Here is a 57,671-nt window from a genome sequence, read left to right on the forward strand (position 1 = left end):
CGCGCTGAACAAGATGAAGTCAGGGCAGAAGAACCGAACGTACTAACTAACCCCGAAGGGGCCATTCTCCAGTAACGATTGGTCCGAAGAAACCCGGCAGGTCAGGAGCTCGTCAAGAAGTTGCGCGAGCAGCAGGTCTGCGCCGAGAACAAGGCGTCGTGAACGCGATTTTCACGCTGCATCCACGCCGCAAAACACCGCGGGTTCGCGCATGCTCACCGGCACCTCACGCAGTACTGAGATAGACGCATACCTCTGCCCTTAAGCCTCCGGGGGCGTCGTGAACGCTTCGGGGCCCTCGATGGCATCGAACCCACCTACCATGAAGAAGGTTTTGTCCGGCTGGGACAGCGCGAGCTTCCAGTGATACTTGCCTTCGTGCTCGACGATTGCGAGCGCCTCAACCGCGAAACCATGCGGGCGCGAGAGTGCCACCATCTCTTCGCGCATGACCTTCGCTCGGCCTCTCGGCTCCGCCGGCCAGCCAACCGGCTGCCCCGCTATGTGCCAGAGCAGGAAGGCTCCGAACCCCTTCCAGTTCTGGTAGTACTCGAATACCGTCACGGGCAGCGCGTTCTCTCGGAAGAGCGCCATCAGTTGCGTGCGGAGTTGAGGGAATCCGATGACGCGGGAAATCAGGCTCGGCGTTTCCGGGCTCGTCGGCGCCATGTTCTCCGCGATGACCCTGGTGATGTCCCGTAAGACCTCGAAGCACACCAGAGAGCGGTCGAGCGCCGTATGGACAGTCCAGTCGGCGTAGAACGACACGACGCGGAAGCGCTCCGGCGCCTCCGACGCCTCGATCAGGTGCCGCGCCTGCACCATGACAAAGCACACATCCTCGCGTTTCATCGTCTCGCCGGCCGCTCCCAGCCTCTTGAGCCACTTCTCAAGCCGGTATCGCGCGTTCATGCGACCGATGATCGCAGGTTAGGGGGCTACCGACAACGGAGGCGCCGACGATGAACCTCTCGGCCAGCCATCGGCACGCCCCGCAGAGCGGGTCGCTCGTGCGTCTACAATGACGCGAAGCCGTTCAACCCGGCTTCGCTCATATGAACGACTCTGCTCACGCGGCAACGGCCTGGCGCTGGCGCCGGATCGCGGCGATCGTGACGGCGGCCTTCGTCGTCAAGCTGGTGGTGCTCCTGCAGCTGTGGAACCACCCGCTGCTGCAGCCCCACGGTGAACTCGACACCGCCTACTACGTCACCCTCAGCCGCCAGATCGCCTCCGCAGGTGTGTTGGCGCCCACCGGGGTGTTCGTCGTGTCGCCGCTGTATGTGTATTTCCTCGCGACCGTGTTTGCCGCCGGGGGATCGTTGCTGGCGGCGCTACTGGTCCAGATCGGCCTGGGGGCTGCGGCGGTCGGCTTGCTGTTCGCCACCGCGCGGCACTGGTTTGGCGAACGGGCCGCCCTCGCGGCCGCCGGACTGGCGATCCTGACGGGCTTCTTCACGTTCAGCGAAGTGCTGATCCTGCAGTCGGCATTGGATCCCTTTCTCGTATCGTGTGCGCTCTATGCCCTGACGCGTACGGCGGCCGGCGGAGGCACAGGGGCATTCGCCGCCGCTGGCGCCTCCCTCGGGTTGCTCGCTCTGAACCGACCCAATGCGCTGGTGTTCGCCGTGGCGGCGGCCGCCGCCGTGTTTGTGATCCAATGGCGTCAGAAGGCCGCGGTTCACGAAGGGCGCGGGACGCGGGTCAAACGCGCCACGGTGCTGCTGGTTGCCTTGCTCGTCGTACTCGCCGCCAACGCCGCGCGCAACTACGCCGTGTCAGGGCAGCCCCTGGTGATTGCGTCACACGGCGGGCTCAATCTCTACATCGGCAACCACGATCGCGCCGACGGCACCTACACGCCGGTGCCGGGCATCACGCCATCGATCGCAGGACAGGTCAGTGATTCGACCCGCGTTGCGGAGTCGAACACGGGTCGAACGCTTTCTCCCAGCGAGGTCTCCAACTACTTCGCCTGGCGGGCCATCGACTGGGTCACCGAACATCCCGCCGACGCGCTCCGCCTGTCGTTACGCAAGGTCGGGATTCTGCTCAACCGCGTCGACGTTCCACTCAACTACAGTTACGCCTTCTACGCGCGCGAGCCATCCTCGTTCCTTCGCGTGCTGGCGGCCGGGCCGTGGCTGATCCTGCCGTTCGGCCTGGTCGGGTTGTTCTGGCCGGCGCTGCGCGCCAGCCGCCGCGGGTACTGGGTCTGGGCGATGTTCGTCCCGGTGTACGGAGCCGCGGTGGTGCTCTTCTTCGTGTCGGACCGCTATCGGATGCCCCTGCTCGTGCCCCTGTGCGCGACGGCTGGCGCCGCGCTCGTCCGGTTCTTCGACCTGGCGCGCGCCCGCCAGATCGTTCCGCTCCTATTACCGACCGCGGCCATGGCGGTGACCGCGCTGGTGGTGTTCGCGAACCTCGGTCTCGACAATGGGATTGGCGGCGAGCAGACGCGCAAGGCCGTCTGGTTCGTCGAGCAAGGATCGTTCGACGAAGCCCGCCGATACGTCGAACAGATCTCGAACGAACACAGTCACCCTGGGGTGTTACGGTTCAGTGTCGGGCAGGCGCTGCTCGATGCCGGGCGCCACGGCGATGCGGCTGGCCTCCTGGCTGAGGCCATCACGATCGATGGCCCGCGGCCCGCCATCCAGCTCGCGTTGGGAGAAGCGCTGGCCGGTAGCGGCAGGGCGGCCGAGGCCGTGGGACACCTGGAAGCGGCCTACGACAGCGGCCACGACGTCACTGTCGCCGGGCCGCTGCTCGTGCGTGCGCTCATCCTGGCGGGCCGGCCAGACGACGCCGTCAGGCGGATCTCGATCATGCCGGCGTCGGTCGCTGGAGATTCCGCGGAGGTCGCGCTCGACTTCGGGACGCTGGCGCTCGAGCGCGGTGCCCTGGTTGAGGCGTTCCGATGGCTGCAGGTCGCGGTTGAGCGGGCACCCGATCGGGCCGAGGCGCACGAGAAGCTGGGCCTGGCGATCTTCCTGCAGGGTGACCCTCAATCGGCCCTGGCGCACCTCGAGCGCGCGATCCGCCTGGATCCGGCGCGGGCCAGTGCGCATCTCAATCTCGCCGCGCTGTACGCCGAACTCGGGAGGTTTGCCGAGGCCCGCGGCCGTGCGGCGGAAGCGTTTCGCCTCGACCCCGCCGAGCCGCGCGCGGCGGAACTGCTCAAGGCGCTCCCGAAGTAACTGCCCTGGCGGGTTTGGCGGTAAGATCCAGTCGCGCGGATTGCTTTTGAGACGGGAACCACCATGCGTCGGTCGGAGGAATTTTGTCCTGCATCGACAACGACCCCACAGGTCTCGTCGATGCCTACCCCACGGGAGGAATGCGCCATGACAAGGCTTACGCGATTCGGAATGCTCATAGTCGCCGCAATGATGGCGGGCGTGCTCGCAGCGGAGGCGCAGACCACGGGCGGCAGCCTGCGAGGCTACGTCAAGGACGACCAGGGCGGAGCGCTGCCGGGTGTCACGGTGACCGCCAAGAGCCCCGACATGATCCAACCGGCGTCCGGCATCACCGACGGCACCGGTTACTACCGCCTGATTAACCTGCCACCGGGCGAGTACGCGATCACCGCGGAACTGCCGGGGTTCTCGACGTTCGTGCGCGACGGGATCCTTCTGCGCGCGGCCGTGAATTTCCAGGTCGACATCACCCTGAAGCTCGGCGCGCTGTCCGAGACCATCACCGTCTCGGGCGACTCGCCCATGCTGGAGGTCAGCAAGCCGGGCAACATCCTGAACATCGACGGCGAGTTCCAGAAGGCGATGCCGCTGGCCGCCAGGCGCAACTGGACCGACTTCCTCGAGCAGACGCCCGGCGTCCACTCCCGGCCGTTTGACGATGGCAGCGGGCGGTCGGTCTACTTCGGACACGCCACCGAACACTTCGCCCATGTCGTGCAGCTCGAGGGCATGCAGGCGGGCAACTACAACGACTTCCAGCTCACCTACGTGCAGATGGGGTCGGACATGATTCAAGACACGCAGGTCAAGACGGGCGGGGCCGATGCCGGCACGCCGATGGGGACCGGGCTGGCGATCAACGTGATCACCAAGAGCGGTGGCAACACCTTCAAGGGCACCGCCGGCTACGCGTATCAGCCGCTCCGCTGGAGCGGCGACAACACCTCGCACAGGACGGAATTCGCCCTGACCGGGCCGCTCGCCACCTACTCGACCTGCCCGGACAAGAAGTGCGTGTCGACCGGCGGCACGCCGGTGCAGTCCGACATCGGCCAGTTCGATGGTTCGCTCGGCGGGCCGATCGTGAAGGACCGCGCCTGGTTCTTCGGCTCGTTCCGCAAGTCGGCCGTCGAGACCCAGATCAGCCGGAACTCGAAGAACGTGGACGACATCAAGAAGTTCTATCCCAACGCCACGTTGTTCCCCCAGCAGATCAAGGGCTACCAGCCCTACGTCAAGGTCACCACGCGCGTCGGCACCAGTCATGAGCTGTCGGGGTTCTTCCAGCGCGACCGCACCCACGGCCAGAGCAACTGGGCCTACTTCTTCGATCCCATCAACGTGTATTCGAATGGCGGCAACGTCTACAGCGGGAAGCTCACATCGACGTGGGGCCAGCGGCTGACCACCACGTTTTCGGCCGGCTACAACAACAAGAGCGGCAACGACAACGACACCTACACGGCGTTCGGGTTCGACGCCCAGGGACCGAACATCGCCGTCTATGACGGCACCCGGATCTCCAGCGGCCTGATCACGGGCAATGCGCTCATCCTCGAGGGCGGGAACAACCAGTCCCGGACCTTCGTGCCCGCATCGCTGTACCTGTTTCGCGGCGACATGACTTACTACAAAGAAGGCTGGCTCGGCTCCCATGAGTTCGGAACCGGGTTCTTCCTGGAACCGCAGAACATCTACGATCAGCGGACGGAGTACGTCAATGACGGGTTCATACGGGAGGCCCGGACGGTGGTGGACCCCGCCAATCCTTCGAGGGGAACCGTGCCGTTCCGGCGTGACTACCGGAGCCCCGTCAGCCTGCAGACCCGGCAGGCCCGCGACAGCAACTACGCGTTCTACGCGCAGGACAGCTGGAAACCAAACGAACGTCTGACGGCGAACCTCGGGATGCGGTTCGACTTCGTCAAGCGCGTGGACGAGGTGAAGGGCATCACGCGGCAGAAATCGTGGACCGTGCAACCGCGGGTAGGCGCGACCTACCTCCTGACCGAGGATGCCAAAAACGTCCTGCGGGCCGGATATGCCCGCCTGGGCGAACAGGTGATGGGCCGCGACGGCGTCACCATTTTTGGCGCGGACGACACGGCGTCCCTCCGTCAAGAGTACGATAACAACCTCGACGGTGTGTTCGAGACTATCGTGCTCTCGCCGGCATCGACGGCGGCCGTGGCCGCGCAGCAGATTGCGCCCGGTCTGCATCAGCCCTACCTCGACGAGTTCATCGTCGGATTCCGGCGCCAGTTCGGCTGGCAGATTGGTCTGGATGTCGGCTACATCAACCGCGCCTACAAAGATATGTGGGCCAATATCGACATCAACGGCATCTATCCCAGCGCACCTGGCCTGCCGTTCCTCGGTTTCGGCAAGGTCGATCCCAACCAGGGACAAATCCAGCAGCAGACGAACAACACCTGGAGCCAGCTCAAGTACCAGGCCCTTGAAGTGACCCTGACGAAGAACATGTCGCACGGGTTCCAGCTCATTGCCGGCTTCAACCGCCAGTGGCACAAGATGGACGGCACGTGGAACCCGACCGACCCGGCCGCCTTCGTGCAGCCGGACCACTTCGCCAACAACGCCAACCTCTACATGCCGCGCGGCAACAACGACGGCAACTCGCTGCCGGACACGGGCAACGCCCTGAGCTACGGCCCGACGTGGATGAAGTACCGCGCGAACTTCGGCGGCGTGTGGCAGGCGCCCTGGGGCATCAACGTAGCCGGCAACGTCACGGTGCAGGCGGGCCCGTGGTCGGGATCGCCGTTGTATCAGCTGTCAGCGACCGATCCCGACGTCGTCAAGTACGGGCCGGCGACGTTCACGCTCGCCAACGGATCCCCGGCGGCCAACCCGCTGCGGACGCGCAACCGCTATGTGTTCAGCGACCGCGGTGAAGGCCAGGTCCAGGCGCCGACCATCACGACCGCCGGCTTGAAGCTCGGCAAGGTCCTGAAGTACCAGCGCTACCAGGTCGAGATCGCGGCGAACATCTACAACCTGTTCAACGGTGGCAACTACACCCAGTACAACTACAACAGCGCTTACCAGAGCTGGAGCTCGAACTTCCTGCTGATGGCCAACCAGCAGCCGGCGCGCGCGTTCCAGTTGACGGTGGTCGGCCGGTTCTAGGTCGCACCGGACAGGTCGACACGTGAAGTCGCGGCCGGGGTCTCGTGGCCCCGGCCGCTTTTCGTTGTACGGGAAGGACATCCTGCCGGCCCGTGGTGTCGTGTTGACACTTCGCCGGATCGTGCTTTACGATGCAAAGTTCTTTTCGCAACCCGTCATCACAGGGGGATCCTGATGCTCGCCACCATGCTCCGGCGGCCGAGTGCCGTCGTTCCCGTCGCCATGTCGGTCGCCGCGCTCGCCCTCGTGGTGGGCTATCTCGCCCTGCACGGCACGGCCCGCCAGGAGGACGAGGGCGCCGCCGCCCACTTGTGGCAACTCCTCATGGCCGGCCAGGTGCCGGTTGTGGCGTACTTCGCCATGCGATGGCTCCCCGCCGAGCCCAAGGCGGCGCTGATGGTTCTGGCCCTCCAGGTGGGTACGGCGCTCGCCTCGGCGTTCCCAATCTGGTGGTTCGGGTGGTAGTCAGATCAGCGCGGGCGCGGCAGGCGCGGCACGTTGAGAGGACCGGCCTCCAGCACCTGGCCCCAGATCCGGCGCCCCACCGCGTCGGCTTCCCGGATGACGCGGTCTTCATCCATGGTCAGGACCTTGCCTTTGCGCATGACGAACTGACCGTCGACCATGACCGACTCGATGTCGGCCGGGTGACCACTGTGAATCCAGGCCGAGACGATGCGGCCCGCCGGCACGAGGTAGGGCCGCAGGGTGTTCACGACCAGGATGTCCGCCTTCTTGCCCACTTCGAGCGAGCCGAGACCTTTCTCCTGGTTCACGGCGCGCGCGCCGCCTTCGGTGGCGTCGGCGAGGATGTCTTCGGGCTGCGGCAGCAGGCCGGGCCGCTCGTCCTCGCGCCGGACTCGTTCGGTCAGCAGTGCGATGCGCATCACTTCGAAGACGTCGGTGGTGTTGTTGTCGGTGCCAAGCGCGATCGGGCAGCCCGCCGCGCGCAGCGCGGGGATGGGCGGAATGACCCCTCGGTTCGCGGCCATGCCGGCCTGGTGGGAAATGATGGTGCGGGAACGGCCGAGCAAGGCGATCTCGGCCGCATCGACATACCGGGCGTGCGCCGCGAACAGCCGGGGACCGAGGAAGCCGTGCCTGTCGAGATACGCCGCCGGCCGCAGCCCATGGAACTTCTGCATGAACTCAAACTCGGGCGTGCTCTGGTTCAAGTGGATCGTGTAGCCGAGATCGTGTTTCCCGGCGAACGCGCGGATCGCCTGCAGCAGCTCGGGCGATGAGGTCTCGACCAGCGCGGCGGCCGGGAACACGCTGATGCGCCCCTGGTTCTTGCCGTGCCAGGCGGAGTACAGGTCGTTGATGCGCTGCATGCCCTCGTCTCGGAGCCTGGCCGAGAACGTGGGGGCGACACTCTTGGCCAACCCCTCCGGGGACATCGGGCCCGCCACGTTCTCGCTATCGCGGACGGATTCCGCGAACACGCAGCGCAACCCTGACCGCGCCAGCGCCGCGGCGCTGCGGCTGATGTTCGCGACGTTTTCCACGATGGTCGTCGTGCCGGTCCTGATCGCTTCCAACGCGGCGACGGTGACCATCAGCGTGGCCTCTTCCCCTTGGAGGAGGCTGGCGGGCTGGATGGCCAGGCGCGCCGAGTTGGGGAAGCCGAAGTCTTCGTTGAAGCCACGCTGGAGCACGGCCCCCATGTGGGCGTGACAGTTGATCAGTCCCGGGAAGAGCGCCTTACCCCGTCCGTCGTAGACCTCGGCCCGCGGATAGGTCTTGAGGATCTGATCGGTCGGACCAATCGCCACGATCGTGTCGCCCTGCACGGCGAGCGCCACGTCGTGCTGGACGGCATCCGCGTTCGCCACGGTGGTGTGCGAAAAGACGACCGTGGCACTCGGCGGTGCTTGCGCCTGAAGGCCGCCTTGCTCGAGGAGGAGCGCGGCCGCACCGGCTCCCGCGCCGGCGAGCAGTTCACGACGACTGATGTTGTTGGTGGAGCCCGGCATGAGTGACCTCGCCGGGATAGTAACCGTTCTTGCTTCGGCGCGCTCGGTTGGCTTGCCAGCCGGGGATCGAACCTGGGATCCCCGGCTCAGCACGCGCGTTACCAGGCCGTCAGGGCTTCACAATCACGGTGATGTCGTCCGACCCGAACAGCGCGCCATCGTCGGCCAGGCTACGGAGCACGTAGGTTCCAGGCTCTGAGAACGTCACTTGAACGGTGACCTTGCCATCGGCCGGCATCACTGGCGCGGTCCACAGGGGCGCCCAGGGCGAGTTGGCGCCTGACCTCGTATCCTCCCACGCGACGACCTGGTCGGGCGTGAAGGTAACTTTCCCAGCGCCGCGGTAGACGAACCAGGACAGGTGCAGCCCGACGTTCTTGCCCACCGTCACTCGTGTCGGCGGCGTCATGGCCCGGTTGGGTCGGATCGGATTCGCCGAATTGGGAGCGGTTCCCTCGGTGTCTCGGCGCGACCCCTCATTGGCAACCGCCGCACCGGATAGGCCCGACATGCGCCGCTTCGGAATGCCGTCATCAACGACCTGGGCCACCAGCGTCAACGGCTGGCCGACGCCCACGCTGCGGCTCGTCTCGGTGATCGTCACCGACGGCGGCTTGTTCGCGCGAACCTCCGGGCTGCTCGACCCGGCGCCAAGCGCGCCTGTTTCAGACGCCTTGACCAGGTCGTTGAGCTCATAGTCGGTCAGCAGCGTCGCGTACGCCTTCTCGGTCTTACCATGGGTCGTCAGCGTCCAGACCAGTTCGTCCTTCGCGGTGAAATTGCTGGGGACGCGGATCTTGAAGACAAATCGGTTGCGGCGGGGCAGGAAGTGTGTCGGCTGTCCCATGTCAGCCCCGTTACTGAAGCTGTTGTCAGGACCAACCGGGACGTCGATCTCCTCTTCCCAGTTCCGGTTCATGTACCCGAACACGAAGTCGCGCGTTCCGTCCGGGTTCAGCACCCATCCCTCATACGCGGGCGAGATGTTTTGCCCGCTGGCGTAGGAGAGGGACTGCGCGCTGGCGGTCGGGAGGGCCCACAGGAGCACTGCCGCGACGAGCAGGATGGCCAGAACTCGATGCGCCGAGAGACAGACAGAATGGATTCTCATCATCATGCCCCCCGGCTACTGCTGTTGCCGCGGCGTTGCCGTGGCAGCAGTCGGCAGTGGCTGGACGTTACACAGCGGACAGCCGAGCACAACGGTGTTTCCCGACAGCTTGAGTTTCTCCCGCCGTTTCGCCATCTCGTCCTTGAACTGCTCATCGCTCAGGCTCACGCGGGCGCCCAGATCGATGAACATGTTGGACACCGAGCGGTTGCCCGACCCCTGCCAGTTCCGCGGGTCGGGGACATTCTTGTTGGCCGGCGTGTTGTCCATGTAGCCGATGATGTGCATGACCGTGCCCTTCGGGAGCAGCGGCGCCGCGTCGTCGTCGAAGACGTATCCACGCACCCAACTGTGATCGTATCCGACGCAGCTGAGGGTCTGGATGTTGTAACCCCAGATGGCCTCCAGGCACATGCGCGCGCCGGGCGCGTGCAGGTGGGGCTCAAACGAGATGACCTTGGTGTGCTCCGTCAGCACCGCGTACGCGTGCAACTCCTGATTGGCTTCCATCGGCTTGACGTCGATGTCCACACCATTGCCCAAGCCAATGCTCGATCGTTTGAACGCGGGCTTGAAGCCCTTCGGCGCGAACTTGAAGCCAATCTCCAAGTGCGCTGTGGTGTCCTGGCCGTTCGAGTGGGTATGCACCGAGTCAGACACGATGCTGGAACCGGCCTCGAGGAGCCTCGCCGAATTCAGATCGAAGTAGTCCGCGTTGCGGCCAACTTCGTGCACCGGCCATGACGTGCCGGAGCCATCGAGGGCCGCGGAAAACGCGTCAACCTCTGGGCCCTTGCCCATGACCCGTGTGCTCCAGATCATGTGGTGCCACACGTAGCGCCCGCCAACCGTGGCACGACCGGTGCCGACCCGAGGGACGTCGTTGACCTCTTTGACCTCCATGGCGACGACGTAGCGGTCTTCGGTCAAGCCGGTCGGGGCCCGGGGAATCTCGCCCCACCAGTCGGGCGTGTTGGCCTTCACGACGATGTCAGCCGTCTTCACAATCAAATCGGGGGTGCCGATGTTCCAGGCGCGCGAATCGGCGTAGACCCTGGCGGGCGGCATATCGGCGGGATTGCCTTTCGCGGCCCCGGTATCCGCCCATTTGGCGATGGTCGCAACCTCCAGTTCGGTCAGCGACGGGTCGTCCTTGTAGTGCTGGATCCCGATGTTCTTTTCAGCGTACCAGGGCGGCATCACGCCGGCCTTCGGTCCAATCCCTGTCCGCTGCTTGATGGAGCGCGCCCAGGGGCGCGTTTCCTCGTAGGTCACCAGCGACATCGGCGCGACGCCGTCGGGCCGATGGCAGTTCTCGCAACTTCGCTGGAGGATCGGGGCGATGTCCTTCGTGAAGGTCACCTCACCCGGGACGACGGGCGGCGCGGCCTTCAACGCGGACGGGGCTACCATGCCGGCCGCCGCAACGATCGCCAAAGCGAACCCGCCCGTGAGTGTCCAACCGACCTGTCTTCGAGCATCCATCACATGTCACTCCTTCGCGAACCGGAGAATCAAGAATCCTAGGTTTGTAACACCTTTGTTTCCTACCCGTTGTCGCAACTTGTCGCAAGTGGACGGCCGGGCTGGCGGCCCATCCTTGATCCCAAGGCCACGTTCTGTAAAGCTCTGCGCACCGGCCCGGGTGTCGGTCCCCCATGACGCGGCGTACCAGACAGCTTCGGCACTACCTATGGGAGGCCCCAGGCGGCCTCCTGGTCGCCGCGCTGCTCGTCGGTACGGCCGGCATCGCCTGTCGCGCTCCGTCTCCCCCCGTCCGGACACGGCCGATTGTGCGAATCGCCAGGGCCTTCCCCCCCCTGAGCGACCGGTTGGCCGAGGAATATCGCCGGACGCTGCCAGGCCTCGACATCCGGCTCGAGGACGTCGGCGACGCGCTCGAGGCCATCCAGAACAACACGGCGGACCTGGGAATCACGACGGCGGACCACGCCTACGCCGACTACTGGAATATCGAGCGCGTGCCCGAATCCGAGAAGCTGGTCCGGGGGCTCTCGCTCCTGCAGCCGCTGTCGGCCTACGTGCTGGTTCGGCCGGGGTCCCGCATCCGCCGGGTGGAAGACCTCGCCGGACGTGTTGTAGTGGTTGGTCCAAAGAACACGACCAGCTGGACGCTCGGCAACCTTGTGCTCGAGGCCGTTGGCGCCCGGCCACGGCTGATCCGCAGCGTGAACACGCGGGCGGAGGGCGCTAAGGCCCTCAAAGATGGGAGCGCAGACGCCATTATTCTTCCCGGCTACACCTATCCCGATGAAGCCACGCAGGCTACGATTCGCGAGGGCGCGTATCTGATTCCGATTGAAGGCCCTGGCGTCGACGGCCTCCGGCGCCGTTTCCCGTTCATTCGGGCCACCGCGATACCGCGCAACATCTATCCGGGACAAGACCGGGTGATCCCCACGGTCGGACTCGACATGGTGGTGGTATGCCGCCGCGATCTCGACGAGTCGGTCGTGCACGACCTCACGCAACAGCTCTTCGATTCGTTCCCCAGGCTGTCTGGTGTGGAGGCCTCGCTGCGGTTCCTCGATCTCGATCGGGCACCGGCCACGCCCCTGCCGATCCATCCAGGCGCCGCTCGGTACTTCCGAGAGCGCGAGCTGTCACGTTGATGTCCCTGCTGGCGAGGCTCCGAGTGACTCCCTGGCTGGCCCTGGGTGCTTATCTCTCAGCGGCCGCGCTGGTCTGGCTCGGCTATCGCGCGATTGTCGAGTGGGAACATGCCGCGGCGATGCTGGCCTGGAAGCGGGCCGAGGCAGCGGCCAATCTGCTCGTCGCGGCGCTGGCGCGCGACATGCGTGGCGCGCAGCTGCTCGTGCTGTCTGCGGCCGACAGCCGGGACGCCCCCGAGGGCGCGGGCGCCGACCTCTTCGACCCCGTCGAACACGCGCTCGCGAGGTACCCCTATCCGGAAGTGTTCTTCTCGTGGCACGGCTCCGCGGCTCCAGACGCGGTCACCTTCTACAGCCGGGCGGAACGGCGGCCGCCGTGGCTCTCGCGCCTCGACCAGGCGGAGACGGTTCCGATCGTCGTCGGCCGCGAACCGGGCATCGGAGCGCGCCTCGTCAATCGCGTGATGCACGACGGGACACAGGGCCGGCGGTTCTCGGTGTTCAACCTGGCGGTGGCCGGCGCGACCTACCAGGTCGTGGCGGCCCTCTCTCATACGGATGCGCGACAGGAACGGCCGGCGACGGTCCTGGGGTTCATGGTCAACCTGGACTGGGTGCGCGGACGCTACCTCAGCGATCTGACGACGCAGGTGGCCCGCATCGAAAGCCGCGACGGCGACCTCGACTTTGCCCTTCTCGACGAGCGGGGCACGCCGGTCGTCGGTGGCCCGACGCCTCAGCCGCGCACTGTCGCCGAGCAGCGTAGTTTTCCGATGGCCTTCTTCGATCCGCTCACTGTGGCCATCGACCCCCCGGCGGATCTCGAGATTCCGTCGTGGTCGGTGGTGGTGGGCGCCGATCGGGACGTCACGCTCGCGGCCGCCGGCCGGGGGGCGCGGCGCACCCTCGACGTAGCGGCCGCGATGGCGCTGGCCCTGACGGCCGGGCTCTTCCTCAGCCTGCGGGCCGCCCGCGCCAGTGCGAAGCTCGCGGAAATGCGCGCCGACTTCGTCTCCGCTGTCACGCACGAGCTGAAGACCCCGATCGCGAACATGCGGGCGATCAACGAGACACTGGGCTCGGGCCGTACCACCGCCGAGATGACGCGCGAATACGCGCAGATGGGCCTGCGCGAGGCCAACCGGCTGACGCGGCTGATCGACAACCTCCTCGCCTATGCGAGAGTCACAGACGTCGCCGACCTGTATTCGTTCGAGCGGGTCGCTCTCGAAACCATCGTCGATCGCAGCCTGCAGGAGTTCACGCCGACGCTGACGGCCGAACGCTTCGAGGTGCACGTCGACCTGCCAGAAGAGTTGCCCGCGGTACGCGCTGATCCCACGGCGTTGAACCTGATGCTGAATAACCTGTTGGACAACGCAATCCGTTACTCTCGCGAACGGCGGCACGTCACCATCGCCGCGCGGCGAAGGGGTGAGACCGTCGTCCTCTCGGTCACCGACCAGGGGGTCGGCATCCCCGCGAGCGAGATCGGCAGCGTGACGCGAAAGTTCTTCCGAGGCCGACAGGCGGTGACGGGAGGCAGCGGATTGGGCCTGGCCATCGTCGACCGCATCGTGACCGACCACGCGGGGGCGCTGGACATCTCCAGCGTCGCCGGGTCCGGGACCACTGTCTCCGTCACCCTGCCCATCCTGGCGCCATGAAGAAGAAGATGCGCGTCCTCGTCGTCGAAGACGACCCCGTGCTGTCGCGGGTCCTCTGTGACAATCTGGCCTTCGAGGGCTTTGAGACGCGCCCGGTCGCCGACGGGGCGCTCGCCCTGCAGGCCGCACGGGAGTTTTCTCCAGACCTCGTCCTGCTGGACATCAATCTGCCCGGCACGAGCGGCCTGGACTTGTGCAAGACCTGGCGCCGCGGGTCACGCACGCCGATCATCCTGCTGACTGCCAAGGGTCAGAAGAGCGACAAAGTCGAAGGCCTGAAACTCGGCGCCGACGACTACGTGACCAAGCCGTTTGACCTCGAGGAGCTCCTGGCCCGCATCCACGCCGTCTTGCGCCGGGCGAGGCCCGAGGTGTCACGGCTCGTCCTGGGCACCGTCACGATCGACTTCGCCAGGCTCTCCGCCTGGAACGGGACCAACGAGATCGAGATGACACACCGGGACTTCGAACTCCTGCATTACCTGGCGGAGCGGCCTAACAGCATCGTGCGCCGTGACGAGCTGCTGCGCGCGGTCTGGGGCTATCCCGAAACGGCGCACACGCGCGCGGTCGACCACGCCATCGCCCGCCTGCGCAAGAAGATCGAGGCCGAGCCGCACAAGCCGCGATTCATCCACACCGTCCACGGCGACGGCTACTTCCTCGCCCCGGACGGCAGCGACACGCCCGCCTGAAACACGACGGGCCAGCCCCCTTAGCGAGGGCTGGCCCGGAAATCCGCCTGGCGGCGGACACCACAGTGGGTCCGCTTAGAAGTCGAGCTGCGCGCCGACCTTGAGGAAGCGGCCCACGAGAATCTGGGTCGGCCGCTGCCAGTTGGGGCCGTAGGTGCTGTTCAGCGTGACGACGGGACTGGCATTGAGGGCGTTATAGACATCCGCCATGAGCCGGATCCGCCTGGATCCCGTCCGCAGCAGCTTGGACAGGCGCAGGTCCACCTGGTTGATCCGATCGCCGAACATTGTGCCCGGCTCAACGAGTGCCACGTTGTACGTCGTCGATCCCGCCAGATTACGGCCCAGTGACGGCGCAATCGCGGCATTGGTCGCGGCCCAGTTCGCCTGGATTTCCCGTCCGGGAATGCTCTGGAAGGCCACGCTTGCCTGGATGTCCCACGGGAACGTATGCCCGGCGATCAGCTTGTACTGCGTCTGGAACGGGGTCGTCCACTCGCAATACTGAGTGGGCGTGGTCACGCTCCCGTTCACGAACTGCCCGGGATTGTCGATCGCGCTGCAGTTCTTGTACTCCGAGCGGCCGGTGCTCAATCCGCCCTGCAGGAACGACCGGCTGCCAAGCCGCGCGTTCACGTTCACGTCGACCCCCTGCCAGACTTCGCGGCGCTGCTTGGACGCGTCGTTGAAGGTGACCAGGTTCTTTACCTGGCCGGCCTTGCTCGGAACGACGTCGTAAAGACCGCAGATCCGCTGTCCGCTCATCGGCAGCCTGGAGTCGGTAGGCACCGTGACGCAAAACTGTTGGAAGTCGTCCGGCGTAACCAACAGATTGTCCGACGTCGTGAAGTGGCCCTGGCTCCGCCGGAAGTAGCTCACTTCGGTGCCCACGCGCGGCAACAGCTCGTGCTGCACGCCGGCCGAGATCTCCCAGTTGTTGCGACGGACGCCCCATCCCTCCCTGACCGCGTCGTCGTACGACGTGGTGGCGACGGCCGAGCCGACGGGGCCTGGGCTCTGCGCCCCGCTCAACTCACTCAACTGCGGAATGAAGTCGCCGTTGGCATCGGTCCAACTCTGCGTCGACGAGTTGATGCTCGTCGTGATTGGATTATTGAGAGCCGCAAAGCTGGTCGCCGACTGCGCGACATACCGGTTCACGGTCGCCTTCACCGCCGTCTTGCCCGTACCGAACAGGTCGTAGACCAATCCCAGCCGTGGCGAGATGTCCTTCCAGTTCGGCACGTTCTTCACGGCCGCCCACGAACGGGCGGGCACCCAGGTGCCGGCCGGCGTCTCCTGCGCCGGCACCGACTGGTTCATGTAATCGAAGCGCACACCGATATTCGCCGTCAGCCGTTGCATCGTCCAGGTGTCCTGCAGGAACACGCCGAGGTCGGCTTCGAGATTCTCTTTTTCGGCGTACGGCGTCGAGTACCGGCGGATGCCAATCGGCCGGCCATTGTTGAAGATCAGCTGGGTGTCGCTGGCCGTCATCCAGTTCCGGACGATGCGCTCGCCCTCCACGAGGGTCATGCCGAATTTCATCTGGTGCGAGCCGGTCACGTAGTTGAAGGCCGCCCGCCAGTTCCGCGTCGCGGAAAAGTTGTAGTTGAACGGCGCGCCGTAGGCCCGGTAGGTGATCCCGAGAGCGGCGTCCTGGACGCCGTAGCCCTCCGACGTCAGCCGGCCCGTCGCCGAGTCGACCGGCACACCGTCGTCCTGCGGCAGGCGGGTCCACGTCGTGCTCAGGTTCGAGAATCCAGCCGTGAACAGCAGGCGCGAGCTGATCGTCGAGGTGTAGGACATCGTGCCGTACCAGTTCAACGGCAGGTTCTGGACCGGCGTCGCCTCGCCGGGACGTGTCGAGCTCACCGTCCAGTGGCACGTGCAACGCGGCTGGTAGTCGTAAAAGAACGCGAGCTTGTTCTTCGGGCTCACCTGCCACGTGAGCCGCAGGTTGTGGCTGCGCAGGCGCTGGTCGTCGTAGGCCTGGCGGGACGTGTCCGGCTCGTACTTGTAGTCGGCCGGATTGAGCTCGTAGTACGCATCTGCCCGAAGGTTCTGGTAGCCCCACACCCGCTGGGCGCTGAAGAACCACAACTTGTCTTTCTTGATCGGGCCGCCGAGGGAGATGCTGAAATCGTAGATCTTGTTGACGCGGTCCGGCGACTTCACGCCGGTCGCTCTCAACTCGTCGGTGAAGTTGCTGTTGGTCATCGACTTGTTCGCGAAGTTACCGAACAGCGAGCCAGCGAATCTGTTCCCACCCTCTTTCGGGATGATGTTGACCCGCACGCCGCCGCCGGTCGACTCCGCCGAACTGGCGCCCACTTCGACGGTCACCTCCTGCGTCGAGGCGTCGTTGGACGACACGCCAGTGGACGAGGTGTCGCCGAGCAGCAGCCCCAGCCGCATGCCGTCCATCTCGATGACCTTGTCACCTTGGGCTCCGCCGTGAGCGGCCATGGCATTCTGCTGTTCCCCGGCCGACCCGCCGACGTCGGCGGTCGAGCTGGTCACGCCAACCGTGAGCATGCCGAGCTGCGACCAGCTCTTGCCGGTCGGAATTGCATCGATCACTTCCTTCGAAATGAGGTTTTGCTTGACGACGCTCTGGACGTCGACGACGGGTGTGGCGCCAGACACCGTGACCGTCTCTTCGAGGGTCCCGACCTTGAGCTGCGCGTTGACATTCGCCGAGAACCCCGCGCCAAGCTCGATACCTTCTCGCCTGACCACGGAGAACCCCGGTAACTCAAATGAGACCGTGAAGGTCCCGGGGCGCAATTCGACGATGGCGTACCGACCGTTGCTGTCGGTGATGACCGTACGCGAGCCCTCGATGAGCGCCGGACTCGTCGCCTGAACCGTCACGCCGGGAAGTACACCGCCGGAGGCGTCAGTCACCACGCCTGCAATACTGCTGCTCTGGGCCATGGCCGGCGCCGGAAGCAGGCAGAAGCAGACAACCACGATCCCAGCCAGACAAGCAAAAAACCTTCTCATTAATCTGTCCTCCCCAACCACGCCACAATGGAGCTAGTGGCAATGGCGCACTTTCAAAACAGCAACCTTGTAGGTAGTCGCGCGTTTTGTAACACCTTTGACGAATAGCAATTGTCGCAATATGTCGCGGGCACGGGGTAATGGGCGGGTGCGGCGCCGTGAAGTATCATTCGCGCAGGACCCAGGGTGAGGAGCGGCACGAGGGGCGGTGGAGGCGTGAGCGTGCGCGGGCTGGCGCGGGCCGCGATGCTACTGGCCGGTCTACTCGTTGCCGATGTTGCGGCCGCCCAGCAAGGTCCGGTCACCTTCACTCGCGACGTGGCGCCCGTACTCTTCAAGTCGTGCGCGCCGTGCCATCGCCCCGACGGCCCAGGGCCCTTTAGTTTTCTCACCTACGACGAGGCGCGCCGGCACGGCACCCAGATCGCCACCGTCACCAAGAGCCGCTACATGCCGCCGTGGAAGCCTGACCCCGGCGCCGGCGAGTTCGTTGGTGAACGCCGCCTCACCGGCGCGGAGATCGCGCTCATCGAACGGTGGGTCCGGACCGGCATGCCCGAGGGCGACGCGAAAGATCTCCCGGCCCCTCCCCGCTGGTCCCCGGGCTGGCAGCTTGGTGAGCCGGATCTGATTGTCTCGTTGCCCGAGTACACCCTGCGACCGGACGGCCTCGATGTCTTCCGCATGTTTGTCGTTCCTGTTCCAGTCCAGGCGGTGCGATATGTGCGTGGCCTGGAGTTTCGCGCGTCCTCACGGGCCGTTCACCACGCCAACATCCGCATCGACTATTCGAGTGCGTCTCGACGTTTGGACGAAGCGGATCCGGAACCGGGGTACAACGGCCTGATTCTCAATTCGGCCGAGTATCCCGATGGCCACTTCCTCGGATGGACGCCGGGCCAGGCGTCCCCGCTGGCCCCTAAGGGACTCGCGTGGCAGCTGTCACCTGGCGGCGACTTCGTCGTGCAGTTGCACTTGCGCCCCACCGGCGCCGCCGAGCGGATCCAGCCGTCCATCGGACTGTATTTCTCCGACGACCCGCCGACCAGGCTTCCGGCGATGCTTCGGCTGGGCCGGCAGAATATCGACATCCCCGCGGGAGAGGCCGGCTACCAGTCAGTGGATTCGTTCACGCTGCCGGTTGACGTCCAGGTCCAGGCGTTCCAGCCTCACGCGCACTATCGCGCGACGCAGGTTCGAGCCCGGGCCGAGCTGACCGACGAAACCACGCGGAACCTCATTCAGATCTCCCGCTGGGACTTCGGCTGGCAGGATGTGTACCGCGTCTCGGATCCCTATTGGTTGCCCGCCGGCACCAAGATCGTCACCGAGTTCAGGTTCGACAATTCCGCGCGCAACATACGCAATCCCGAGTCGCCGCCGAGACGTGCGCTCTGGGGCTTCAAGTCTTCCGACGAGATGGCCGATGTCTGGATCCAGGTCTTGACGCGGACCGACGCCGACCGAGAGCGGCTGGTCTCGACCTTTCGAGCGAAGGCAACGGCGGAAGATACGGTCGGGTACGAGCTGCAACTTCGCCAGGACTCCGCCAACCATGCCCTCCACGACGATGTCGCGATCCTGTATCGGGAGTTGGGGCGCCCGGCCGATGCGTTGCGCCATTTCCTGGCGACGGCTGCGATCCTTCCCGGGTCCGCGCGAGCGCACTACAACGTGGGAACCGCGCTCGAGGCCATGGGGCAACCGGCCGCCGCCGCGTACGAGCGCGCGATCAGCCTCGACTCGCGCTACGCCGCGCCACGGGTGAATCTCGCCAACATCCAGCTCGGGCAAGGACACGTCAACGAGGCCGTCGCCCAGTATCGCGAGGCCATTTCCCTCGACAAGGACAACGCCGAGGCGCGCAACAACCTCAGTCATGTCCTCGTGCTGCAAGGTGCGCTGGTCGAAGCCGTCGATCTCCTCAACCAGGCCCTGACGCTCCGGCCGTCGTACGCCGAGGCGCATTTCAACCTGGCGGAGGCGCTCACTCGCCAGGGCCGCCTGGACCTGGCGACCCGGCATTATCGGGAGGCGCTCGACCTCAAGCCAGACTGGCCGCCTGCGCTGATTGGGCTGTCCTGGATTCTAAGCAGCGGTCTCGATTCCGCGATGCGGCAGCCGGTCGAGGCGGTGCGGCTGGCCACCCTGGCCATCAACGTCACGCGCAGTACGGACCCGGCGGCCCTCGACGCGTTGGCGGCCGCACAGGCAAGCGCCGGCCAATTCGAAAAAGCCATAGCGACGGCGACAACGGCAGCCGACCGTGCGCGGCGCGCGGGAGCGCTGGATCTCGCGGGTGACATCGAGCAGCGGATCGCGCTGTATCGCCAGCGCCGTGGCTACATCATGGGTGCTCGCTGAAGCGGCGCGCGGCGCCCAAGGGGATCGCTGGGATTTGGCGCGCCCGGCTGGACTCGAACCAGCTACCCCCGACTTAGAAGGTCGGTGCTCTATCCAGATGAGCTACGGGCGCGTCGCCGTCAATGGTAACAGGCCGCGGCCGATTTCCTACTTGCGGCGGGCGGCGGCCGGCAGGCGGAAGACCTGGATCGACTGATCGCGCTTCCGGCAGCGCTTCGCGTAATCGCCCTTCGACAGGTCGGACACGGTCACGAACGTGCGCGGCGACAGCCAGCACACGCCTTCGAGCGTGCAGTACTTCGGCTTGTGCTCCTTGTTCCGCGGAAAGTCGTAGCTCCGTCCGGACCCGGTGATGGTCCAGTCGCGAAATCGCAGCGTCCCGATCCAGAGCCGTGAGGTCTTCTGCGAGATCACCGCCAGCTGCGTGCCCCGCAGCGACATCGACGCGTAGTCCTCGAACTTGACACTTGGCGGCAGTGCGATGGTGGCCACCACCTTCCACACCTCGCCTGCCTGTTGCAGGACCTGGATGCGTCCGCGGCCGGGTATCCTGCCCTTGCGGCCGGCGTTGCCGCCATTCCCTTCACAGAGCGCGAGCAGGTAGTTGCGGTCGTTCCGACGCACCGCAATCAATCCCTCGAAACCGGTGTTGCGCTTGGCGAACGCGTAATCGATCCAGCGCCGCCTGGTGGGCCTGCCGTCCTCATTGCATTCGTCGATCAGCCCCTTGTAGGTGCCGTCGGGATGCTTCTCGGCTTCGACCAGGAGGTAGAACCGCCGCGTGTGCGGGCTGAAGGCGATGTCTTCATAGCCGTCGCCCGGCCGCGTCGGGCCCAGCCACGAATGCAGCTTCGAGCCCGGCTCGAGACCCGGATCTACCCGCGCAAGACGGCGGATGTTGTCGAAGACGACGAAGTAGGCGCCGTCCTTGGCGAACACACCGCTGGCTTCCAGCACGCGGCTGCCGGACGGCGGCTTGAGCAGATCGGTCAAGCGCCGTTCGGCAACGAGTGTCATGACGGGCCGCGCCATCAGGCCCCGCGATTCGCCTTCGTCGTGGCGCTGATCTGCAGGTCGGACCCGTTCGGCGTGGTCGTGTGATAGCTCTTGTACGGCGCGGTGTGGATGTCGCCCCGGCCGCCCGTGTCTTCGCGGGCGTTCAGCCCGCGCTTCTCCAGTTCGGCCTTCACCGCATCCGGTTCGAAGCCGGCGATGCCGAATGAGATGTGTCCAATCGATGCCGGCCGCGGCGGCGCCCCGGGCTGCACGTTGCCGCGGCGGATGATGATGTCGCCGATCTCACCGATCTGGCACTGGCTCTGGCTGCCCTCGTCTTGGCCCGGCGTCCACCCCAGCAGCGCGGCGTAGAACGCCACGGTCTCCTTGTAGTTCGGGACCTCGTACGAGATGTGATCCAGCCACACCGTCTTCCACCCGGTCGGCGCAAACGGCGCCGGCGCCGCGGTCTTGCCGTTGGCCGGCCCCTGGCGGCGGTTCTTCTTGCTGCCGTTGCTGATCTGCAGGCCGAAGCCGGCGGGGTCCTTCACGTGGAAGCTCTGGAAGTCGCCGTGGTTGTCGGCCACGGGGTTGAGCCCGCGCTTCTTCAGCTCGGCCTCGACCTTCTTCGCGTCCCACTGATCGATGCCCCAGCACACACTGTCGAACGTGGCGTTGCGGGGCGCGCGCGGACCGCCGCGGCCGGCGCCACCGGCCGGCGGTTGAGCCGCCGCGGGCGGCGGCGGAGGCGCCTGGTAGCCGCCGCGAATGAGCAGGCCGCCCCAATCACCGATGTCGAGCATCGCCTGCTTGCCGTCGTCGCTCCGGACCGGCCAACTCATGAGGGTGGCGTAGTACGCCGCTTCCTTCGAGTAGTCGGCCACCTGGAGGGAGAAGTGATCGAGCATCACGGTCTTCCATCCGGTCGGCGCGAACGGCGCCTTCGCGGGGGTCGGGTCGCATTGCGGCGTGCCCTTCAGTGCGCCGCCGCACTGGCCCTGGGCAAAGGCCGAGGCGGGCCGGACGACGGCGGCGATGCCGAGCGCCTGCAGCAATTGCCGGCGCGACAACACACCACGGTCGAAGTCGCTAAAGAGCTGTGACAGGTTGGTACTCATTAAATATGCCCCTTCCGAAGATTGCCAGCCGGCATGACCTTGGCGTTCTTGAATTCTGGAATGAAGTGCGAGACCGGATCGGCGAGCCGCAGGATGACGCCGAATCGCCGGACGAACACTCACCTCGGCGGAGGTGAATGTCCGACCGGCCCTGATCACATCAGGCGCCGAGCACCTGCTTGAACACCACCATCGCCTGCTGCATGTTTTCCATCGTGCCGAGCGAGATGCGGGCGTAGGTCTTCTCCATCGGCGGGAAGTCGCGGCCGACCGCCACGCCCTGGGCGCGGCAGGCGTCGCGGAACTGCACCGCGGGCTTGCGGATGTTGACGAAGATGAAGTTGGTCTGCGACTCCGGCGAGTCGAAGCCCATGGCCTTGAACTGCGCCTGCGTCCAGTCGCGGACCCGCTTGTTTTCGCCCTTCTCCCATTCCATGTGGGCGGTGTCCTTCAGCGCGGCGATGCCGGCGACCGCCTGCAGCTCGTTGATGCTGCCCAGGCCCCAGGCGCGTCCGACCTTGGTCATGGTCTCGGGCTGGCCAACGGCGTAGCCCATGCGCATGCCGGCCATGCCGTACGCCTTCGAGAACGTGCGCGAGATGAACACGCCCGGCAGTTCCAGCGCCAGCTTCACCATCGAGCCCGAACCCGGCAAGGTGGCGTATTCGAGGTACGCCTCGTCGATCAGGATGCCGGTCCCGGGCGAGCGCGTCTTGATCGTCCGGACGGCCTGCTCGATGTCCGACATCGTGTGAACGCTCGAGGTCGGGTTGTTGGGGTTGCACAGGAACACGAGGCCGGAGCCGATCGCGCCGCGAATCAGCGCCTCCAGGTCGAGGCGCAAGCGCGCGTCAACCGGCATCAACTTCACGGGTGCGTTGATGTTCCGCGCCGTGCCGTTCGGCGAGGAGTAGGACGGATCGGCGGTCACCAGCGCCCGGTCGGGTGCACAGTAGGCCATCACCGCCGCGGTCAGGATTTCGCCGGAGCCGGTGGCGATGATAACGTTCTCGGGCTTCGCGCCGGAGAACGTAGCGACGGTGTCCACAAAGGTGCTGAGGGTGGGCGGCGGATAACCGAGCCCAAGATCCTTGGACGGATGCGCCTTCAACGCCTCGATGACCTTGAGGCTTGGCCCCCGCAGGTTCTCGTTGCTGCTGAGGCGAATCGCGATGGGCGGCCCGCCCTGCCCGCGCCGCGCCCCGCCCTGCCCCTGGACGAATGCCAGTAACTCTTCGTTGCCGTAGCCGATGATGTGCGCCGCGGAGGCCGCTGCCGCCCCGCCGACACCAAACCTCCGAACGAACTCGCGACGTGAAAACGCCATAATCTGTCCTCCGCGAGGCGCATGGTAGCACCAGACGCTATGCCTCGGCCCCCGTAAACTGGCTCTGATACAACGCCGCGTAGCGCCCCTTTTCGGCCAGCAAATCCTCGTGCGTGCCTTTTTCGACGATGCGGCCGTGTTCCATCATCAGGATCACGTCGGCATTGCGAATCGTCGACAGCCGGTGGGCGATGACGAACGTCGTCCGGCCGTGCATCAGCCGGCCCATCGCCTCCTGGATCAGGACCTCGGTGCGCGTATCGACGCTGCTGGTCGCCTCGTCCAGGATCAGGATGGCCGGGTCGGCCAGGAACGCCCGGGCGATGGTCAGCAGCTGCTTCTGGCCCTGCGACAGGTTGGTCGCCTCTTCGTTGATCAGCGTGCCGTAGTTCTCGGGCAGCGTGCGGATGAAGTGATCGGCCTGCGCCGCCCTGGCCGCCTGGACGATGGCGTCTTCGGTGGCGCCTTCGCGGCCGTAGGCGATGTTGTCGCGGATGGTGCCCGAGAACAGCCAGGTGTCCTGCAGCACCATGCCGAACATCCGGCGCAGGCCGCCGCGCGTCAGCTCGCGGATGTCCACGCCGTCGACGCGGATGCTGCCGGCATTGACGTCGTAGAACCGCATCAACAGGTTGACCAGCGTCGTCTTGCCGGCGCCGGTGGGGCCAACAATGGCCACCGTCTGCCCCGATGTCACCTGGAGGCTCATGTCTTCAATTAGCGGCGCGTCAGCCTGGTAGCTGAAGGCGACGTGATCGAACTGGACCTCCCCGCGCGGCGCCGCCAGCACGGCGGCGGCCGGCGCGTCAGCGGGCTCTTCCGGCTCGTCCAGCAGCTCGAACACCCGCTCGGCCGAGGCGATGGTCAACTGGATCGAGTTGGCGATGCTGCTCAACTGCGTGATCGGCATCGAGAACTGCCGGCTGTACTGGATGAAGGCCTGCACGTCGCCGAGGGCAATCGCCCGCCGCGTGACCAGGAAGCCGCCGATCACCGCCACCGCGACGTAGCCGAGGTTGCCGATGAACATCATGATCGGAAACATCACGCCGGTGACGAACTGCGCGCGCCAGGCGCCGTCGTAATACTTCTCGTTGAGTTCGTCGAACCTGGCGACCGACTTCCCCTCGTGGCCGAAGGCCGTGACGATGGTGTGGCCCGCGTAGATCTCGGCGACGTGCCCGTTGAGCTCGCCGAGCGCCTTCTGTTGCCGGATGAAGTAACCCTGCGACCGCTTGGCGATCCTGGCCACCACCGTCACGCTCAACGGCAGCGTCAGCACCACGACGATGGTCAGCAGCCAGCTGATGGTCAGCATCATGATGATGATGCCGATCACCGACAGCACCGAGGTGATCAGCTGGGTCAGGTTCTGCTGCAGCGTGCTGCTGATGTTGTCGAGGTCGTTGACGGCCCGGCTCAGGATCTCGCCGTGGGTCTTCGCGTCGAAGAACCGCAGGGGCAGGCGGTTGAACTTCGCCTCGACGTCCTGGCGCAGGGCATACACGGTCTTCTGCGCCACGCCCGACATCAGGTACTGCTGCAGGTACTGGAAGGCGCCGCTCACCACGTACAGGGCGAGCATGGTCCAGAGAATGCCGCCGACGTAGCCGAAATCGATGCCGGCGTTCGACCGCCCGAGCGTGCGGGCCAGGTAGCCTTCGAAGATCCTGGTGGTGGCCAAGCCCAACATCTTCGGGCCGATCACGCTGAACAGCGTGGCGATGACGCCGGCGGCGACCACCACGATCAGCGCGGGGCGGTGCGGCCCGAGATATCCCGTCAGCCGCCGGAGTGTGCCCTTGAAGTCCTTGGCCTTCTGCACGGGCACGCCGAAGCCGCCCATCGGGCCCCGCCCGAACATGTTGGCCGACGCCGACGGTTGCCGGATCGCCTTCTGTTCGGCACTCATGCGACCTCCTCGAGCGAGGCCTGCGATTCCGCAATCTGGCGGTAGACGTCGCACGTCTGCAGCAGCTCCGCGTGCGGGCCGATGCCGGCGACCCGGCCATCGTCCAGGACAACAATCCGGTCGGCGTTCATCACGGTACCGATGCGCTGGGAGACGATGAACACCGTGGCCTCGGCGAGGTCAGCCTTCAGCGCGGCGCGCAGCTTGGCGTCGGTCGCGAAGTCGAGCGCCGAGAAGCTGTCGTCGAACACGTAGATCCCGCCGCGGCGCACCAGCGCCCGCGCCATCGCCAGGCGCTGCTTCTGGCCTCCCGACAGGTTGATGCCGCCCTGCGACACCGGCGAGGCGTAGCCCTCCGGCATGCGGTCGATGAACTCGGCCGCCTGCGCCACCGTGGCCGCGCGACGCATCTCGTCGTCGGTGGCGCCTTCGAACCCGAAGGCGATGTTGCTGGCGATGGTGCCCGAGAACAGCACGGCCTTCTGGGGCACGAACCCGATCCTGGCGCGCAGGTCTTCCTGCCGCATGTCCCTGACATCGACACCATCGACCAGCACGCGGCCCTCGGCCACGTCGTAGAAGCGAGGGATGAGGCCGGCGAGCGTGGACTTGCCGGAGCCGGTGCCGCCGATGACCGCGGTCACCTCCCCCGGCTTCGCCGTGAACGACACGTGACAGAGCGCCGGTTCTTCAGCCCCCGGATACTGGAACGTCACGTCCTGGAACTCGACGTGGCCCATGGTCCGGCTGAAGCCGGACGCCACCTTCACGCCCTCCGCCGGATCGTTGACGTCGGGCACGACGTCGAGCACCTCGTTGATGCGCTCGGCCGACGCGGCCGCGCGCGGCAGCATCACGAACACCGCCGTGACCATGAACACGGCCATCAGGATCTGGATGGCGTACTGCAGCGACGCCATCATCGCCCCGACGTGCATCTCGCCGGCGTCGATGCGCAGGCTGCCGAACCAGATGATCAGCACGCTGGTCAGGTTCATCATGAAGAACATGGTCGGCATCAGCAGCGCGACCAGGCGGTTGACCGAGATCGCGGTGCCGGTGACGTCGCGATTGGCCGCGTCGAAGCGGCGGCTTTCGTGGGCGCCGCGATCGAAGGCGCGAATCACGCGGACGCCGCTCAGGCCCTCGTCGAGCACCAGGTTGAGCCGGTCGATCTTGACCTGCATCTGCTGGAACAGCGGCACCGCCTTGCGCATGATCAGGAAGAAGACCACCGCCAGGACCGGGATCACCGCGATCAGCACGCGCGCCAGCCGGGCGTCCTGCGACAGCGACAGCACCACGCCGCCAATCGCCATCATCGGCGCCGTAATCGCCATGCCCAGCAGCATCAGCGTCACCTGCTGCACCTGCGTGGTGTCGTTGGTGGTGCGGGTGATGAGCGACGCCGTGCTGAAGTGATCGAACTGGTGCACGGAGAAGTGCGCCACCCGATCGAAGATGCGGCCGCGGACCACGCGGCCAAAGCCGGTGGCGACCTGCGCGGTGAAGAAGCTGCCCGCCACCGCGGCGACGGTGCCGACAATGGCGACCAGCAGCATCACGCCGCCGATCTTCAGGATTTGATCGGTATCGCCCGGCACGATGCCGTGGTCGACGATGTCGGCCATCAGCCGGGGGAGATACAGGTTGGCCAGCGACTGGGCAAAGGCGAGCCCCATCACCATCGCGACCGCCGCACGGAATGGTCGCAGGAACCGAAACAGCTTCAGCATGGGGGTTCAAGAATATGCGAACCGGCCCCCTATGGACGAGCCGGCTGTCGTGCTTTGGCGTCCTTGGGACCGGCGCGGAGATACTGCGCCGGCCACGTGACTTCCTGGCCCAGCTCCCGGGCCGCGCGCAGCGGGAAGTACGGGTCGCGCAGCAGCTCCCTCGCGATCAGGACGGCGTCCGCCTGGCCACTCGCGACGATCTGCTCGGCCTGCGCCGGCTCGGTGATCAGGCCGACCGCACCGGTAAGGATGCCCGCCTCGCGCCGGATGCGCTCCGCGAACGGCGCCTGGTAGCCCGGCCCCAGCGGGATCGTCGCCTGCGCGGCGTTGCCGCCCGATGAGCAGTCAATGAAGTCCACGCCAAGCGGCTTGAGCTGGCGCGCCAGCTCAAGCGACTGCTCGATGTCCCACCCGCCTTCAATCCAGTCGGTGGCCGAGATGCGAACGAACAGCGGCAGTTGCTCCGGCCACACGCCGCGGACGGCGGTGACGACTTCTCGAACGAGTCGCGTGCGGTTCTCAAACGAGCCGCCGTACGCGTCGGCCCGCTGATTACTGAGCGGCGACAGGAACTCGTGCAGCAGGTAACCATGCGCGGCGTGGATCTCGATCACCCTGAACCCGGCCTGGTGGGCGCGGCGGGCCGCCTCCACGAACGCGGCGGTCACCCTCGTGATACCGTCCAGCGAGAGCTCGGACGGCACCGGGTAATTGCCGGCGAACGCAATGGCGCTGGGCGCCAGTACGTCCGGCCATCCACCCTCAGCCTCGGGCACCGCACCGTTCCCGCTCCACGGTCGATACGTGCTCGCCTTCCGCCCGGCGTGCGCCAGTTGCATGCCGGCGACGCTGCCCTGCTCGTGAATGAAGCGGACGATGCGGGCGAGCGGCTCGATGTGCTCGTCTTTCCAGATGCCGAGGTCCTCGGGGCTGATGCGCCCTTCCGGCGTCACCGCCGTGGCCTCGGTGAACACCAGGCCTGCCCCGCCAACGGCGCGGCTGCCGAGGTGCACCAGGTGCCAGTCGTTGGCGAAGCCGTCGGTGCTCGAGTACTCGCACATCGGCGATACGAACACGCGATTGGCAAAGGTCAAGTCGCGGATGGACAGCGGATCGAACAGGTGAGGCATAAGGGAATTATGCCGCCACATCAGAACATCAACTTGTAATCCGCGTAGTTCACCGGCACGCCCACCACCAGGCTGCGCCGCTCGGTGACGGCCCGGCGCACCGCCGTCGCCAGCTCCTCGGGGTGGGCGGTGCGCAGCGCCTGCACGCCGCACGCCTCGGCCATCTTCACCGTGTCGATGCGCCCGAACTCCATGCGGTACGACGGCAGCTTGCGGCTCTCCTGCGCCAGCTTGATCAGCGAGTAGCTGCCGTCTTCCAGCACGATGGTCACAAACGGCGCGCCCACGCGCTCCGCGGTCTCGAGCTCCTGCGCGTTCATCGAGAAGCCGCCGTCGCCCACCGCCGCGAGCACCGGCGCATCCGGGCACGCGAGCTTCGCGCCAATCGCCGCGCTCAGCCCGTAGGCCATGCCCGACAAGCCGTTGGACATCCAGAACGTGCCGGGTTGCCGGCTGGGCCAGAACTGCCCGAACAGGTACTTGTGGGACCCGACGTCGGTGGTGACGATGGTGGAGGCCGGCACCGCCTCGGACAAGGCGCGGATGATGTCGCCCGGCCACATCGTCTCGGGCGTGGCCGATTGCCCGGTCAGCAGGTCGCGGCGCCTGCGCTGGAACGTCTCGAAGGGCTGGTCCCACACCCGAGGCGCGTTGCCCGCGATCATGGCGTCGATGAACGCGGCGTGATCGACCAGCTCCGTCCCCGCCGGGATGAAGCCGCCGACGTTGGGCGCCTCGAGCACCCAGTGGATGGGCAACTCGGTGTGCCACAGCTTGTCGATCTCCACGGGATCGAGACCGAGCCCGATCAGGAGGTCGGAGGACTTGAGCGCCTCCACCATCAATCCATCCGCCGCCATGCCGCTGATCACGCCCACGAAGTTCGCGGACGACTCGTCGACGATGCCTTTGAGCTTCGGGGTGACGGCGACCGGGAGGTTCCACTCAAGCAGCCACTTGCGGATGCGCGCGGCATTGGCGGTGCCGGCGCCGAGGCCGATGAGCACGAGCGGGCGTTCCGCGCGGGCGAGGCGATCGCGGAGTTCGGCGGCTTTCGCGATGGCATTCCGGCCCCCCATAAAGGGGGGCCCTACAGGGGTGACGGGAGTGGTGGAGGTGGTGGAGGTTACCGGCTTGAGCGCTTCGCGCGCGGAGAGCGTGAGGAACGACGCGCCATACGGGCGCTCCATGCACGCCGCCAGCGCGCGCGGCACCAGCTCGCCCGCGTTGGCCTGCGTGACCTTCTCCGCCACGCGGCAGATCGGGCGATAGCTGTCGTGCAACGGCAGCAGTTGATGGGTGTGGCTGGGCGGGAATTCGTCCGGGAGCTGCGCCGTGATGGCCAGCAGCGGCTCCTGGTCGAGATACGCGCTCGCGATCGGCAGCATCAGGTTGGCGGCGCCCGGCCCCAGCGTGGCCAGCACCACGCCGGGCTGGCCGCGGAGCTTGCCGTGGACGGCCGCCGCGATGCCGGCATTGGCCTCGTGACGCATCAACACGAAGTCGATGCCCACCTGGCGGCATTCATCGATCAGGACCAGCACTTCTCCACCGGGCAGGCCGAACACCCGATCGATGCCCGCTTCCGCAAGCGCCTTCGCCACCGCTGCCGCCGTCGTCGTCATGGCGGCATTGTATGACGCCAGGAAGCCCCGGCGTTCGGCTCCGGCTAACTCAGCACCTGTTTCAGGGCCTTGAGCAGCGTGGCGGAGGTGAACGGCTTGGGCAGGAAGTGCTGGACCTGCGCGCTGGCGGCGCGCGCGGCGTGCTCGTTGGCGCTGATGCCGCTGACGGCGATGATCGGCACCGTCGAGTCGATGCGCGACATCGCCTGGATGGTCGGCACGCCGTCGAGCACCGGCATGGTCATGTCCATCAGGACCGCGGCAATCGTTCGGGAGTGCGCGCCAAAGCTGGCGATGGCCTCCGCCCCATCCGACGCCAGCAGCACGCGATAGCCGTTGGCCTCGAGGGTGCGCCGCGCGATCATGCGGATCGCCGCCTCGTCATCGACCACCAGCACCGTTTGCCCGCTGCCCTGCGGCTTCGACGCCGTCTCGCCGATCGAGCCGGCGACACCTTCGCCGTGAGAGGCGGGCAGGTAGATGCGGAAGCGGGCGCCGTGCCCGGGCTCGCTGGTCGCGCGAATGTAGCCGCCATGGCTCTTCACGATCGTGAGCGAGGTGGAGAGCCCGAGGCCGGTGCCCTTGCCGGGCTCCTTGGTGGTGAAGAACGGATCGAAAATCCGATCGACGATGTCGGCCGCGATGCCTTCGCCGGTGTCGAGCACCTCGATCATCACGTAGGCGCCATGCGGCAGGTCGGAAGGCGCCGCCGGGTCGCGGCCGTCGAGGAGGACCAGCTCGGCGGCGATCGACAGCTGGCCGCCCGTCGGCATCGCATCCCGCGCGTTCACGCAGAGGTTGAGCAACACCTGGTGAAACTGGGTCGGGTCGCCGACGATCGGCGGCAGGCCGAGATCAACGCGGGTGCGGATGCCGATCGTCTTCGGCAGGGTGTCGCGGGCGATGCGCTCGACCTCGGCCACCAATTCGATCACGTCGATCTCGACGCGGCGGCCTTCCATGCCGCGGGCGAACGACAGCACCTGCCGCACCATCTCGGAGCCGCGCCGCGCGCTGTCGTTGATGGTGGCCAGCACCTCGCGATCGCGCGGATCGGTCATGTGGTCCTTGAGCAACTCGATCGCCAGCATGATCGGCGTCAGCACGTTGTTGAGGTCGTGGGCAATGCCGCCGGCCAGGGTGCCGATGCTTTCCAGGCGCTGGGCGCGGTAGAACTGGCGCTCCAGCTCCCGGCGTTCGGTCACGTCGGTGTTGATCGACAGCACGCTGCGGGGCCGGCCCTCCCGGTCGCGCACCAGCGTCCACCGGCTCTCGACGATCACCGGCCGCCGGTGCTTGTTGATCACCTTCAGCTCGCCGGTCCACTCGCCGGTGCGGATCACGACTTCGTAGGCGTGGAGGGCGTCGGCGGCATCGCTGTCGGCGTAGAACACCTCGGCGACCGTGCGGCCGACGGCCTCCTCCGCCGTCCACCCGTAGAGGCGCTCGGCGCTCTTGTTCCAGTAGGTCAGCCGGCGGTCGAGGTCGCTGACGATGATGGCGTCCTGGGCCTTGTCGAGCAACGACGCCTGCTCGTGCAGGCGCCGGTTCGCCCGCTGCTGGCGGCCCAGCATCACGATGCCGGCGGCGCACGCCAGCGCGATGAAGGCGCTGGCCAGCGTCGCCGTCACGTAATGCGTGCGCGCGCGCCGGCGGACCGGCGCGAACGCGTCCGTTTCCGACGTGCCAACGGTCACGATGATCGGGTAGTCCTGCATCGTCCGATAGCTGAACACCCGGAGCTGCCCGTCCACCGCACCCGAACCGATGTAGTTGCCGATCGGCCGCTTCGCGTGCTCGACGAACAGCTGCGATTGGGGAATGGCCGCTCCAAACTCGATCGTCGGGCCCCTTCGCCGGGCCAGGGTGACGCCGTTCGCCAGCACGAGCGACATGATGTCGCTCGGCCCCATCGTGGTGTTCTCGAACAGTTCGGTCAGGTAGCGCGGCTCGATGGCGATATGGACGACGCCGCCAAACGAGCCGTCTGGCTTGTTGCGCCGACGCGTCAGGGTGATCGCCCAGCGGCCGCTGACCCGGCCCAGGACGGGAGGCATTATCAGCAGGGCTTTGGAGTCGCGACGCTGGTGGGTCTTGAACGATTCGCCTTCCGAGAAGTTGGTCTCCACGAATTCCTGGCTCGCCTCGACCAAGTCGCCGCGCTCGTCGGTCACGCCGATGAAGGTGATCCACCGTTCGCCGGACATCGCGGGCCCGATGAGCTGCCTGATCGGGACGCGGGGACCGGGCTGCTCGTACTGGCTTTTGATGACGAGCAGGAATCGATCGAGCCCCTTGAGCAGTTGATGGGTGTGCATATCGAGCGCCAACGCCAGGTTGGCGTTCTTGCTGAACTCGCTCGATGTGGCTTCAATCCGCTCATTGCGGGCGCGATCGATCGTGTAGACCCAGATGCCGGCGATCAACAGCAGCCCGAACCCCGCAATCGCCAGCCTGCCGAGTGGAATCCTTGCGCCGATGCTGCGGATGGTAGTCGACAATTCCTGAAGTGAGTATGCACCGAAGTGGGGCGGGCCGGTGTGGCCCGCCTCTCCCGGTTGCTGTTACTTCGCGGCGAAGCAGTAGAAGTAGCCTTCACCGCCCGTGGGGCGCAGGTGTTCGAGACCGCACCCCTTCGACGGATGCGCGGAGTGCCATGAGGTGGGGTTGGCGCCGCCACCCTGTCGATCGAAGTGCCCCACCGTGGCGCTCGAATCACCGGCGGAGCTCGTCCAGTTGTTGCAGGTCGCGCCGGACAGCGTGCCGTCGAGGTTGGTCCCGGTGAGGATGTCGTGCTGGTTCGGCGTGTCGCCGCGGCCCTTCACGACCTCGCCCTTTTCGGTCAGCGAGTTTTCCTTCGACAGCTTGTTGTTGTCGCTGTGCAGATCGGCGACGCTGGCCGCCACCTGCACGCCCTTGGCGTTGAACCACGGGCCGGCGCCAATGCGGTCCTTCGCGTTCACGGCCGGCTGACCATTGGCCGCCGTCGCACTGAGGTAGGCCCGCCACACGCGGTTGCCGGCCCCGGCCGCCTTGGCCAGTGCCGCGCAGTGCGCGTCGGCGCCGGCAAGGCCACCCAGGTCGGCGCCCTTCCCGGGACCGACGCTGGTAATGAAGAAGCTCATCGTGTTGCCCTGCGCCGTCACCGCCGGCGCGTTAGGGGCCACCAAGGCGAGTGCAAAACCAAGAACAACGATCCGTTTCATGTCCGTCCTCCCAAAACTCCGCCTGAAGGCGGAGGCTACAACTAACGTGGAGCCGGCAATGGACCCACCGGCTTGAGCGCCGCGGGCTTCGCGCCCGACGCGCCGATCGCGTCGTAGACCGCGGGCACCGCCGCGATCAAGTCGTTGGTGTCGGTGACGACCTTGGCCAGGTCTTCGCGCAGCTCGCCCGCGACGAGACTCTGCTGCGCCGTCGGCATCGACGTGGAGCCCATGATCTGGCCCTTGGTCTGCCCGAGCTGGCCGCGCACGTTGGCCTGCTGGCCGCCGAATCCGCCGCCGCCACCCGGCCCGCCCTGGCCGACGCCGAGCCGGCGCCGCAGGTCGGCGAGCTTGGTATTGACGTCGGCCAGCGCCGTCTTGCCCGCCGCCGGGACGGCCGCCGCCGTCTTCAGCAACGCCTCGGCCGCCGTGACCTGCGTGCCCAGCGTGGTCACCGCTTCGGCCGCCGCGTTGGCCACCCGCTGCAGCTCGTGCAGGCCCAACGCGGTGTCGTGCCACGCCTTGCGATCGGCCTCGGTCATCGGCATGTCCTTGTCGCCGCTCACGCGCACCGTCTTGGTGGCCACGTCCTTACTGTCAACGACCAGCGTCACGCGATATTCACCGGGCAGCACGTGAGGGCCGTTGTTGCCGCCGCCGCCAAATCCACCGCCACCACCGCCGGCCGGGGGCTGCCCCGCGAGCGGTAACAACGGCTGGTGCCGCAGATCCCAGTAGACCCGGTTGACGCCGGCGCCGCGGGCGTTGCGCAGGTCGGTGCCGCTGATCTCCCGCACCTGCGTGCCGGCCGCGTCACGAATGCGCAGCGCGACGTTGGCCTGCGGTTTCGACAGGTAAAAGCTGATCGGCGCGCCGTAGGTGGGGTTCTTGCCGAAGAACGGCTTGTCGGTCACGAACCCGCGGTCGTTGGCGGGGTTGAACTGCAGGGCGCCGCGCATGTCGAACAGGTAGGCGTCGGCTTTCATCGCCTCCGCCTGCTGCTGCAGCGGCGTCGCGTCGTCCAGGATCCAGATGCTGCGGCCGTGGGTGGCGATGATCATGTCGTTGTCGCGCGGATGGAAGACGACTTCATGGATCGGCACCGTCGGCAGGTTCGACTTGATGCGCAGCCACTTGCCGCCGCGGTCCGGGCTCACGAACAGGCCGAACTCGGTGCCTGAATACAGGACGCTGGGGTTCTTCGGGTCCTCGGTCATCGACGCCACCGTGTGGCCCTTGGGCAAGCCTTCACCGATCGACCGGAAGTTGTTGCCACCGTCGACGCTGGCGTAGACATACGTGCCCATGTCGTCGGCGCGGTGATTGTCGAAGCTGGCGTAGACGACGCTGACGTCGTGCGCCGACGGCACCAGGCGCGAGACATACGCGTTCTTCGGTACGCCCGGGAACTTGTTGGTGATGTCGGTCCACGTCCGGCCGTCCTTGGTCATGTGGACCTTGCCGTCGTCGGTGCCGGCGTAGAGCACGCCCGCCTGCTTCGGAGATTCCACCAGCGAGACGATGTTGCCGTAGGACTGCACGCCGTCGTTCTTGGCGATCTTGATGTCTTTCGCCTGGACCCCCATCAGCGACAGGCCCTCGCGATCGGTCGCCTCGGTGAGGTCCGGACTGATCGCCGTCCAGCTCTGTCCGCGGTCGGTGGACTTGAACACCCTGTTGGCGCCGACGTAGATGGTGTTCGAGTCGTGCGGTGAGAGCAGGATGGACGTGTTCCAGTTCCAGCGCAGCGGCGCCTCGCCGCGCGCCGGCAGCGGCCGAATCGACTTGCGCTCGTTGCTGACGCGGTCGACGCGGGAGATGTTGCCGTCCTGCGACTCGGCGTAGATGGTGCGCGAGTCTTTCGGATCGATCTGCGCCTCGAAGCCGTCGCCGCCGTGAATCGAGAACCAGTGGTCGTTGCCGATGCCGGCGCGGCCGCGCACCGCGCTCGGGCCGCACCAGGTGTAGTTGTCCTGCAGGCCGCCGCACACGTTGTAGGGCGTCTCCATATCGTAGGTGACGTGGTAGAACTGCCCGATGTCCAGGTTGTAGATGCCTTCCCACGTCGCACCCTTGTCGTAGCTCACGCCGATGCCGCCGTCGTTGCCATCGAGAACGTGATTCGGGTTCGCGGGGTTGATCCACATGGCGTGGTGATCCGAGTGCATGGTGCCGTTCTCGATGAACGTGCGCCCGCCGTCGTCGGAAATGTGGAGCTGCACGCCGAGCACGTAGATGCGCGCGTCGTTGGTGGGGTCGATGCGGATCTGGCTGAAGTACATCGGCCGCGGATTGACGTTCGACATCTTCTTCCACGTGCGGCCGGCATCGTCTGACCGATAGGTGCCGCTCTCGGTCTCGTGCTCGATGCGGGCGTAGACCACGTTCGGGTTCTTGCGCCACACGTCCATGCCGATGCGGCCGAGCGGGCCCGCGGGCACGCCTTCGGTCAGCCTGGTCCAGGTGCGGCCGGCGTCGCTCGACTTCCACATGGCGCTGCCCGGTCCGCCGCCGTTGAAGCCCCAGGTGGCGCGGCGCCGCTGATAGGTGGCGGCATACAGCACCTTGTTGTTCGACGGATCCATCACCAGCTCGGTGGCGCCGGTGTCGTCGTCCACGAACAGGATGCGGCTCCACGTCAGGCCGCCGTCGGTGGTCTTGTAGACGCCGCGCTCGCCGCCACGGCCGAACACGCTGCCCAGCGCCGCGACATAGACCACGTCGTGGTCGGACGGATCGACCACGATCCGCGCGATCATCTTCGACGTGCCCAGGCCCATGAACTTGAACGTGTGGCCGCCGTCCGTGGACTTGTAGACCCCGTTACCCCACGACGTGCTCTGCCGGTTGTTGTTTTCACCGCTGCCGACCCACACGGTGTTGGCGTCGCCGGGATTGATCGCGATGTCGCCGATCGACACCACGTTCTCCTGATCGTCGAACAACGTTTCCCACGTGGTGCCGTTGTTCACGGTCTTCCAAAGTCCGCCGGTGGCCGTGCCGACATAGAACACCGCCGGGTTGGACTCAAGCACGGCCAGGTCGTCCACGCGGCCACCCATGGTGGCGGGGCCGATGTTGCGGAATACCAGGCCCGGGAAGGGATCGGCCGGCGCGGCGGCCGCGGCCGCGGCCGCCGGGCGCTGCGCGCGAACGGTGTCCCCGCCGATGGCCACCAGGGTGACAAGCAGTGCAAGCAGGCAAGACTGTCGGAACATCCGGGGGTCCTCCTCAGACCGCAACAGGCCCGAAATGTACCACGACTGCGACTGGCGGCAGCAGGTCAACGGCGGCGGCCTGCGCGCCACGGCGCGCGCCGTTACCGCGACGGCGAAACCAGGTGGCGCCGAACGATGCGCTCGACTTCGTCGAGCGCTGTCACCATGGCGACGCTGACTTGCTCGCGCTCATCGGGGGTCAGCGCGGTCAGCAGGCTGTGGGCTTCCGTGGTGCGGCTGCGGATGCCCATCGTCAGGTGATACGTGCGCGTGTCGTCGAGGAAGCGCTCCCGTGCGATTTCCATCCCCGAATTATAGGGGCCGTGCAGAAACGAGCAACGCCGGCGCGACGCGCGGCTACGAGTGGAGGCCGAGACCCTGGAACGAGGCGGGCGCCTCGTCGAACTCGATCGCTCGCGGCCGCGCGCGCTTCACCGCGATCACGCGAAGGACGGCAAACACCACGGCGAGGGTGGCCAGCACCCTGATCAGGCTCCCGCCGAGCAGCGCCGCATGCTGCATGCGGGCGAACGCCGAGGCACCCACGAAGAAGGCAATGGCATAGATGGGCGCGAGGGCTTTCATGTTTTCGCTGGGCACGTAGTTGCACGTGAACGGCACCTTGTCATAGGTGAGCATCAGCACTTCGAGCAGCACCAGCGCACCGGATAGGCCGAGCACCGCATGCAGGAGCGCCGCCCGTGGACCGAGAACGAACACGAAAAGAGGCAGCACTGCCGCCAGCGCCGGCAGCACCAGGGCCACGATGGCGGCGTCCTTGACGCCGTCGGCGAACGCGCGGTCGCGGCCGCGCCACGCGAGCTGAAAGCCCCAGTTGGCGCGCAGCTCTGCCGGCACACGGATGACATGGCGGAAGCCGACCAGCAGGGCGCCGTACAGCAGCGGCTGCATCGAGAGCAGTCGCGCCGAGGCGCCCCCGTCTTGCTGCACGTCGGAGTTGGAGAGCGCGACCACGGCCATGGCGAACCCCGCGGCGGCCGCGCACGCGAGCGTCAGCCGATGCGTATTGCTGCGCCACATGGCGGCCAGCGCAAAGTAGAAGCCGGCCCGTGCCGACGGATTGCGCGCCAGCAACCCATTGGCAAGCCAGCCGCCCAGCCGCCAGCAGCGACGAACCGCGGCCGGTGGCGCCGGGCTGAGCGACGGCAGCCGCCTCGCGTTCCACAAGTAGGCAGCCGCGGCCAGCGCCAAGGTCAGCGCGAGGGCCATGCCCGCGCGGCCGGCCAGCGCCGGAAACCGTGCGCGCCGCTCGTCATACCTCTCGCTGGTGATGCGGTCGTTGTTCGCCTGTCGCGGCGTCATCCGCGAGCGCGGCAAGTCGGCAATGATGCCACCGGCCGCCATCTCGTACACGCCGAGGAACCACATGGGCGGCGTTTGCGCCCGCCATCCGTCGAAGCCGCGCCGCGCAATGCCGTCCGCCGCGGGCGGCAACAGCAGCAGCGCGCTGCCCAGCATCACGATCAGCGCACCCTGGGCCCAGGGCGACACGCGCGTGAACCAGCGGCGTCCGAGGATCGCCGCGATAGTCTCCCTGAGCGCGATCACGACGAGGTAGCCGAACGCCGCGGCGGCGATGGTGACCACCGCGTGTGTGACGATCAGGCCCGCAAGTTTCACGAGGCTCAACTGCCTGAACGCGAACACCAGCAGCCACGGGAACACCACGCTCGGAAAGACATTGATCGCGACCGCAACCGCCCCGCCGAAAATGGCGACGGCCGAGACCTTGGCGCGCCGGATGGTGCCGGGCGGCACCGGCAGCGGCTCCAGGATCGCCGCGTCCCGCGGATCGACGGCGATCGCGTCCCACTGCGAGGCCGCCACCAGCGCGGTGGCGATCATCGCCAGCGCCAGGTAGAAGAACTTGTCGTCGAGCGACCGGATGGCGGTCTGTCCAGGCGTGAGCATCGCCCCGACATAGGTGAACGACATGAACGCGCAGATGAACAGCGTGAGCGACACCACCGTGCCACCGACTACGGCGAGCAGTTGCGTGCGATCCGCGTCGGGCGAAATCAGGTCGTTCTCGAGAAACTGGCGAAGGAACAGCCGGGTCAGCTGGACATACGGCGTCCGCAGGCGGGCGGGGGTCACCGGGCACCCAGGGCCGAGACGTCGGCGAGGTCGCGCGCCAATTGTTCCGGGTCGTCGCGGATCACGAGCTGCGAGAACACGCCTTCGAGCGAGGTCCGCGACAGCAACGTGCGCAGGCTCGCAATCGAGTCGTCCGCGACCACCTCTCCCCGGTGGAGCACGATCACCTTGTCGCAGACACGTTCGACGACTTCGAGGATGTGCGAGCTGTAGAGAATCGCCTTGCCGCGGGCCGCCAGCGTCCGCACGAGATGGCGCAGCATCAGCGTCGTCGCCACGTCGAGCCCGGTTTCCGGTTCGTCGAAGAGCACGACCGATGGGTCGTGCAGCAGCGCGGCGGAGATGACAATCTTCTGCCGCATGCCCTTCGAGTAGGAGGCGATCGACTGATCGGCCGCGGTCCGCAATCCGAACAGCTCCAGGAACCCTTCGATCTTCGTCGTCAGCAGCGCTTCCGGCATTTCGCGCAGGCGACCCATCAGCAGCAGGTACTCGCGGCCCGAGAGAAACGGATAGAGATACGGCTCTTCTGGAATGTAGCCAAGCTGGCGCCGGAAGGCGACCAGGTCGTCGCGGATGTCGCGGCCGTCGTACTCGACGATCCCCGACGAAGGCTCGAGGAGGCCGGCCAGCATCCGGGCCGTCGTTGACTTGCCGGACCCGTTGGGACCGAGATACCCGAGAATCTCGCCGGGACGCAGCGTGACGTTGACGTCCCTGACGACGCGCACGCCGGAGAAGTGCTTCGACAGCCGGTGACCGCGCAGGTCCGCCATGGCGTGACTCAGCCGACCGGCGGCACGCGGCGGCGCTCGGGCCAGAAGCAGGCCATCACCGGGCCAAGCGACAGAAACAGCACGCCGATCGCGACGATGAAGAGGTGGTCCGAAAGTGAGACGAAGTCGGCGAAGATCGTCAGCAAGACGATGTTGTAGCAAGCAGTCATCAGCGTGAGGGCGACGAAAAAGCCGGAGCCGCGCGCGGCTTCATCACGAAGCCCGCCGGCCACGGCCCGGATCACCGCAAGATGGTTCGCGGCTTGCCTGAGCCGCCCCGCCCCGCGATCAAATTGCAGGTCGGCGAGCGCGGGCGCGACGATGAGTTCAACGCTGCGACTGGAGAGAAACCGATCGGCAAACGCAATGACCCGCGACTCGAAGCTCATTGCGCCTCCGCCGGCTTCAGCGCGAGCGCCTCACGCAGGGTGGCAAACGCCTCGTGTACTTTGAGGCCATAGGGCGTAGCGCGGTAAAGGCGGCGTGGCAACCCGCTGGCGCCGGGGTTCCTCTCTTCCTGCCAGGAGTCGACGAACCCCTTGCCCTCCATGCGGGCCAGGATCACGTAGACGGATCCGCGTTTCAGGGCGCCGCTGGAGGCGTCGACGAGCTCGAGACCATAGCGCTCGCCATTGCCGAGGATCGCCATCACCAGCGACTCGGTACGCGACATCGAGGGCAACCGTGGGTCAGTCACGGCGGCCACTCTTACATTTTGTCAGCCTGAAGTCAAGCCGCGGGAACTGGGTCTTTACCGTCGTGGCTGAGCTGAAGGGCGCCGGCCTTCAGTGACACCACGATTCGGTCGCCGTCCTTGACGTCGCCGAACAGCAGCAGCTCCGACAGTGGCTTCTTGATCGACTTCTCCACCAGGCGCGCCATCGGCCGGGCGCCGAAGGCGCGGTCGAACCCCTTCTCGGCCAGCCAGGCGCGCGCCGCGGGCTCCAGCTCGATCTGGATCTTGCGGCCCGCCACCAGCGCCCGCAGTTCATCGATGTGCTTGTCCACCACCAGCTCGATCTCACGCGTGCCCAGGGGCAGGAAGTGCACGGTGGCATCGAGGCGGTTGCGGAACTCGGGCGCGAACACGCGCTCCAGCACGCCGGTGGCCTTCGACGCCTCGCCGGCCTCGCGGAAGCCCATGCGCCGGCCCGACAGGTCACGGGCGCCGGCATTGGTGGTCATGATCAGGATGACGTGCCGGAAGTCGGCATGCCGGCCGTGCGTGTCGGTGAGCGTGGCGTGGTCCATGACCTGCAGGAGGATCGCGAACAGGTCCGGATGCGCCTTTTCGATTTCGTCGAGCAGCAGCACCGCGTGCGGTGACTTGCGGACCGCGTCGATCAGCAGGCCGCCCTCCTCGTAGCCCACGTACCCCGGCGGCGCGCCAATCAGCCGCGACACGGCGTGCTTCTCCATGTATTCCGACATGTCGAAGCGCAGGAACTCCACCTTGAGCACGCGCGCCAGCTGGCGCGCGAGCTCGGTCTTGCCGACGCCGGTGGGGCCGGCGAACAGGAAGTTGCCCATCGGCTTGTCGGCGGCCCGCAGCCCCGAGCGCGACAGCTTGATCGCCGACGCCACTTCGTCGATCGCCGCGTCCTGCCCGAAGATCACCGCGCGCAGTTCGCTCTCCAGGTTCTTGAGCGCCACCTTGTCGTCGCTCGACACCGCCTGCACGGGCACCCGCGCCATCTTGGCGATGACCTTCTCGATGTCGCTGACGGCGATGATGCGACCCGCGCCCTCCGCCTCCCGGCTGGTGTCGAGCTTGACCGAGGCACCGGCTTCGTCGATCACGTCGATCGCCTTGTCGGGCAGGTGCAGATCCTTGAGGTGGCGCGTTGACAGCGCGACGGCCGCCTCGATCGCCTCATCCGAATAGGTCACGCCGTGGTGTTGCTCGTACGACGCCTTGAGGCCCTTCAGAATCGCGACCGTCTCCACTTCCGACGGCTCCAGCACTTCGATCTTCTGGAACCGGCGCGACAGCGCGCGGTCCTTGTCGAACGACTGCTTGACGTCGGCAAACGTCGTCGAGCCGATGCACCGCAGCGCCCCCGAGGCGAGGGCCGGCTTCAGCAGGTTCCCCGCATCCATCGTCCCGCCCGACGCCGAGCCGGCACCGACCATGGTGTGGATCTCGTCGATGAAGAGGATGGCATGGTCGTGCCTGGCGAGGGCGTCGAGCACCTGCTTGACGCGCTCTTCGAAGTCGCCGCGATAGCGCGTGCCGGCCACCAGCGAGCCCATGTCGAGCGAGAACACGCGGATGCCCTTCAGCGGCTCCGGCACGTCGTTTTGGTGGATGCGCAGCGCCAGCCCTTCGGCGAGCGCGGTCTTGCCGACGCCCGGTTCGCCGACCAGCAGCGGGTTGTTCTTGCGGCGGCGGCACAGCACCTGGATCATCCGCTCGAGCTCGAGCTGGCGGCCAATCAGCGGATCGATGGCCCCCTTCGCGGCCTTGGCGACGAGGTCGGTGGCGTAGGCCTCCAGCGGATCCTTCACGCCCGTCTCGCCACCGTCCGGCGCGACAGTGCCTTCTTTCTCCCCGCCATGCGAGATGGCGCGGAGCAGCGTCAGCCGATCCAGTCCCTGCTTCCGCAGGAAATAGGCGGCGTGGCTGTCTTCTTCCTGCAGCAGGAAGACCAGCAGCGCGCCGCTCTCCACCTGCTGCGCGCTCGACGAGGCGGCGTGGACGACGGCGCGTTCGACGACGCGGTCGAAGCCGAGCGTCGATTCGGGCTTCACGGCCTTGCGCCCGGGCACCGGCGTAAAGGCGCGCTCCAGCACGTCGTCCAGGTCCTTGCGCAGCTCGGCCAGGTCAACGCGGCAGGCGGTGAGAATGTCGCGGGCCTGCGGATCCTCGATCAGCGCGTGGAGCATGTGCTCGAGGCTGACCAGATCGTGACGGCGCTCGGCGGCCACGCGGAACGCGCGACGGATGCTTTCCAGCGTGTCGGGGGCGAAGGGAACGGGGGTACGGCTCATGCGCGGGCTCCCTCGGGATCGGGTTCAAGCGTGACGAGCAGCGGAAACTCGTGCTGCTCGGCGAGCTTCTGCGTGGCCTTGACCTTGGTCTCGGCCACGTCGCGGGTGAAGAGGCCGGCCACGCCGACGCCCGCCTGGTGCACGTGCATCATCACTGAGTGAGCCTCCGCGGGCGGCATGTTGAACACGGTTTCGAGCACCCAGACCACGAATTCCTGCGTCGTGAAATCGTCGTTGTGCAGCAGGACCCGCCACAGCCGCGGGTTCTCGACCCGTTCGTCGGCGCGGGACTCGGTCTGGACCCCATCTGCAATTTTCGGAACGGCCACGCACTGATCATACCGCTCCCGCGAGGGGACTGACCCCGAGCAAGAAGTGCCGAGGGGTCTGTCCCCTTCGCATCATGCGCGATCGGCTCAGACCAAGAGATCCGGATCAAGGGTCCAGCGAGGTGGCGGTTCGAGGATCAGGCGCGCCACCTCGGCCACGAACCGGCGCCGAGGCATGGCGGTGGCGCCCAGCGATAACAGGTGCTCGGTCTCGAGCTGGCAGTCGATCAAGGGAAAGGCCCAGCGGCCGAGTTGCGCCGCCAGGTAGGCCATGGCAATCTTCGACCCGTCGGTGCGGCGCGAGAACATCGATTCGCCGAAGAACATCCGGCCCACGGCCACGCCGTAAATCCCACCCGCGAGCGCACCGTCCATCCACACTTCGATCGAATGGGCGAACCCCTGCCGGTGCAAGGCCAGGTAGGCACTCTTCATCTGCGGCGTCAGCCAGGTGCCGCCATCATCCAGGCGCGGCGCGGCGCATTCGTCGAGCACCGCCGCGAACGCGGCGTCGATAGTGACGGTGAAGTCGCGCTTCTTCAGCCGCTTCCGCAGGGAATGCGAGACGTGGAACTCACCCGGCACGAGCACGATGCGCGGATCGGGCGACCACCAGAGAATGGGGTCGCCTTCGTTGAACCACGGAAAGATGCCGTGGCGGTAGGCGTCCAGCAGACGCCGGGGTGTGAGGTCGGCGCCGGCGGCCAGCAGACCGTCCGGTTCGTCGAGGGCCCGCTCTACCGGGGGAAACGGTTCGGCCGGGCCGAGGAAGGGGATCATGTTAAGCTGAGTAACCCCTGAGATAGGCAATCCGGCGCATGGTCTGGTTCTTCGAACGGCAAGGCACGTTTATCCGCTGCGAAACCCGCGCGTCCGAGACTGGAGCCGGTTTCGAGTTGGTCGTCATCAATCCCGACGGTTCCGAGCGTGTCGAACACTTCGACGATTCGGGGACGCTGGCGCGGCGGCAGGTCGAGCTCGAAAGCACGCTGACCCACGACGGCTGGCACGGGCCCTTCGGACGCATCTAGACTCGTCGCGAGCGTCTTAGTTTTTACTTCTGACTTCCGCCTTGCTACAATCAGTGTCTTCCGACCCCGTGGTGAGTGTAGCTCAGGGGTAGAGCCCCGGATTGTGGATCCGGCCGTCGCGGGTTCGAATCCCGTCACTCACCCCAATTTCCAAATTAGCGAGCGACCGATTGATGATTGACGATTGGTTGCGCGACCTCGAGGCGCGGCACTTCGCCAACCTGCGATTCAGCGAGGTCACGCGGGCGCTGCGGGCGCTGTCGTCGGCCTACGTCGAGCGGCGCGAAAGCGCCCTGTCGGACCACCGCGCGCTGGACGGCGCCGGCAAGCGCGCCGCGTTCGCGCTGTACTACGGCCCCATTCACTTCGAACTCCTCCGCGCGATCGCCGCGCAGCTGGGCCAGCCGCGCCGGCCCGGGCTGGTCGTCGATCTCGGCTGCGGCACCGGCGTCGCCGGCGCCGCCATCGCGCTCGCCACCACCCCGCCGTCACGCGTGCTCGGCCTCGACACCCACCCCTGGACGCTGGACGAGGCGCGCTTCACCTATCGGGCGCTGGGCCTCAACGCCGAAGCCCGCCGCGGACACGCCGGGCGCGCGCGCATTCCCGCCGACGCCACGTTCGTGGTCGCCGCGTTTGTCGTCAACGAATTGGGCCAGGGCGAGCGCGACGACCTGCTGCGCGAGCTGAAGGCGGCCATCAGCCGCGGCGTCGCGGTGTTGATCGTCGAGCCCATCTCGCTGCGCATCTCGCCGTGGTGGGAGGAATGGGCCGCCGCCTTCCTGCAAATGGGCGGGCGCGCCGACGAGTGGAAGATCCGCGTCGACCTGCCGCCCATCGTCAAGCGGCTCGCCAAGGCCTCGAGCCTGCGTCCCGACTCGCTGACGGCGCGAAGCCTGTTCGCCGCGAAATAGCCCGATCCGCCGCCGGTGCATGTTCATGCACTGTCGCCGCCGCCGCCGTTTGCGTACCCTCGACGCTATGAAGGCGAATCCCATTGCACGACAGTTGAAGTGCGCGGCCTGGAGCGTCGTGGCCGCCTCGCTGGCGATGGCGGCATGCAGCCCGGGGGCCTCCCCCACATCCCCGTCGGCCGCGGCACCCGTGGCCGTGGCATCCGCCCTTGAACCGCCCGTGGCCGCCGCCCCGCTGGTGCCCACCCCGACGGTGCCGGCACCGGGCTTGGCCGCGGGCGCGATTACGTCGATCGCGGTCGAACCCGCCCGGGTGCGCGGCGGCGAGTCCGCGGTCGGTACCGTGACGCTCGCGGCAGCCGCGCCGGCCGGAGGCATGACGGTGACCCTCACCAGCAGCGACCGCGACGTGAGGCCACCGGCCGCGATCACCATCGCCGCCGGACAAACGGTTGGGATGTTCAACATTCCCACCAGCGAACCGCATGCCGACACGGATGTGCGCCTCACGGCGACGACGACGGATGACAGCGCGACGACCGGCATCGTGCTGGTGCTGCCGGCGCCAGGCGCGCATACCGACAACTACTCGATGACCACCGGCAGCACGCTGGTCGTGGCGGCGCCCGGCATTCTCGACAACGACGCCAGGCGGCGGGGCCACGACCTCACTGCCGTCCTCCGCCTGCCGCCGCTCGGCGGGACCCTCTCGCTCAACAACGCCGGCGGATTCACCTATCAACCGAACGCCGGCTACGTCGGCACCGACCGCTTCACGTACTGGGCCGTGGACGGGACGACGAGAAGCAACGAAGCGCATGTCTGGATTACGGTAGCGGCTGCGATCATCGCCACCACGCCGACGCCGGCGCCAACCGGCTCGTCCACGCCGGCGCCAACCGGCTCGTCCACGTCGGCGCCGACCGGCTCACAGACCTTCAGCTACACGGGTGCCGCGCAAACCTTCGTCGTCCCCGAGGGTGTCACGCAGATCACCGTCGAGGCCTACGGCGCCCAGGGCGGCACCGGACTGACCAGCGGCCTGGCCGGTGGCACCGCAGGCCTTGGCGGCTTCATCCGCGCAACGCTCGCCGTCACCGCGGGTGCAAGCTATCAAGTCAATGTCGGCGGGCAGGGCGCGAACGGTGCCAGCGGTGTGGCCGGGGGCGGCGCCGGCGGCGGGGCGTCAGACCTCCGTACTGGAGGCACTTCGACCGCCAACCGGGTGCTCGTCGCCGGCGGCGGCGGCGGCGGCGGCCTCGGTTTCACGGGGAATGGCGCGGGAGGCGCCGGAGGTGCCGGTGGCGCGCTGACCGGCGCGGCTGGCGGCGGCACGACCTCTGGCGCGGGTGGCGGCACCGGCGGCACACAGGCCGCGGGAGGGAGTGGCGGTGGTGGCGGCGCCGTGGGCGTGGCCGGTGCATTGGCACAAGGCGGCAACGGCGCGGGCGCCTCCGGCAATACCGTCGGCGGGTTCAACGGCGGCGGCAATGGTCGCGCCCCCGGCGCCGGGGGTGGCGGCTACCACGGCGGCGGTGGCGGCGGCCAGGCCAACTCCGGCGGCGGGGGCGGCGGTGGGTCGTCGTTCGCCATCGCGACCGCGACCAACGTCACGCACCAGCAAGGTGGGCGTTCGGGCAACGGCGAGGTGCGGATTACCTGGTAACGGCTACGCGTCGGCCTTCATCACATCGGGATTGGGCGAGCTGGGTAATGCCAGCTCGCCCTTCTCGTGCAGTTCGACCGCGGCCTTGACCATCGCCGGATCGAACGCCTTGCCCTCGAGGTCGCGCACCATCTGCAGCGCCTCCTCGAGCGGCAGTCCCTTCCGGTAAGAACGGTCCGACGTCAGCGCGTCGAGAAAATCGGCGACGCCGAGCAGGCGGCCGAGCAGCGGAATCTCCTCGCCCTTCAAGCCCTCGGGATAGCCGTTCCCGTCCCACCGCTCGTGGTGATACTTCACCCCTGGCAACAGCCTCACCACCTTCTGGCTCTGGATGTTGGAGAGGATGCGCGCGCCGTGCAGCGGGTGCAGGCGCATTTCGCCGAACTCCGAGTCGGTCAGCTTGCCGGGCTTGTTCAGGATGGCGTCGGGCACGCCGATCTTGCCGACGTCGTGCAGCAGCCCCGACAACTCGACCACCGCGCGGCTCTCGGCATCGAAGCCCAGGTGCCCCGCCAGGCGGACGCCGAACGCGGCCACGCGCTCGGAATGCTTGTGCGTGTAGCCGTCCTTGGCGTCGATGATCGAGGCGATCGCCTTCATCACGTCGAGGAACAGCCGCTCCACTTCCGCCATCAGGCGCGCGCGGTGGAGCGCGATGCCGGCCTGGTTCCCCACCGCCGCCAGCAGTTCCAGCTCCGCCTCGCTGAATTCCTGCGACACCTGGCTGTCGACGTAGAGCACGCCCAGGATGGCGTCGGTGGTGCGCATCGGCGCGCACATCACCGAGCGGATGCGCTGCTGCACGATGCTCTCGCCGCCGACGTAGCGCTCATCCGCGAGCGCGTCGTCGGTGTAGGCGGAGATGCCCTTCTCGAGCACGTCGTTGACGACGGTGCGCGACAGCGTGACGGCGCCCGAGGCGCCGCCGTCCTTCGTGCGGACCGCCACCATGCTGACGTCGCCGGTATCGCTGCCGGGCGGGCGCATCAGGATGGCCGCGCGATCGCCGCCACTCACCTCGAGAATGGCGCTGAGGATGGAATCGAACAACGCTTCCACGCTCGAGGCCCGCGACAGCAGGTCCGACACCTTGTGCAGCATGGTCAGGTACTTCTGCGCCGAGGCCAGCAGGTCGGCGTCATCCTTGCGCTGGGAGACCTGCGACAGGAACTCGAGCCGGGTCGGATCGACGGCGCGCTGCACCAGCGTCTGGCTGCGCGCCTCGACGATGCTCAGCGAGGTCGTGCTGTGGAGGCCGCGGCCAGGCGCGTTGGCGTCGAGCAGCTCGATCACCGTCGAGCCAATGCGGACCTTGTCCCCGGTTGCCAGTTCGGCCGTCGCGATCCGGCGCTCGTTCACATAGGTGCCGTTGGCCGACTGCAGGTCGGCCAGCACGCACACCTGCTCGCGCGCCGTAATCGTGCAGTGGCGCCGTGACGCGGCTTCGTCGTCCACCACCACGTCGCAGCCCTTCAGCCGCCCGATGGCGATGGTCTGCCCGGTGGTGAGCGCCACGGTCCGCCCCGCTTCCTTGCCGGACCGCACGACGAACTCGAATCGCATGGGCAGATGATAATGAAGAAGGAGCGTTCTTTGCCAGAAACCGACAACAGCCTGGTGGCCAGGCGCTTGCGCTATCTCGAACGACAACGGGAACTCCACCGCGACCGGACCACCGTCGCCTTTGAGGGCCGCGCGCCGGAAGGCACCGGCCCGATCAACCGGCACGGCATGCCCAAGCTCCCCACCGGCCAGCGCCAGGTGCCCAATTGGCCCGTGCTCGACCTGGGCGACTCGCCCACCGTGGCGCTCGACGACTGGCGGCTCGAGGTCGGCGGCCATTGCGACAATCCGCTCACGCTGACCTGGCGGGAGTTCCTCGATCTGCCGCAAGCCGAAGACGTGAGTGATTTTCACTGCGTGACGACGTGGAGCCGCATGGACAACCGGTGGCAGGGCGTCAGGTTCAGGACCCTCGCGGAGATGGCGGTGCCGGCGCCGGACGCCACGCACGTGCTCTGCACGGGCTACGACCACATGCCCGGGACCCGCATTCCCTACACGACCAACCTGCCGCTGGCGCGGGCGGTGGAAGACGACGTGCTGCTCGTGCACTCGTGGGAAGACCAGCCGCTTCCGCACGAGCACGGCGGACCGTGCCGGATGATCACGCCGAAGCTGTATGCGTGGAAGGGCACCAAGTGGATCCGCAAGATCGAGTTCCTGGCCGGCAACAAGCCGGGGTTCTGGGAAGAGCGCGGGTATTCCGATACCGCCGAGCCGTGGTTTGATGACCGGTACTCGTGACCGGGTTGGGGTCGCTCGCTGCGCTCGCTCTTGGGGCTAGGCGCTTCGCGCCTCGTGGGGCTCGCTGCTGCGCAGCTCGTAGGGCTCGCTTCGCTCGTGGGGCCCCAGCAGGCCGCGGCGCGGCCGACCCCCACGAGGCGCGCAGCGCCGAGCCCCAAGAGCGAGCGCAGCGAGCGACCCCACCCCGATCCCCGATCGCGATAGCATCTTCCCGTGTTCGCTGCCAAAGACCTCCGGCCCATGCTGGCGACGCTGCCGGCGCAACCGCCCGCGCTGACGGCGGCGGAATTCGTCTACGAACCGAAGTACGACGGCATCCGCGCCATCGTCGAAGTGGTACCCGGCGACGGCCCGGCGGGCGTGCGGCTGTGGTCACGCAACGGCAACGAGAAGACCGCGCAGTTCCCCGACATCGTCGAAGCGGTCGGCGCGTGGGGCCGCCGCTTGCCGGGCCCCGTGGTCCTCGACGGCGAGGTCACCGCGCTCGACGCCCACGGCAGGCCGGCCGGCTTCCAGCGGCTGCAGCATCGCATCCACGTCAGCGTGCCGGGCTATCGATCGAACAAGGCCATGCGGTCGCCGGATCAGCAGCCCGCCGCGCTGATCGTGTTCGACCTGCTCCGCGACGGCGACGACGACCTGCGGGCGAAGCCGCTGACCGATCGGCGCGCGCGGCTGGAGGCGCTGTTCCGCCAGCACAAGCCGCCCTCCTCCCTCGTCCGCTTCACCGAGCAGGCCGTTGGCGACGGCAAGGCCCTGATGGCCCGCGCGAAGAAAGAGGGGTGGGAAGGCCTGCTGGTCAAGCTGGCGCGCGCGCCCTATCGCGCCGGGAAGCGCAGCCCCGAATGGCTGAAGCTGAAGCTCCACAAGCAGGACGAGTTCGTGATTGGCGGATGGACGGCGCCGCAGGGCGCCCGCGCGCACTTCGGCGCGCTGGTTCTCGGCGCGAGAGGCGAGTCTGGCGCGCTCGAGTATGCGGGCGACGTCGGCACCGGCTTCACCGAAGCCGAGCTGACGCGGCTGATGGGCCTGCTCAAGCGGATCGAGACGCCGACGTGCCCGTTCGCGGTGAAACCGAAGGTCAAAGACACGGTGCACTGGGTCAAGCCGCTGCTGGTCGCGCAGGTGCGCTACACGGAGATGACGGATGAAGGACGGTTGCGACATCCCTCTTATCTGGGCCTCCGCGATGACAAGGCCGCAGCCTCAGTCGTCAAGCCGACGCCCGTACCGAACAAGAAGCTCACAGCGGCAATGGCTCCCATCGCCGAAGAGAAGCTGACGCCGAAAGAGGTCGAGGAGCTCCTCGCCCAACTGACCGCACTCGAGAAGGCGCGCAAGAACGGCAAGCTGACGTTGCCCAACGGCGACACGCTCGAGGTCACCAACCTTCACAAGATCTTCTGGCCGCGCGGCAAGCAGACCAAGGGCGACCTGCTGCGCCACTACGCGCGCGTCGCGCCATACCTCCTTCCCGTCGTCCACAACCGCCCGCTGGTCATGAAGCGGCTGCCCAATGGCGTGGACGGGCCGTCGTTCTACCAGCATCGCGCGCCGGAGCCGGTGCCGCCCGGGGTGCGCGTGGAGACGCTGAAGGGCGATGACGTGCCGTCGCGGCTGATCGGCGGCTCGCTGAAGAGCCTGCTCTACATGGCGCAGCTCGCCTCGATCTCGATGGACCCATGGTTCTCCACCATGAACGACCTCGACTCCGCCGACCAGGTCGCCATCGACCTCGACCCGCAACCGGGCGCCACCTTCTCGCAGATTCTCGACGTGGCGCGGTGGGTGCAGGAAGAACTGGATCGCGTCAAGGTCCCCGGCTTCCCGAAAACGTCCGGCTCCGAAGGGCTGCACATCTTCATCCCGCTGCCGAAAGGCACGCCCTATACCGCCGGCATGATCTTCTGCCAGATCATCGCGACCCTGGTGGCGACCAAGCATCCGAAGGTGGCCACCGTCGAGCGGGCGGTGCGGCGGCGGAAAGAGAAGACCATCTACGTGGACTACCTGCAGAACATCCGGGGCAAGACCCTGGCGTGCGCTTACAGCGCGCGCGCCAGCGCGTTTGCCGGCGTGTCCACGCCGCTGACCTGGACGGAAGTGCACGACTCGCCGGCGCCACAGGACTTCACCATCGACACCATCAACGTGCGGATCGCGAAGGCCGGCGACCTGTGGGCGAAGCTGCGGTCGCACAAGGGCGCGGACCTGCTGGGCGCCATCGACAAGCTCAGGAAATGAGCACCACCGGCATCGTCCTCTGCGGTGGGCGCTCCACGCGCATGGGCCGCGACAAGGCCGCGCTGCCGTTCGGCGACGAGACCCTGCTGGCGCGCGTGGTCCGCCTGGTGGCGACGGCCGTGGACCACGTGATCGTGGTCGGCCACACCACCCAGGCGCTGCCCGCCGCTGTCCGCGTGGAACGCGACGAGGCCGAAGGGCTCGGGCCGCTGGCCGGCCTCGCACGCGGCCTGCGGATCAGCACCACGGACCTCAACTTCGTCACCGCTTGCGACATGCCGCTGCTCCGGCCCGCGGTGATCCGGCGGCTCTTCGACGTGATTGGTGACGCCGACGCCTGCGTGCCGGTGGATGCGACACACGCGATGGTGCTGTGCGGCGTCTATCGGCGCTCGTTGCTGCCGGCCGCCGACGCGCTCATCGCTTCCGGGCAGTTGCGCCTGCGGGCGCTGGCGGATGGCGCACAAACGAAACGGGTCGACACCGCGGCGTTCCGCGACATCGACCCGCATCTCGACAGCTTCTTCAGTTGCGATACGCCCGAGGCGTATCAGCAGGCGTTGGTCCGCCTAAAGGCGGACGCCACATCCGCCTAGAACGTGAACCTCAACTCGCCAATGATTTGGCGCTTCAGGATGTCGCCGAACACGTGCGACTGGATGTCCTCGTTGGTGAGGTTGATCCCCTTGATGGTGGCGGTGACCTTGTCGCGCGCGAACTTGACGCCGAACGCGCCGTTCACCTGCGTGTAGGCCTCGGTCGGTCCGGTGAAGCGGGCGTCGAGCACGTCCTGCCACACCGCGTCATCGACGTAGCTGACCGAGAGGTTGCCGAGGAAGTGCCCCTGGCTGAAGTTCAGGCCGGCGTTGAACCGGTTCTTCGGCGGCAGGTTCACTTCCGACTTCGGGAAGTCCGGGTCGGGCTCCGCCTGGTAGGAATAGTTGGCGAACAGGTTGAGCGCCTCGTTGACGGCGCCGTCGATGCCCAGCTCGAAGCCCTTGTTCTTGACGGTGCCGAGATTGCGGTAGCTGAACTCCGACGGCAGGCCGCCGGTGTCGCAACGGGACGCGGTGCAGGCGGGCGGCAGCACCTCGAGCACCACCGCGGGCAGCGGCCACCGCGGGGGCGGCGCCGCGGCGCGATAGCGGCCGGTCTGGGTGAAGAAGATCTCGTCGCGGTTGGTCGTGAAGTACACCGACGCCGACAACGTGGCGCGGTTCCGGATGACGCCGGTGTAGCCGACCTCGAACGATTCGGTGGACTCTTCCTTGAGCGACTCGTTGCCGATGGCCTGGACCGGGAAGTTGTAGATCACGCCGTTCAACAGCGGGTTGATCGCGCCCAGGTTCAGCTGGTTGACGATGGCCGTCTCCAGGTAATTGTTGATCAGCGACGGCGACCGGAACGCCTTGTTGAACGACAGGCGCACGGCGTGGTCGGCGGCGGGCTTGAGAATCAGCGCGGCGCGGGGCGAGAACACCGGGTTCTCGATATTGTCGTACTTGTCCACCCGGGCGCCGATGCTGACGCGCACCTTGTTGTTGAAGAAGATCTCGTCCTGCACGTAGCTGCCCATCTCGGTGCGGTTGTCACCGCGCGGGGCAATCGACAGGTCGAAGCTGTTGAAGCGAACGTTGCCGCCGTAGCTCAGCACGTGGCGGCCGCCGAAGGTGTTGATGTTGCCGACCTCGAAGTCGTAGGTCTTGGTGTCGAACTTGAAGAGAATCGGCTTGCCGTCCACGCCGATGGCGAGCAGCCCCGAGGCGTCGCCGTTCAGCATGTTGGTGAAGAAGTTGAACTTGAAGGCGTTGCGCGCGTAGCGCATGGTGCCGTAGGTCACGCCGACGCCGGTCATGTCGAACGGCCCGATGCCGGTGTGGATGATGCCGTCGGTGCCCGAGTAGCCGCCCGCGAACGCCAGCTTGTACTTGCCTTCCGGCGCGTCGTAATCGACGCGGGTGTCGAACTTCGGCTGCGTCGTGCCCTGGTTGGCGAAGGCCGGGTACTGGGTGCCGGTGCCGTTCGGGATGGCGCCGGTCGGCCGCGGGAACGCGTCGGAGGTGTAGCCGCCCGCGGAGATCTTGTAGGCCCAGCGATCGTTCACCGCCCGGGCGTGCGTGCCGTTGATGCCGAACAGCGAGCCGGCGCCGAGCTTCTCGCCCTTGGCGGTATCGCGGTCGAAGGTGCCGAACGTGATGGTGGCGCTGTTGCCGTCCAACTCGCGCGGCGTCTTCGAGATGAAGTTGATCACGCCGTTCATGGCGTTGGCGCCCCACACCGCTGACGCCGGTCCGCGGATCACTTCGATCTGCTTCAGCTCGTTCGGGTTCACCGGCAGCAGGTCCCAGGCCACGAAGCCGAAGAAGTCGAGGTAGAGGCTGCGGCCGTCGAGCAGCGCCAGCGTCGAGGTGGCCAGCGTCGAGGTGGCGCCGCGCATCGTGATGTTGAAGTCGCGCGCGGAGGTCTGCGACAGGTTGACACCGGGCACCGATCGGAACAGCTCGGCGTAGTTGGTCGCCGGCGTCGAGGCGATCACATCCGCCGACACCACCGACACCGTGGCCGGCGCGTTGACGAGTTGCTGCTCGACCTTCGACGCGGTCACGACAACCTGCTCTTCATAGACGGGCTTCTCTTCCGGCTTCGGGGGTTGCTGTGGCGCCGGAGTGGGAGCCGGCGTGGGTGCCTGGGCGAATACAGCGGTTGAACTGGCCAGGGCCAGGGTCAAAACAACCGCCAATCGGCGAGCCGTCATGGAGCCTCCCTAATCAAGGGGACGATATGTCCCCGTGTCGACGCTTTCGAACAATCGAGCACTGCCATGATACCGCCCCGCCGGACCGGGCGGTCTGCTCGAAGCGTGCGAAAGGGCACACGCCACGCCGCCGCGCCACCTACCGGCTAAAAACTCACCTTGAGGGCGAGTTGCACCTGCAGCGGCGACGCCGCCTGCGTGAATTGGCCGAACGTCTGGAGCGGCGTGCCTGGATACGCCCCGGTGCCGAAGATGTTGTTGATCTCCGTGTAGTTCGTCCGGTTGAGCAGATTGAACACCTCGAAGATCCCATCCACGCTCGCTCTGCCCGCCAGGCGAAAGCGCCGGCTCACGCGCAGATCCACGGTGGCCTGATTCGGCATGGTCCCGCGGTTCCGTCCGACGCTGGAGGCGGCGTCGGCCGGCGCCGTCCGGGCGCGATCGGGCGGGAACGCGCCGCCGTTGCCGTCGCCGTTGAGATCGGCGCCCGCCAGGATGTTGTACGGCCGTCCCGACGCCACGGTCACGATCGACGACAGCTGCACGTCGCCCGGCGCGACGACGAGGCCGCTCAGGACGAAACGGTGCCGTTGGTCCTGCGTCGAGGGCCCGCGCTCCAGGTCCGGGTTGAACCCGACGGGCACGCCGAGCAGGTCCTCCCGGTTTCGGCCCCGGCCGTTGTTCTCGGGCACGAACGCGCTCTGGTAATCGGTCGAGTTGTCCTCGGCCGTCGACAGCGTGTAGCTGGCCAGGAACTGATGGCGACGGCTGAACCGCTTGCTGGCCGACACGGTCAGCGCGCGGTACCAGGTCTCGCCAAACGACGTGTATTGCAGAATCGAGGCCGAGGTGCCAGGGACGCCGTTGACGTCCTCGGGACGACGGCCGGCGCCGAGCGCGGGAACGATGGGGTTGTAGTCGATGGTCCCGACCTGCTCGAGGCCGCGCGCGTAGACGAAGTTCGCCGAGAGGGCGAGCTGGCCCGCCAGCTCGCGATCGATCCCGACCGAGCCGTGATGCGCGTAGGGTGTCTTGAGTCCCGGATCGATGGAGATTTCCAGGCTTGGATACGTGCCCACGGCCGCTTCCGGGAGTCGCCGGCCCGGTGCGTTCCAGGCCCCAATCGGCAGCGGGTTGGGCAGTTGCGCGACCAGCGTGCGGACGTTGGTATCGCCGTTGACCAGGTTGGTGATCCCGGCCAGCGCCGTCATGTGATTGTCGAAGAAGATCCCATAGGCGCCGTGCACCGACGTCTTCCTGTCGCCGATCGGATCCCAGGCGAACGACAGGCGCGGCGCCACGTTGTTGTTGTCGGATGGGAACGCATACGCATCGATGCCGCGAACCGTGTAGGTGAAACCGGGCCAGAACTGTCTTTGGTAGCGGAGCCCGAGCTTCAGCGTGAAGTTCGACGTCAGGCGCCAGTCGTCCTGCGCGAACAGCGAGAGATCGCTCACCTTGTAGCTGTTGACCGGATTGCCGTAGCCCTGCACGTAGGCCGCCGGCAGGCCCAGCGCGACCGCTTGAATCGCGTTGATGACGGGAAACGGCAGGCCGAACAGGGCGCCCGGCAGCGCCGCGGCGAAGATGTAGCGGCCACCAAAGTGCAGCGGCAGGGCTTCGTCCCGGTTGTCGATCGAGCTGAAGTCAAGGCCAGCCTTGAACTGATGGTCGCCCACATAATAGCTGGCGGTATCGATGATCTGTGCGCGCCGGCTGTGCCGCGGCTGCGGCGTGAAGCGCTGACGGCCGACGCTGGCAAACCCGGTGACCTCGAGCGTCGGGCCGCCCTGATCGTTGGCGGTGCACGGGCCCAGGCATCGCGGGTCGAGCGAGTTGACGTTCTGATCGCGCTTCGCGTACTGCACCCGCAACTCGTTGACGAACCGCATGCCGCTCACTTTGGTGTGCGACGCGGCCGCCATGTAGTCCGTGCTGTCGAGCGAGGCGCCGCGGCTGCGTGCCGTCTGACCGCCCCAGGCCTCGATGTTCTCATTGAACGCGTCCGCGTAGTTGAAGCGCACCGCCAGGTTCTGGTCCTGGGTCAGCTGCTGATCGACCTTGGCCAGGAACTGATTGCCCTTGACCGTGTAGGGGACGTTCCCCGTCTCAACGACAAACCCGGCACGCTCGAGAATCTGCTTCGGCGTGCCGAGAGCGGTCGGGCCCAGCATCACCACGTTGCGATCGTCAATGGTGACGAAGTTGTTGGTGTCAACGTCGAGCCGTTCGAACGACAGGAAGTAGAAGCTCTTGTCCCGCCTGACCGGTCCGCCGAGGGTGAAACCAAACTGCTTCTGGCCGTACGACGCCTTGTCGCGATCGATCGCATTGGCGGCGGAATCGAACTTCTCGAAGTGCTCTTTCGCGTTGAGCGCCTCGTCGCGAAAATACCCAAACAGGTTGCCCGCCAGCCGGTTGGTGCCGCTCTTGGTCACGATGTTGACGACGCCGCCCGACGCCTTGCCGAATTCAGCCGAGTAGGAATTGGTGAGGACCTGAAATTCGCGGACCGCCTCCTGACTGAAGGTCGCGCGCACGGCGCCGACCGCGGCGTCGTTGTTGTCGACGCCGTCCACCGTGATGTTGTTCGAGCGCGCGCGCTGGCCCGCGAAGGTCAGGCCGGAGGTCGCCGAGGCGCCCTGCTGCGGCGTGCGATCGGTCGTCACGCCCGGCGTGATGACCGAAAACGAGATGAAGTTGCGGCCGTTGATCGGCAGGCTTTCGATCTGCTGTTGCGACACGACGGTGGCGACGGCCGTCTTCTGGGTGTCGACCAGCGGCGCTTCCGCAACCACGGTAACCTGCTCCTGCGCACCCGAGACGGTCAGCGTGAACTCGACGTCAACGGCGGAGCCGAGCGCCAACTGAACGCCCTCACGCGCCTGCGGCGAGAACCCCTGGAGCTCGGCGCGAAGGCGGTAGATCCCGGGCGGCAGCGCCAGCACCGCGAAGCGGCCGTCGCCGGACGTGACGGCCGTGCGGACGAGCCCCGTGTCGGCATTGGTCACGGTCACCGTGACGCCCGGCAGCACCGCCTGCGATTGGTCGTAGACCACGCCACTGAGGTCCGCGCTGGTCGACCGTGTTTGAGCGAATGCCGTTCCCGAGATGATGAGGACCGTGACCAGGGCCAGGGCGAGCGATACAGCGCAAGAGCGGTTCACCATGGGCGCCTCCTCAGGCAGCTGCGAAATCAGACGCCTCAACGCGAACACCGCGCGGCGGCGACGGTTCCGATCGACAGAATTAGGGTGAAGACATTGTAACGCCCGCCACGCCGCTCCGAACCAGGCGAACGTAGTCGGGTCGATCGGCCGGGGACTGGTGTCGATACTCGGCCAGGATGGCACGCCCCTGCACAACAAAGACGCCCGGCAATTGACGCATCAGTTCGGCCGGCTGGGTGCCGAACCCGTGCGACAGGGCGCACACCGCACCGCGCGCCCACACCACCGGATCCACCAGGGCCGCGGCCCCGGTTCGGCCCAGCCCGAACGCGCGATAGTGTTCGAGCCCGGGATCGCTGACGTGAACCACGTCGGCCAGGCCGTATCTCGCGAACCAGGGTGCCGCTTCGTCCGGAGGGGCGCCGTGAATGAACGCCACGCGGACGCCCGCCGCATCGAGCTGGGGTTTGACGGCGGCGACGTCGGCCATCGCCTCGCGGCAGAAGGTGCAGCCAAACGAGCGCAGCAACACCACGAGCACCGGCGCGGTGGCCGGCAAGCCGCGAAGGGGCGACCCTTGCGGCAGGTCGATTACGCCGTGGCCAGGGCCTTGGCCGCCCATTGCTCCAACTTGCGCCCGTCCTCGTAGAACCGGCGGATGCCGTCCGACAACTTCTCCACCGCCATCGCGTCCTGGTTGTGGAGCCAGCGGTAGGTCTTCTCGTCAAGCGTGATCTTCTCCTCGGCCGAGGATCGCGCGGCCTCGGGCGTCAGCCGCGGCGTGATCGCGCCATCGGCCTGCTGCAGTACCTCGAGCAGATCCGGGCTGATGGTGAGCAGGTCGCAGCCGGCCAGGTGCACGATCTGATCGACCTTGCGGAAGCTGGCGCCCATCACCTGGGTCCGATACCCGTACTTCTTGTAGTAGTGATAAATGCGGGTGACCGACGAGACGCCGGGATCCTCGTCGGCGGGAATCTCGGCGCCGCGCTCCTTGCGGTAGTAGTCGTAAATGCGGCCGACGAACGGCGAGATCAGCGTGACGCCCGCCTCGGCGCACGCCACCGCCTGCGCAAAGCTGAACAGCAGCGTCAGGTTGCAGTGGATGCCTTCGCGCTCGAGCTCGGCGGCGGCGCGAATGCCCTCCCACGTGCTCCCCACCTTGATCAGGACACGTTCACGGTCGATGCCCGCCTCCTGGTAGAGGCCAATCAGCTCCCGCGCCTTCGCCACCGTCGCCGCGGCGTCAAAACTCAGGCGCGCATCGACCTCGGTCGAGACCCGGCCCGGGACG

At 67.0% G+C, this 57,671-nt stretch carries 41 protein-coding genes and 2 tRNA genes (1 of these 43 running past the window's edge); 14 read left to right on the plus strand and 29 right to left on the minus strand.

Annotation, left to right across the window (positions count from 1 at the left end; genetic code table 11):
- Positions 1-261: 261 nt before the first annotated feature.
- Positions 262-912: a hypothetical protein gene (locus WC815_12670; GenBank protein MFA5909626.1), complete on the minus strand. Its 651-nt coding sequence runs from the start codon at positions 910-912 to the stop codon at positions 262-264.
- Between the two features lie 143 nt (positions 913-1,055).
- On the opposite strand from WC815_12670, the gene WC815_12675 reads away from it, so the two are divergent.
- From WC815_12675 to WC815_12685, 3 genes are all read left to right on the plus strand, one after another.
- Positions 1,056-3,200, plus strand: coding sequence for a tetratricopeptide repeat protein (locus tag WC815_12675; protein MFA5909627.1), 2,145 nt, complete (start codon positions 1,056-1,058; stop codon positions 3,198-3,200).
- 171 nt (positions 3,201-3,371) lie between these two features.
- Complete coding sequence (locus tag WC815_12680; GenBank protein ID MFA5909628.1) at positions 3,372-6,353, plus strand: TonB-dependent receptor; 2,982 nt, start codon at positions 3,372-3,374, stop codon at positions 6,351-6,353.
- A gap of 174 nt (positions 6,354-6,527) precedes the next feature.
- Positions 6,528-6,818 (plus strand): hypothetical protein, encoded by a 291-nt coding sequence (locus WC815_12685; GenBank protein ID MFA5909629.1) that lies wholly within the window; start codon positions 6,528-6,530, stop codon positions 6,816-6,818.
- Between the two features lie 5 nt (positions 6,819-6,823).
- Here the strand turns inward: WC815_12685 and WC815_12690 are convergent, their stop codons facing one another.
- The 3 genes from WC815_12690 to WC815_12700 all read right to left on the minus strand — a co-directional run bounded on the left by WC815_12690 (position 6,824) and on the right by WC815_12700 (position 10,853).
- Positions 6,824-8,329, minus strand: a complete 1,506-nt coding sequence (locus WC815_12690; GenBank protein ID MFA5909630.1) for an amidohydrolase family protein — start codon at positions 8,327-8,329, stop codon at positions 6,824-6,826.
- A 109-nt stretch (positions 8,330-8,438) separates the two neighbouring features.
- Positions 8,439-9,446, minus strand: coding sequence for a hypothetical protein (locus WC815_12695; protein MFA5909631.1), 1,008 nt, complete (start codon positions 9,444-9,446; stop codon positions 8,439-8,441).
- A gap of 9 nt (positions 9,447-9,455) precedes the next feature.
- On the minus strand, positions 9,456-10,853 hold the full coding sequence (locus WC815_12700) for a hypothetical protein (GenBank protein MFA5909632.1): 1,398 nt from the start codon (positions 10,851-10,853) through the stop codon (positions 9,456-9,458).
- Between the two features lie 380 nt (positions 10,854-11,233).
- On the opposite strand from WC815_12700, the gene WC815_12705 reads away from it, so the two are divergent.
- From WC815_12705 to WC815_12715, 3 genes are read left to right on the plus strand one after another with little or no spacing between them, the layout of a single operon-like run.
- Positions 11,234-12,073, plus strand: coding sequence for a TAXI family TRAP transporter solute-binding subunit (locus WC815_12705; protein MFA5909633.1), 840 nt, complete (start codon positions 11,234-11,236; stop codon positions 12,071-12,073).
- Between the two features lie 23 nt (positions 12,074-12,096).
- Positions 12,097-13,740: a HAMP domain-containing sensor histidine kinase gene (locus WC815_12710; protein MFA5909634.1), complete on the plus strand. Its 1,644-nt coding sequence runs from the start codon at positions 12,097-12,099 to the stop codon at positions 13,738-13,740.
- Positions 13,737-14,435 carry a response regulator transcription factor gene (locus WC815_12715; protein ID MFA5909635.1) on the plus strand — a complete coding sequence of 233 codons (699 nt, stop codon included), beginning with the start codon at positions 13,737-13,739 and terminating at the stop codon, positions 14,433-14,435. Before WC815_12710 ends, WC815_12715 begins: the two co-directional genes overlap by 4 nt.
- Before the next feature lie 75 nt (positions 14,436-14,510).
- On the opposite strand, the gene WC815_12720 is transcribed toward WC815_12715, so the two are convergent.
- Entirely contained in the window at positions 14,511-17,444 is a 2,934-nt protein-coding gene (locus WC815_12720) for a carboxypeptidase regulatory-like domain-containing protein (protein MFA5909636.1), read from the minus strand.
- A 216-nt stretch (positions 17,445-17,660) separates the two neighbouring features.
- On the opposite strand from WC815_12720, the gene WC815_12725 reads away from it, so the two are divergent.
- Positions 17,661-19,808, plus strand: a complete 2,148-nt coding sequence (locus tag WC815_12725) for a tetratricopeptide repeat protein (protein MFA5909637.1) — start codon at positions 17,661-17,663, stop codon at positions 19,806-19,808.
- A gap of 35 nt (positions 19,809-19,843) precedes the next feature.
- On the opposite strand, the gene WC815_12730 is transcribed toward WC815_12725, so the two are convergent.
- From WC815_12730 to aat, 19 genes are all read right to left on the minus strand, one after another.
- Positions 19,844-19,920 (minus strand) — tRNA-Arg (locus WC815_12730).
- 35 nt (positions 19,921-19,955) lie between these two features.
- Positions 19,956-20,825: a hypothetical protein gene (locus tag WC815_12735; protein MFA5909638.1), complete on the minus strand. Its 870-nt coding sequence runs from the start codon at positions 20,823-20,825 to the stop codon at positions 19,956-19,958.
- 14 nt (positions 20,826-20,839) lie between these two features.
- Complete coding sequence (locus WC815_12740) at positions 20,840-21,922, minus strand: hypothetical protein (GenBank protein ID MFA5909639.1); 1,083 nt, start codon at positions 21,920-21,922, stop codon at positions 20,840-20,842.
- Between the two features lie 160 nt (positions 21,923-22,082).
- Positions 22,083-23,249, minus strand: a complete 1,167-nt coding sequence (locus tag WC815_12745; protein ID MFA5909640.1) for a histidinol-phosphate transaminase — start codon at positions 23,247-23,249, stop codon at positions 22,083-22,085.
- A gap of 37 nt (positions 23,250-23,286) precedes the next feature.
- Positions 23,287-25,161 carry an ABC transporter ATP-binding protein gene (locus WC815_12750; GenBank protein MFA5909641.1) on the minus strand — a complete coding sequence of 625 codons (1,875 nt, stop codon included), beginning with the start codon at positions 25,159-25,161 and terminating at the stop codon, positions 23,287-23,289.
- Positions 25,158-26,897: an ABC transporter ATP-binding protein gene (locus WC815_12755; protein MFA5909642.1), complete on the minus strand. Its 1,740-nt coding sequence runs from the start codon at positions 26,895-26,897 to the stop codon at positions 25,158-25,160. The genes WC815_12750 and WC815_12755 overlap by 4 nt, the downstream gene beginning before the upstream one ends.
- Positions 26,898-26,926: 29 nt before the next feature.
- Complete coding sequence (locus tag WC815_12760) at positions 26,927-28,027, minus strand: NADH:flavin oxidoreductase/NADH oxidase (GenBank protein MFA5909643.1); 1,101 nt, start codon at positions 28,025-28,027, stop codon at positions 26,927-26,929.
- Between the two features lie 20 nt (positions 28,028-28,047).
- A complete protein-coding gene (locus WC815_12765; protein ID MFA5909644.1) occupies positions 28,048-29,652 on the minus strand; it encodes a thiamine pyrophosphate-binding protein in 1,605 nt (534 codons plus the stop codon).
- Positions 29,653-29,696: 44 nt separating this feature from the next.
- Positions 29,697-32,153, minus strand: a complete 2,457-nt coding sequence (locus tag WC815_12770; GenBank protein ID MFA5909645.1) for an ATP-binding protein — start codon at positions 32,151-32,153, stop codon at positions 29,697-29,699.
- Positions 32,154-32,216: 63 nt separating this feature from the next.
- Complete coding sequence (locus WC815_12775) at positions 32,217-32,858, minus strand: hypothetical protein (protein ID MFA5909646.1); 642 nt, start codon at positions 32,856-32,858, stop codon at positions 32,217-32,219.
- 41 nt (positions 32,859-32,899) lie between these two features.
- Positions 32,900-36,076 carry a hypothetical protein gene (locus tag WC815_12780; protein ID MFA5909647.1) on the minus strand — a complete coding sequence of 1,059 codons (3,177 nt, stop codon included), beginning with the start codon at positions 36,074-36,076 and terminating at the stop codon, positions 32,900-32,902.
- Positions 36,077-36,177: 101 nt separating this feature from the next.
- Positions 36,178-36,381: a hypothetical protein gene (locus WC815_12785; protein MFA5909648.1), complete on the minus strand. Its 204-nt coding sequence runs from the start codon at positions 36,379-36,381 to the stop codon at positions 36,178-36,180.
- A 52-nt stretch (positions 36,382-36,433) separates the two neighbouring features.
- Complete coding sequence (locus WC815_12790) at positions 36,434-38,194, minus strand: hypothetical protein (protein ID MFA5909649.1); 1,761 nt, start codon at positions 38,192-38,194, stop codon at positions 36,434-36,436.
- Positions 38,191-38,970 carry an ABC transporter ATP-binding protein gene (locus tag WC815_12795; GenBank protein MFA5909650.1) on the minus strand — a complete coding sequence of 260 codons (780 nt, stop codon included), beginning with the start codon at positions 38,968-38,970 and terminating at the stop codon, positions 38,191-38,193. Before WC815_12795 ends, WC815_12790 begins: the two co-directional genes overlap by 4 nt.
- Before the next feature lie 8 nt (positions 38,971-38,978).
- The gene (locus tag WC815_12800) at positions 38,979-39,359 is read right to left on the minus strand and encodes a hypothetical protein (protein MFA5909651.1); all 381 of its coding nucleotides are present in this window, start codon (positions 39,357-39,359) and stop codon (positions 38,979-38,981) included.
- Positions 39,356-39,667 carry a helix-turn-helix transcriptional regulator gene (locus WC815_12805; GenBank protein MFA5909652.1) on the minus strand — a complete coding sequence of 104 codons (312 nt, stop codon included), beginning with the start codon at positions 39,665-39,667 and terminating at the stop codon, positions 39,356-39,358. Before WC815_12805 ends, WC815_12800 begins: the two co-directional genes overlap by 4 nt.
- A 32-nt stretch (positions 39,668-39,699) precedes the next feature.
- Positions 39,700-41,961: an ATP-dependent Clp protease ATP-binding subunit ClpA gene (gene clpA / locus WC815_12810; protein ID MFA5909653.1), complete on the minus strand. Its 2,262-nt coding sequence runs from the start codon at positions 41,959-41,961 to the stop codon at positions 39,700-39,702.
- Positions 41,958-42,290, minus strand: a complete 333-nt coding sequence (locus WC815_12815; protein ID MFA5909654.1) for an ATP-dependent Clp protease adaptor ClpS — start codon at positions 42,288-42,290, stop codon at positions 41,958-41,960. Before WC815_12815 ends, clpA begins: the two co-directional genes overlap by 4 nt.
- An 87-nt stretch (positions 42,291-42,377) precedes the next feature.
- A complete protein-coding gene (gene aat / locus WC815_12820; GenBank protein MFA5909655.1) occupies positions 42,378-43,070 on the minus strand; it encodes a leucyl/phenylalanyl-tRNA--protein transferase in 693 nt (230 codons plus the stop codon).
- Between the two features lie 38 nt (positions 43,071-43,108).
- On the opposite strand from aat, the gene WC815_12825 reads away from it, so the two are divergent.
- The 4 genes from WC815_12825 to WC815_12840 all read left to right on the plus strand — a co-directional run bounded on the left by WC815_12825 (position 43,109) and on the right by WC815_12840 (position 45,901).
- A complete protein-coding gene (locus tag WC815_12825) occupies positions 43,109-43,321 on the plus strand; it encodes a hypothetical protein (protein MFA5909656.1) in 213 nt (70 codons plus the stop codon).
- 71 nt (positions 43,322-43,392) lie between these two features.
- A tRNA-His gene (locus WC815_12830) sits at positions 43,393-43,467 on the plus strand.
- 27 nt (positions 43,468-43,494) lie between these two features.
- On the plus strand, positions 43,495-44,235 hold the full coding sequence (locus WC815_12835) for a class I SAM-dependent methyltransferase (protein MFA5909657.1): 741 nt from the start codon (positions 43,495-43,497) through the stop codon (positions 44,233-44,235).
- A 67-nt stretch (positions 44,236-44,302) separates the two neighbouring features.
- The gene (locus tag WC815_12840) at positions 44,303-45,901 is read left to right on the plus strand and encodes an Ig-like domain-containing protein (GenBank protein MFA5909658.1); all 1,599 of its coding nucleotides are present in this window, start codon (positions 44,303-44,305) and stop codon (positions 45,899-45,901) included.
- Positions 45,902-45,904: 3 nt separating this feature from the next.
- Here the strand turns inward: WC815_12840 and WC815_12845 are convergent, their stop codons facing one another.
- Complete coding sequence (locus WC815_12845) at positions 45,905-47,464, minus strand: HD domain-containing phosphohydrolase (protein ID MFA5909659.1); 1,560 nt, start codon at positions 47,462-47,464, stop codon at positions 45,905-45,907.
- A gap of 30 nt (positions 47,465-47,494) precedes the next feature.
- Between WC815_12845 and WC815_12850 the strand changes: the two genes are divergently transcribed.
- The 3 genes from WC815_12850 to WC815_12860 all read left to right on the plus strand — a co-directional run bounded on the left by WC815_12850 (position 47,495) and on the right by WC815_12860 (position 51,048).
- Complete coding sequence (locus WC815_12850) at positions 47,495-48,208, plus strand: molybdopterin-dependent oxidoreductase (GenBank protein ID MFA5909660.1); 714 nt, start codon at positions 47,495-47,497, stop codon at positions 48,206-48,208.
- Between the two features lie 213 nt (positions 48,209-48,421).
- Positions 48,422-50,452 (plus strand): DNA ligase D, encoded by a 2,031-nt coding sequence (gene ligD / locus WC815_12855; protein ID MFA5909661.1) that lies wholly within the window; start codon positions 48,422-48,424, stop codon positions 50,450-50,452.
- Positions 50,449-51,048: a molybdenum cofactor guanylyltransferase gene (locus WC815_12860; protein ID MFA5909662.1), complete on the plus strand. Its 600-nt coding sequence runs from the start codon at positions 50,449-50,451 to the stop codon at positions 51,046-51,048. Before ligD ends, WC815_12860 begins: the two co-directional genes overlap by 4 nt.
- Here WC815_12860 and WC815_12865 read toward each other — a convergent pair.
- The 4 genes from WC815_12865 to tal all read right to left on the minus strand — a co-directional run.
- Complete coding sequence (locus WC815_12865) at positions 51,045-53,207, minus strand: TonB-dependent receptor (GenBank protein MFA5909663.1); 2,163 nt, start codon at positions 53,205-53,207, stop codon at positions 51,045-51,047. The two genes, WC815_12860 and WC815_12865, sit on opposite strands and share 4 nt — an antisense overlap.
- A 146-nt stretch (positions 53,208-53,353) precedes the next feature.
- Positions 53,354-56,377, minus strand: coding sequence for a carboxypeptidase regulatory-like domain-containing protein (locus WC815_12870; GenBank protein MFA5909664.1), 3,024 nt, complete (start codon positions 56,375-56,377; stop codon positions 53,354-53,356).
- Between the two features lie 79 nt (positions 56,378-56,456).
- Positions 56,457-56,999, minus strand: coding sequence for a SelL-related redox protein (locus WC815_12875; GenBank protein MFA5909665.1), 543 nt, complete (start codon positions 56,997-56,999; stop codon positions 56,457-56,459).
- Positions 56,969-57,671, minus strand: the 3' portion of a protein-coding gene (gene tal / locus WC815_12880; GenBank protein MFA5909666.1) for a transaldolase. 260 nt of this gene lie beyond the right edge of the window; only the last 703 of its 963 coding nucleotides appear in the window; its start codon lies beyond the right edge, outside the window; it ends in the stop codon at positions 56,969-56,971. The genes WC815_12875 and tal overlap by 31 nt, the downstream gene beginning before the upstream one ends.

Source organism: Vicinamibacterales bacterium, assembly GCA_041659285.1.
Classification (GTDB): domain Bacteria; phylum Acidobacteriota; class Vicinamibacteria; order Vicinamibacterales; family UBA2999; genus 12-FULL-67-14b.

Bases quoted from the DNA above. Each gene is read 5' to 3' on its own strand.
- WC815_12780 (MFA5909647.1), bottom strand. From the start codon at position 36,076: ATGTTCCGACAGTCTTGCCTGCTTGCACTGCTTGTCACCCTGGTGGCC.
- WC815_12750 (MFA5909641.1), bottom strand. From the start codon at position 25,161: ATGAGTGCCGAACAGAAGGCGATCCGGCAACCGTCGGCGTCGGCCAAC.
- WC815_12690 (MFA5909630.1), bottom strand. From the start codon at position 8,329: ATGCCGGGCTCCACCAACAACATCAGTCGTCGTGAACTGCTCGCCGGC.
- WC815_12760 (MFA5909643.1), bottom strand. From the start codon at position 28,027: ATGCCTCACCTGTTCGATCCGCTGTCCATCCGCGACTTGACCTTTGCC.
- WC815_12735 (MFA5909638.1), bottom strand. From the start codon at position 20,825: ATGACACTCGTTGCCGAACGGCGCTTGACCGATCTGCTCAAGCCGCCG.
- WC815_12680 (MFA5909628.1), top strand. From the start codon at position 3,372: ATGCTCATAGTCGCCGCAATGATGGCGGGCGTGCTCGCAGCGGAGGCG.
- WC815_12860 (MFA5909662.1), top strand. From the start codon at position 50,449: ATGAGCACCACCGGCATCGTCCTCTGCGGTGGGCGCTCCACGCGCATG.
- WC815_12800 (MFA5909651.1), bottom strand. From the start codon at position 39,359: ATGAGCTTCGAGTCGCGGGTCATTGCGTTTGCCGATCGGTTTCTCTCC.
- WC815_12835 (MFA5909657.1), top strand. From the start codon at position 43,495: ATGATTGACGATTGGTTGCGCGACCTCGAGGCGCGGCACTTCGCCAAC.
- WC815_12755 (MFA5909642.1), bottom strand. From the start codon at position 26,897: ATGCTGAAGCTGTTTCGGTTCCTGCGACCATTCCGTGCGGCGGTCGCG.
- clpA (MFA5909653.1), bottom strand. From the start codon at position 41,961: ATGAGCCGTACCCCCGTTCCCTTCGCCCCCGACACGCTGGAAAGCATC.
- WC815_12670 (MFA5909626.1), bottom strand. From the start codon at position 912: ATGAACGCGCGATACCGGCTTGAGAAGTGGCTCAAGAGGCTGGGAGCG.
- WC815_12715 (MFA5909635.1), top strand. From the start codon at position 13,737: ATGAAGAAGAAGATGCGCGTCCTCGTCGTCGAAGACGACCCCGTGCTG.
- WC815_12675 (MFA5909627.1), top strand. From the start codon at position 1,056: ATGAACGACTCTGCTCACGCGGCAACGGCCTGGCGCTGGCGCCGGATC.
- WC815_12840 (MFA5909658.1), top strand. From the start codon at position 44,303: ATGAAGGCGAATCCCATTGCACGACAGTTGAAGTGCGCGGCCTGGAGC.
- WC815_12745 (MFA5909640.1), bottom strand. From the start codon at position 23,249: ATGGCGTTTTCACGTCGCGAGTTCGTTCGGAGGTTTGGTGTCGGCGGG.
- WC815_12695 (MFA5909631.1), bottom strand. From the start codon at position 9,446: ATGATGATGAGAATCCATTCTGTCTGTCTCTCGGCGCATCGAGTTCTG.
- WC815_12740 (MFA5909639.1), bottom strand. From the start codon at position 21,922: ATGAGTACCAACCTGTCACAGCTCTTTAGCGACTTCGACCGTGGTGTG.
- WC815_12825 (MFA5909656.1), top strand. From the start codon at position 43,109: ATGGTCTGGTTCTTCGAACGGCAAGGCACGTTTATCCGCTGCGAAACC.
- WC815_12795 (MFA5909650.1), bottom strand. From the start codon at position 38,970: ATGGCGGACCTGCGCGGTCACCGGCTGTCGAAGCACTTCTCCGGCGTG.
- WC815_12865 (MFA5909663.1), bottom strand. From the start codon at position 53,207: ATGACGGCTCGCCGATTGGCGGTTGTTTTGACCCTGGCCCTGGCCAGT.
- WC815_12870 (MFA5909664.1), bottom strand. From the start codon at position 56,377: ATGGTGAACCGCTCTTGCGCTGTATCGCTCGCCCTGGCCCTGGTCACG.
- WC815_12685 (MFA5909629.1), top strand. From the start codon at position 6,528: ATGCTCGCCACCATGCTCCGGCGGCCGAGTGCCGTCGTTCCCGTCGCC.
- WC815_12720 (MFA5909636.1), bottom strand. From the start codon at position 17,444: ATGAGAAGGTTTTTTGCTTGTCTGGCTGGGATCGTGGTTGTCTGCTTC.
- aat (MFA5909655.1), bottom strand. From the start codon at position 43,070: ATGATCCCCTTCCTCGGCCCGGCCGAACCGTTTCCCCCGGTAGAGCGG.
- WC815_12700 (MFA5909632.1), bottom strand. From the start codon at position 10,853: ATGGTAGCCCCGTCCGCGTTGAAGGCCGCGCCGCCCGTCGTCCCGGGT.
- WC815_12785 (MFA5909648.1), bottom strand. From the start codon at position 36,381: ATGGAAATCGCACGGGAGCGCTTCCTCGACGACACGCGCACGTATCAC.
- WC815_12775 (MFA5909646.1), bottom strand. From the start codon at position 32,858: ATGAAACGGATCGTTGTTCTTGGTTTTGCACTCGCCTTGGTGGCCCCT.
- WC815_12845 (MFA5909659.1), bottom strand. From the start codon at position 47,464: ATGCGATTCGAGTTCGTCGTGCGGTCCGGCAAGGAAGCGGGGCGGACC.
- WC815_12765 (MFA5909644.1), bottom strand. From the start codon at position 29,652: ATGACGACGACGGCGGCAGCGGTGGCGAAGGCGCTTGCGGAAGCGGGC.
- WC815_12875 (MFA5909665.1), bottom strand. From the start codon at position 56,999: ATGGGCGGCCAAGGCCCTGGCCACGGCGTAATCGACCTGCCGCAAGGG.